A 49877-nucleotide genomic window follows, 5' to 3' on the forward strand; every position below is an offset into this window, starting at 1 on the left:
CGAGGCGATAATATCTAGTAGGCGAAACCTTCTCCCTGCAAGCTTGTGTTCGATCCCAAGGGCGAAGGCAAGACCCATAGCTAAGATAGGTTGAACGATTGAGATGGGCCCGATAGCAAGTGCAAAGAATTGAGCAATAACACCGATGATATCAAATAAAGAGCCCTTTAAGAAATCAGCGTTCTTTAGCAGCTTGCCGATGAGGCTAATCCTCAGGTTTAGATCTTTAGAGAGACTCTGGCTCGCACGGTACTGCGCCACAGAGGCCAAGGCAAATCCCGCTGCCGCCACGAAAGATAAGACGTATACCACCTCTGAGAAGTATAGGCTAGAGAAGGTGTCTAAGAAAGTCCTAGTTGTATCTGCGCGCATGGGCGCTGGTCACGACGGCGCCGCTGCCCAGATCTGTGAACGCCTTGAAGCTAGGGGCTTTGAGACCAAGGTGGTGGACTTCTTAGATGCTAACGTTCGGATAGGAAAGTTCCTCTACGATACCTATCACTTCCAGATGGAGAAGTCACCGTGGTCCTATGAATTACTGTACTTGCTATGGTCCAAGGTTCGAAGCCTCTCCAAGGTAACCACCTTTCTCCTGGGCAGCTTATTTGAAAAGCAGATCCGAACCTGGGCAGAGGAGTTCCAGGCAGATGCAGTTGTGACCACCTACCCTTTTGCCTCTGTCGTACTTGGTAGAGCGCGCTCTAAGAGAAGGAACCCTCTAAGAACGACAAGTATTACATTCCTTACCGACTTCGCGGTGCATCCGCTATGGGTACACGACGGAATAGACGTACATGTATGCGTATCTCCGAGCGCAGCTGCAGGGGTCCGTGCACTCCTAAAGGAGCCCAAAGTCGAGGTATCAGGCCCCTTTGTAAATCCGAAGTTCTTCGAACCTATTGACCGCAGAGCGGAACGACAAAGTCATAGCATCCCTGACGGCAAGATTGCGGTCCTCATAGTCGCCGGCTCTTGGGGTGTCGGCGAGCTGGAACAGACATTTAAGGTACTGGGACAGAGAGATAACCTATTCCCAGTCGTGGTGTGCGGAAGAAACACACAACTGCAAAGGTCACTAGCTTCACTTGGTTTTGGCAAGGTAATCGGATGGACCGATGAGATGCATAAGCTAATGGGAGCGGTAGACGTAGTCGTACAAAACGCTGGAGGACTTACCGCACTAGAGGCCTTTGCTGCCGGTGTACCTGTTGTTTCCTACCGACCTATTGCAGGTCACGGAAAAGACAATACAAAGAGAATGCATCTAAGTGGTGTAACGGTGTTTGCTCGAAACGAGGCGGAGCTTTACAAAGCAATTGAATATGCAGCGAGTGATGGACAGCGGCTGACATCGGCAGCACTTTCTATCTTCGAACCCTCTCCGGAGAACTTTATCATAGATGCGATCGGCGTATCTTCAGAGAGAAGACCAGAGAAGATAGACGACACCATCAGCATGGCAAAGAAGCTCACATCTCGTACCGTCTTGGTTTCATCCGTCCTGTTCCTCTCGGCGAATCTTGGCGCAAACATTGTAGGTAATCATGGTATCAACGTAGATAAAGCAGCAGCAAGAATCCCATACATCTATTTAGCAGTGCGCCCCGGCCCACTAAACGTAACATCTAGCGCACTACCCAAGACGCTTATAAGAGACGATATAGCGGCCGTAATTCCTGAGGACATTGCGGTTTCGAATCCGCAGACCGTTACCGCCTGGGCTCAACAAGGCGTCGAGATTCTAAACGGGGGTACACCTACTGACGCAGACATACATCTGTTTCTTCCAAATAACGCAATATCGGGCACCACCACCTTGCTAGAGAAGCTCTCCGGCCAAAACATCAACGTCTACGTTCCACAGCAACAGATCAATAGTGTCGATCTAGCCTGGGCCGAGCTCCATCACGAAGTCGTCCCACCGGTCAAGATCGTAAGTACCATCACGCTTCCAAAGCTCATCCCTGGTGATACCGTCTATGAGATCAATGCCGATCATATGAGTAAGAAGCAGCTTAACGCAGAGATCAAGATGGTACTCAAAGCGGTTCACGAAAAGGGCTACGCAGTCGCTTCGATAACGACGCTCGGGTAGGCACATTGAAGACTAAGCCGCTAACTAGCAAAAGAACGCTCGCAACCTTATCCGGAGCGTACGGAGCGCTCGCTCTAGGGTTTAGGAGCTACCCAGCACTGGCCTCTGTGATATGGATTAAAGATGAACTATTTGAGTATCTGCAAGGGTGGGGACGCCCCAATCACGTAGCCCTCACCTTCGATGACGGACCGGATCCGATCTCGACACCTCTGATCCTAGATGAGCTCAGGCGCTTAGAGATAAAGGCAACATTTTTTATGCTTGGATCAATGGCCGAGGCTTACCCCTATGTAGCCCAACAAGTTGCAGAAGATGGGCACGAGATCGCTCTTCATGGTCACTGGCACAAAAACCATCTCTTTCGCAGCACCAGGACCATTAGGTACGATATGGAAAGATCACTGGAGACGGTCACGAACGCGACCGGCGTGAGACCTCTTTATTTTCGTCCTCCTTATGGAGTACTAACGGAAGGCACCCTAAGAACAGCTCGTGATCTTTCCCTCCGACCCGTTCTGTGGGGTGCGTGGGGTAGGGATTGGAGAGCAAAGGCTACTCCAATACAGGTACTAAACGACCTAAAGAAGCGCTTTAAACCTGGAGTTACCGTACTTCTACACGATTCAGACTGCACCAGCTATCCAGGCTCGTTCCGTTCTACCCTAGGTGCACTTGAAGCGTTTACAAACCTATGTGAGCAGCATAGCCTTAGCGTCGGACCACTCCGAGAACACGGGTTTTAGCCCACCTACTAACAAGTGGCGACAAGTTATGAATGGATATCGGATTCTCTTTGATCTTCGTCTTTGGTCAACAAATTGTCGGTAGAGCTTTTTGGAAGCCTCTTCGAGTACTCTTCCCAAACAACCCTACCGATCACCTGGAGGCCACTGGCCACAGGTATCGCCAACAGCGCTCCCTCTAGATGTGCTAACTGGTCACCTACCAAAACCGCAAATAGAATCCAAAATGGGTTGAGTTTTACTGCGCGAGAAAACACCAGTGGGTTCAGGACATGGTTCTCGATCTGCTGATAGGCGATAAAGACAATTAGCATAACGACGCCAGCGGTCGTAGAGTGAATAAGTGCAATCAAGACCGTCGGAACACCGGCGAGCAGACCCCCGACCAATGGAAGCAGATCTACGAGCGCTACCCATAGACCAAGAAGAGGAGCGTAGGAGACTCCAAGAAAGGAGAGGGATACCGATACGACGACGCCACCGATAATAGAGGTCAGAAGATTCCCCAGAACATAACGTGTCACTCCCCTAGACGTCTCATCCACGACCCGCCTCACCAAGTAGGCACGCTCAGTTGGCACAACAGTCAGGACGCCACGAACAATTGCCGGTCCTTCGAGTGAGATAAATACAGAGAGAATAAAGATCGCTATTAGGTTGACAATGGTCGATAGGACGCGCTTAGCAGCCAGAAACGCTGGGTTGGCTGCACTAGTTATAAGCTGGGTAACCTTCACTGAGGAAGTCTGAAGATAGGTCTCAATATGAAGCTTCACCAATACCGAAGCAAGTTGTCCCTTATGGGACTCTATAGATTTAACCAGGCTTGGCAATCTAACAATAACGTTTGCTATGCCGTGATAGATAGGAACGCTTAGCACAAATATAACCACGGCAACCAGGCCTAGTAGGAGCGTGAAGACCACGACCACCGACATCGAACGCCGCATCTTAAATCGCACTAGCAACTTTATAGCAGGCTCCGCAACGATCGCAAGTACTAAAGAAACCAGTAGTTCAAGTAGAAGATGTCTAAGCGTCCATAGCAGCGCAGCACCAAACACCATGCCAAGGGTCACAACCTCGACAAACAGAACCTTTCTTATGCTCCAACCACCTGCACTACCCTCCACTAAACTCCCCTACCACAACTCGCCCCTAAAGACGAATACTCCTTACACATCTACTTCCCAGTTGAACAACACTGATAGACATCCCCGACACAAAGGTAGTATGCGTTAGGGTATTATCGTAATTGAAAAGGGTAAAGTTGCGGACACCAAAAAAGGACGAGCTAAAGGGTGCCCAACGTTCTACTGCGAAGCTCATTAGAAGGTTCGCCATTCGAGGAGCGTCTGGGTTCATCGCTCTACTTGTAATTGAATACTTTGTACTTCCAGAGCTTGCCGGCTTCAGGAAGTCCCTGCACCTAATAACACAGGCCAACTATCTGCTTGTCGTAGTAGGCATCGTACTTGAGGCACTATCTCTCTCCGCATACGGCAAACTTACCCAGACACTCCTGCCGGTACGAAATCGACCTAGCTACTCCCAGATTCTTCGTATCGACTTAGCATCTCTATCTGTATCACACGTTCTGCCAGGAGGAACTGCGTCTGGAGCGGGACTGTCATTACGCCTTATGAACTCCTCTGGGGTATCGGGTGCTGATACGGGTTTCGCAATTGCTACACAGGGAATCGGCTCCGCACTTGTTCTAAACGCTTTGTTGTGGGTATCTCTAATAGTCTCGATACCATTCGCAGGCTTTAACAAGCTTTACCTGACGGTGGCACTCCTAGGTGCCGTACTCATCGGAGTTGCGGCCTCTCTTATCTATCTCTTCACGAAGGGGAAGCGACACAGCCTTGAGATCCTAACTACAGTAACTAAGCGACTTCCACTTCTCAGACGCTTTGACTTCATCGGAGCCTTCGAGAAGATAGGTCAGAGAGTAACGTCTTTAATGGCCGATCCTGACCTTCTAAAGCGCGCCGCGATCTGGGCAACACTGAATTGGATCTTAGATGCAGGGAGCCTTTGGGTTATGCTTGCAGCCTTTGGGCGTGTCGTCAATCCCGACTACCTTCTGGTCGCATACTCGGTTGCTAACGTTATGGCCGTGCTACCCATTACACCATCCGGTCTTGGCGTGATCGAAGCCTTCTCTACACTACTACTCGTACAGTTTTTCAGCGTCCCAAGGGGGATCGCTATCTTAGGAGTCATCACCTGGAGACTATTCAACTTTTGGGTACCTATTCCGGTAGGAGTAGTATCCTACGTATCACTTAAAATTTCCTCTGGTCGTGGTGCTGCAGATGTCACCATGGAGCTCGACAAGATCGACTCTCCTCCGGAACTTGAGTAGATATCCATCTGAAAGGCGCTACGTCGCTTAATCCGATCGCCGCTAACTCTGACGACCCTAGCGCACCTTGACCTCTAGCGCCTTTGAGAGAACCTCCTCTAAGGCTCTCCCTTTCTTTCTGAGACCGTAAAGCTCTAAAGTAACGTCACCTAGGGCTTCAATCTCAATCAGCACCTTTGAGTCACCAACAGAGACGGAACAACTCTGTACAAGTGACTGATGTGACCTGTCTAAAGCATCCGCTGCGCGCAAAATCGCAACCAGGTAAGCGAGCCTGTCGATCTGGGCTTGAGGAAGGGTCTCTAAGAGGGGATAGTCCTCTATTTTTATAGAACCCTTTTTGTGGAACCTGCAAAGAGCTGCCAACATCCTCTGCTCCTCAAGTGTAAAACCTCGCAAAGAGGCCGCCTCGACTAAGTAAGCCGAATGCCGGTCGTGATGTCTGGAGGAGATGAAGGCCCCAACGTCGTGCACCATAGCGGCGAACTCCAATAACTCAATCTCGGACCTCGTAATGTCCAGGCTGTGGGACAACGATAGCGCTATCTCTCTTGAAAGTTTTCGCACCTGTCTGGCGTGATCGTTGTAGCCACCAAACTTATCGAGAAACGCCACCAATGAGCCTATGCGCAACGACCCTTCGTCAAAGGTAAAGTCAAAGTCAGCCAGAGAGTCAACGTAGTCAAGGATCATGCCTTCTCTTAATGCCCAATCAGAGACCTCAACTCTTTGTACATCTAAGTAGCGTAGTACCGTCTTTAGCACCAGATAACCGATGGGTAGTTGATCGTTACGTTTGGGGTCAATACCTGGGATCTTTAATCTCTCAGCGGAGCTCTTTGATAGAACTAACTTATCTAGGATGAAAAGATCGTCTGCTTCAAGCGTCATCCCGTTGAGATCCTTGCCGAGTAACAACGGGTCAACTCCTCTGCTATGAAGGTAGCTAATGCGCACCAGCGCAGAGAACGTCCCAGAGCAAACCACAAGCTTACGAGGAAGATACGCTGCCGCACGGTCTAAAACCGGCCTTAGGTGTGTGTTGATATACGACTCAACGGCTCCTATCTCTTTAGCCGTCATAGGATCGGATTGAGTAAAGCGCGAGATTAGACGTCCAACACCGAGACGCAAAGATACCGCAAAGTACATCTGTCCTTGATCACCAAGAGCAAGTTCCAAAGATCCCCCTCCGAGATCTGCGACTAGTGCTGGGGACAAACCAAGGTTAATAGAAGCACGAACCGCCCTGAAGATCAGTTCTGCCTCCCTGTGCCCCGATATGACGTGCACCGTTACATGACATCTCTCCTCGATCGCATCGACCAGATCAGAGGCGTTCTCCGCCTCCCTGAAAGCAGCCGTCGCGTAAGCCACAATATCTTGGCACCCAACCAGACTTGCCGCCTTTACGAACCCCGCAACTACTTCTACCGCTCGCTCAATGCTTTGAGGCAGAAAACACCCATGCCTTGCCACCTCTTCTCCAAGCCTAAGCATGACTTTCTCAGAGTAGAGCTCTTGAAAACTTCGATCCTTTCTAACCCTGACAACCAGGAAATGAAAGGAGTTCGAACCTAGATCTAGGGCACCTACGACCGGCTCGTAAAACGTTTGCTCCCACTTGGATTTAAGGTCATCTATGCGATCTGCAAGGTTTTCATCCATAGATCTCCCCTAAGGTAATAAGTACTCTTTCAGAGCTGCAACTGCCCCAAGCTGCAGCTCTGAAGCGATCTCTAGCGGCTTTACGTGGAGACCTGAGGCGAACTTGTCTGAGAGTTGCCTAATGTACTCAAGTGGTGTCAGCTCATAGACCCAGTAACTCTCCATGTCGATAGGTAAGTCCCGTCCGTGAGATAGGATCAACGAACTAACATTATCAACCTGGTGGAAGGAGTCACCTATAAGCAAAGTGTCAAGTATCCAACCCTTAATGGTCTTTATGGAATCGGAAAACTCCTTAGAGTCTCGGCCCAAGACCAGATATCCAAGCGCTACCCAGTAAAGATCGGTACGTATGGCCTGGCAGTCAATCATTCCCAAGGCAGAGGCAAGTAAAAGTTGTTCTAAATATTGCCTCACGGGGGATTCAAGATTTCTATGAAGCCACAGTTCAAAGCGCAATGCAACCTTTAGTTCACTACGTGTTGCAAAGTCTTCGAGCGAGTTCGGGACCTGCGGAGTTTCAGCGCCTAAACTGAGCGCACCTTCGAGCTTAGATCGCGCACTTATCTTTCCGCCCATCGCAGTAAGTTGTGACGCCATTTTTTCACATAGTGAAGCCGCTTTAGGAGTAAGACATTCAAGCTCGACCTCCAGATAGCTTCTTTGGCGTGGATACATAACCTCTACTCTGTCCTTATCAACCTCCACTATCTCTCGCCCATCCTCAAATAGCCTGCTCCATTGCCGCAAATTGTGTATCTCTGCAATTTTTTTTAGTTCTTCCACAGATGGAACCACTGCGGTTATCGGTTCGAAAAACTCCGAAGGTGGATGAGCCGCTACGCCCTCTACCTCGAACTCATGGCGAACCACAGCTAAAGTGGATCTTGACACAGGAACTGTCTTTACACCCCACACACCTTTGCCAAGTGAGGACTCGTTGCGCTCCGGTGCGTAATACCTAAAGCGAAGTCCTATCCCCAGCCTTAGGAGCCGGTAGTCAGCGGTGTCGAAGTACAAAGATACAAGTTCTTTGCTACCTTGCCTCGAAACCTCCACTCCAACCGTTTCAGCCAAGGTGGCTACATCTACATCGTCTTTGAGGTGTCGGCCTTCAAACTCGAGCTTGTACTCACGCTCCAGCACTTTTTCTCCTCACAAAGCTCGCTTTCGTTCTCTCCAAGGCTAGCTCAGCTAGACGCCTTTGTGCATGAACACCGGTAGTTGTAGGCACTCTTCTCCACTGACCTTCGCCAGAGAGCTTCCAGGATCTTGTGTCATCCATAAGTTCCAAATTTATCGTCTCAAGCACGCTCCTTTTTGCGACCTCATCCTCGATCGGAAAGAGTGCCTCAACTCTTCTGTCGAGGTTCCTAGACATTAGATCCGCAGAGGCTAGATAGACCTCACATTGAGCGTCATCTATACCTCCAAAGCAGTAGATCCTCGAGTGTTCAAGTACAGATCCGACTATCGACTTTACCGATATCGTTTCAGAGAGTCCCGGCAGCCCTGGCCTTAGAGAACAGATTCCCCGCACGATAAGGTCGATACGAACACCCGACTGTGACGCTAGGTAAAGTTCATCGACCATCTCTGGGTCCACCAGCCCGTTTACCTTGATAACTATCGATCCCTGAGCACCTAGGCGTGACTGTTCATGAATCTTCATTGTCAGAAAGTTCCTTAGCTCTGAAGGTGCAAGGACCAGGCGCAAGTAATGGGTCTTTGCGGAAAATCCCGTTAGCATATTGAAAACTTCAGTGAGGTCTGCTCCCATCTCTGGATCCGCACTAAGCAGGCCAAAGTCTTCATAAGATCGAGCCGTCTTAGCGTTGTAGTTTCCGGTACCTAAGTGGAAGTATCGCTTGAGCTGAGACCCTTCTTTACGCACCACTAAAGCCGCCTTTAGATGGGTCTTTAGACCGACCAGACCGTAGACTACGTGCACACCTGCCTCTTCCAACTTTCTAGCCCAGTTGATATTGGCCAGCTCGTCGAAGCGGGCCTTGACCTCAACCAGAACGGCAACCTGTTTGCCTTGTTCAGCCGCCCTTACTAGGGACTCTACGATAGTGGAATCGCCAGAGGTACGGTACAAGGTCTGCTTTATCGCCAGTACGTCAGGATCGTCAGCTGCTTGAGCGATGAACTGTTCGACCGACGCTGAGAAGGACTCGTAGGGATGGTGCACCAGCACATCGCGTTCTGTTAGTACAGAAAAGATGTCTGCCACCTCGCCGGTCTCGCCCACGATCATAGGAGAGGGAACCAAAGGCGCTGCCTCGGACTTTAGCTCGGGCCGATCTAACGCATAAAAAGACCATAGGCCATCCAAAGCTATCGGAATGGTCATTGGGTAGACGTCGTCGGGGTGGAGATCTAACTCCTCGATCAATAGCGTCACTATATCGGACTCAGCTAGTGCATCGATCTCCAACCTAACCGCTCGTCCAAATCTACGGCGCCTGAGCTCAGACTCAACCAGGAGAAGGAGATCGTCTGCCTCACCTTCTTCGAGGATAAGATCTGCGTTTCTAGTCACTCTGAAGAAATGCCTGGATCCAATGCTCATGCCTGGAAATAGGAGTTGCGCATGTGCACTGATGACCTCCTCTAGAGCGACATATCTATGCGATCCAAGAAGCTGGATGAATCGTGGAACAAGAGGTGGCACCTTCACCCTTGCGACCCGAAGCTCATCCTCTGCTCCCCCGTACACCTTTACCACGAGGTTTAGAGACAGGTTAGAGATGTAAGGAAATGGGTGGGATGGGTCGACTGCTAAGGGTGTGAGTATCGGATATACGTCTTCAACAAAGTACTTATTTAGATATGAGAGCTCATCTTCAGTAAGCTGGGAGTACTCCACTATCGCAATTCCCTCGTTCTCCAGGCTTGATCGAAGCAACGGCCATAAAGCACTGATGCGCGCAAGAACTCGATCCATCTCAGCCTTCACAGCTTGCAGCTGTTCTCTTGGGTTCAAACCGTCGGGAGAACGGAGCCGGTTGTTTGAGGCCAGCTGGTCCTTCAATCCAGCGACTCGAACCTGAAAAAACTCATCAAAGCCTTGAAAGACGATCGCTAGGAACTTCGTTCGCTCCAGGAGCGGCACAGAGCAGTCCTCGATTAGATCTACAAGACGGTTTGCGAACGCCAGCCAAGACAACTCGCGATTGATAAAACGATCCGGACCGAAGCTTCTGATGTTTTCAAGTAGTTCTAACTCCACACCTAGTAAAGTATGGCTAGAGAAAGAAGTTTCAATCGTTTATCAAAAATAAATCATAGAAGGAAAGACGCCTTTGGCCTCAACGACGTTCCGAAGGACAGGTAAACGAGCCACCCTAACCGCTAAAGCGACTATCCCTCGGCGGCGTTTTGAAGTAGGACTCCTCGTAATCTCTAACATAGCCACAATAGTCGCTTTCCTCCTTGCAAAGTTTGGACTCGATCAGTCTTACTCGCCCACGTTGGACCCTTACGTGGTTGCGATCGTTTTGCTCCCATACTTTGGACATCTAGCAAATCGTATCAGCGCGCCCGACACCGACCCGGCGATACTTCCAGTCGCAGCGCTACTAAATGGAATCGGGTTTGTCATGATCGACCGCCTCGACCCCACGGAGGCACATCTTCAGGTCCTCTGGACTGCGCTTGGGATCGGTCTGTACTCGCTAACTCTTTTTTTGGTAAAGAACTCTGACACCTTGGACCGCTTCAGATACCTCTTGGTGATGGTAGGCATCGGGCTTGTCCTGTCTCCTTTAGTGCCGGGCCTTGGGGAAAACATCAACGGTGAACGTCTGTGGATACACTTCGGACCGCTTTCCTTTCAACCGGTAGAGGCAGCAAAGCTCCTACTGGCTCTCTTTTTTGCATCTTACCTAACAGAGAAGGGGGAGCTCCTAAAGAGACTTTCCATAAGACACATAGCGTCTATCGGCTCCACCTTGCGTAGCTTTGGTCCTCTAGGTGCAGCTTGGGCAATTGCGATGGTGCTAATGGCTGTGGAAAGAGACGTCGGCTTTGCTCTTCTCATATTTTCAACCTTTGTAGTAACTGTTTGGCTCGCTACCTCAAACAAAACCTTCTTGGGTCTTGGTACGGTTCTATTCGTGATAGGCGCTTACATCGCCTCGAAGCTGTTCGCTCAGGTAAATGAGCGTTTTACGATCTGGTTGGATCCCTGGAAGTACGCTCAAGGAATCGGATACCAAATAGTCCAGGCTCAGTATGCCTTTGGCACAGGGGGATACTCTGGAACCGGCTTGGGACAAGGTCATCCCTCTTTGATTCCGGTAGTGACATCTGACTTTATCTTTGCAGCGATCGGAGAAGAACTCGGTCTCCTTGGGACAACCGCCATTTTGTTCGCCTTCTTGGTCATAATCGGCGCTGGACTTCGGGCTGCCATGCGCGCACGATCGCAGTTCTCTTCCTTGGTAGCCGCATCCTTCACCCTTACCTTTGGGCTTCAGACATTCTTCATCATCTCCGGAGTAATACGGATCCTACCCTTGACCGGCGTAACTTTGCCTTTCGTCGCCTACGGAGGATCATCGCTTGTAGCAAACTATGTTCTAATAGCTATTTTGGCAAGAATCTCACACGAGGGGAACGACGCCCGGCACTTCGGACCTCAACCCCCAATACAAACAAAGTAACAGTCATATAAGCGGATATCTACTGCGCTGTGGGTAAAGTCCAGATTGTCTACCTCGCCGCGCCGGTCGAGATTTAACTAAGAAGAGAGAGATCAGCCAGGATCGGTACTGGAACATCCGATAACAGCGCCATCAAGATCGCGTCAGAGGCTCTGGCCTCAAAGGTCCTTACCCCTTTTGTAGACGATACCGTAACCTCTGCGGTAAAGTTACCTTCTTTAACCCCAGTAATAGCCACGTACTCCACCCTCAGATCAAAGCCAAGCATTATCGAGGAGAATAGCTGATGTGACAGCGGCCTTGGGGGCTCGATAGAGCGCACCTTGGCCGCAATCTGAGAAGCTTGGTCTAAAGACACAGGGACCGTGAAAGACGCATCTGCATCAAGATCCCTAAGAATCACCCTAGCAAAGGTCTCCGGAAGCGCAACACCAACATCTTGGACAAACACCTGTCGCAGCCTCGCCAACGAGTCAGAAAGGAGAGGCTTTACCGAGAGCTCGGGAGCACCAAACTGCCCACTTTTGGCTTGATCGTGTAACTCTGCACCAGGAACGTCGTTGGCGTGCTCTTCAACACGCAATTCCGAAGTTTCGCCATCCTTCCTTTCAGAGTCCAAAGTAGCCACCCTTATCCAACCGATCGTCGCATAGAGATGTTCAAGACCAATCCAATGGCCGCAAAGAACGTCAGCATCGCCGACCCTCCATAAGACATGAAGGGCAAGGGGATTCCCGTTATCGGCATGATCCCAACGGTCATACCAGCGTTCTGAAATACCGAGTACACAAAGAGACCAAAGATTCCAGCTGCTGTTAGCCGGCCAAGCGGATCTTTCGCTAGCCGCATCGCCCTGAAGATCCGATAACACACAAAACCAAAAGCTGCTATCAAAGATGCGGACCCCACGAACCCTAACTGTTCTCCAACTGCAGTGAAGATAAAGTCGGTCTGCTGTTCTGGGACGTAAGAAAGGTTGGTTTGGGTTCCCTGAAACAGTCCTTTCCCCCAAAACCCTCCTGAGCCAATCGCAATCTTTGACTCTGTCAGGTTGTAACCGTTAGCGCCGAAGGGGTTCTTGTTTTGATTCAGGAAAGAGGTCAGTCTCGCTAGCTGAAACTTATGTAACACGCCTAGGTGCACTATTAGATACACACCAAAGACCGCACCTATCGCCAACACCGCTAGGTAACGACCTGGAGTCCGATCAACTGCCAGCAGTGAAGCGCCAGTAATTCCAACGACCAGTCCCGTTCCTATGTCAGGTTGCTTAATGATCAACACCATAGGTATACCAACCATGATGAGGAGCTGGATGAGACTTTTGAGATTAAGAGGTCCCTCCAGGCTATCTATATAGTAAGCCATCGCAACTATGATCACGATCGACGCAAACTCTGAAGGCTGGAGCTGGAACGGCCCAAGTTGGTACCACCGTTGCGCGCCTAATGCCGTCTTTCCTATGTGAGGAATGTAGACGCCGACCAAGGCCAAGAGCAGACCACCGTACATCACGTACGCCACTGAAGAGATTCTTCGATAGTCGATAGTTGCAACTAAGATCATTACGCCTACCCCAAGAGCAACGTAGAGAGCTTGTCGCTCTAGGTAGTAGTACTGACTTATTCCCTGCTGGATCATGGAGTCTTTCGTTGCAGAGTACACCATCAAAACACCAAAGGCAGCGATCGCTACCGACACAATCGCCAGGGCGAAATCGAACTTCAAAACCCTTTCCCGGATCTGCTTTTTCCGGTCGTCCATCGTGAAAGTCACAGTAGCTAATGTAGTAGCTTTGCCGTAGAAACAACTTAGTAGACTCATAGAGAAAGAGGTTCTGCACTCCCTTTCGTAGCCGTAATCAGCTACATTTGTTAGTAAGGAGTCGAAGGCCTAGGTGTAACATTTTGGCGACTTTGGATCTAAGAGGGTCTAAACAGGAGTAGATGATGAGCGTTTTCAAGCGGATGTCACAGGTTTTTCAGCAGAAGGCCAACGCCGCCCTAAACAAGGTTGAGAATCCCACGGAAGCTTTAGACCTGTCCTACCAGCAGATGTTGGAGAATCTCCAACAGGTTCGTCGCTCTATCGCCGATGTGTTGACCTCGCAAAAACGCCTTGAAGCGCAAAGAGCGTCCCTTCAGGCCCAATATGACAAACTTCAGGGACAAGCAAGGCAGGCTCTTCAACAAGGACAAGAAGATGTGGCGAAATTGGCGCTTACTCGAGCGCAGGAGGCTCAAAGAAACATAGCAGCCCTAGACCCCCAGATAAGTCAGCTACAGTCTCAAGAGCAGGCACTTGAAGAGACCGGAAGAAAGCTTCAATCAAAGATCGAGGTGTTCAGAGCTCAGCGTGATACCATGAAAGCTCAATACACCGCTGCGAAGGCTTCCACGCAAGCTATGGAGTCTCTAAGTGGGTTATCAGAGCAGATGACCGACGTAAATCTTATGTTGGATCGAGCCAAAGACAAGGTTGACGAAATGCAGGCGAGAGCGGCAGCGGTATCCCAGCTTTCAGACTCAGGGGTTTTAGACTCACCAAGTCTGGGTGGATCTGGAGATGACATTGAGGCCGCCCTCATGGCAGGGTCACCAACAAGCAGCGTAGATCTTCAGCTGGAACAGATGAAGGCAGAGTTACAGTCTGCCAACCTAGCGTCGGGAACCTCTTCCCAGTTGGAGAGTGGTCAAGGGTCAGACACAAACAAGGATTCGTCTTCTCCGACCACCGCTGCTCTGAGTCAGTCAAACACTATCGTTATCCGAATCGCTGGGGAGAGCCGCTATCGGGTTCCAGCAACGATCCGCCCGGCACTGGAGGGACTAGATACCGCAATGGAGATGGCGATATCTCAGTCCGATGAGAACGCCTTCACTAAGTTGGCTTCTCAGCTTGCAAAGCTGATCAGGGGGTCTGGAACGGAGTTGAGCGACGCTGACCTTAGCGCATCGGACCTTGTGGTTCCGGCACCAGATATGTCGATCGCAGATGCTCTCAAGATTTTAGGCGCCGAGGACTCCGCTGACGCTGATCAACAGCCCAACTAGTAGAAGTCACACAATAACAGCTAAGGGCACATCTAGGCAGAAGAGACGACTGGATCAAAGAGCTACTACATTCAAGCGCATTCTCACCTAGATCGACGCTTACAACTTACCGTTTAGGAAACTATGGATCAAGACTATAACCTAGCAGAGTACAGCCCGAGGTTAATCGCAGAACAAACCAATAGGCGAAGAACCTTTGCCATCATCAGCCACCCCGACGCAGGCAAGACTACCCTAACCGAGAAGTTTCTTCTCTTTAGCGGAGCAGTTATCGAGGCCGGGTCGATCAAGGCTAGGCAAGGGCGCCGCGCAGCAAGGTCGGACTGGATGGCGATTGAACAGCAGAGAGGAATCTCGATATCTTCTACAGTCATGCAGTTTGAGTACCGTTCGCATACCTTCAACCTTCTTGACACCCCTGGACACCGGGACTTCTCGGAGGACACCTATAGGGTCTTAAGTGCCTGTGACTCAGCGGTTATGGTCCTAGACGTTGCTAAGGGGATTGAGCCTCAGACACTCAAGCTCTTTGAGGTGTGCCGCTCCCAAAACCTTCCAATAGTTACCTTCTTGAATAAGTACGACAGACCAGGACGAGATCCGCTTGAGCTAATCGATGAGATCGAGGAGATGATAGGGCTCCAGCCAACCCCAATAACCTGGCCTGTGGGTCCCCCTGGAAACTTTCTCGGTGTCATAGATCGACACGACAAAACCTTCATCACCTATGAACGAACTGCAAGAGGCGCCCACATTGGAGCCGAGCAAAAGACGACTATTGAAGATGCGAGAGACCGAATCGGCACTCATATCGAAAAGGCTGTCGAGGAGTGTTCTCTACTGGAAGAGGTAGGCGCAAACTTCGACAGAGAGTCTTTCCTGCAAGGAAAAAGTAGTCCCCTCTTTGTCGGTTCGGCTCTCACCAACTTTGGCGTAAAGCACCTTCTCGACGCAGTTGCAACCTTGTCTCCACCACCAGGCGAACGGCTAGACGATGAAGGCAACGTTCGCTCAGTAACAGCTCCGTTTTCAGGCTTTGTCTTTAAGATGCAGGCAAATATGAACCCCAGTCATCGTGACCATGTAGCATTTGTTCGAGTTTGCTCAGGCGCTTTCATAAGGGGAATGACTGTGGTGAACGCAGAGACAAAGAGACCCTTTGCCACCAAGTATGCAACGACGATGTTTGGAAACGAAAGATCCACATTAGAGGTTGCCTTTCCAGGAGATATCGTCGGCCTTGTCAACGCAAGCGAACTCCGGATAGGAGATACCTTGTACCTTGATGAGCCTGTAAAGTATCCTGAGCTGATCACTTTCGCTCCGGAGCTTTTCGCCTACATCCGCTCTACAGACACCGCAAAGTCCAAGCAGTTTAAAAAGGGGCTGGAGCAGCTAGAGAGGGAGGGAGTCATACAGGTACTATTCGACCCAAAGCAACCCAATACCCCGTTGCTTGGAGCCGTTGGCGAGATGCAGTTCGATGTTTTGACCTATCGTTTGGAGTCTGAGTTTCAAGCGAAAGTAGAGCTACGAAGAACCTCTTATCGGTTTGTACGTTTAACCGACGAGCCTACGTCTGCTGCTTTGGATAAGCTCGGAGGTGTGCTGGTTGCGCACCGTAGCGACGGAGAGCTTCTAGCCCTTTTTGAAAACGAGTTCCGCCTAAAGCGAATTCAAAGCGACCATCCCGACTGGAATCTTGAACCTCTAGTTGGATCGGGAAGCGCTGAAGGCTATTTGGGAAGATAACTAAATACACCACGTATATAGCCATAGCTACCCGATATGTGAGATAGCGACTGGAGATACCTGCTACCTAAGGCGATTTCACAAAGTAATGGTGCTACGGCTTTCGCGAACCGCCTTACATACACCCCTTTAGATCCTGAACCGCCTTTTATCTTGGATGAACTCTCGACTGAAAGATCAGTTGATGAGCTTGTAGACGTTGAACATCGGCAGATAGAGCGAGATCACCATAGAACCAACCACAGATCCCAGAATCACTATTAGGACCGGCTCAAGGAGAGAAGATAGTGACGCTACCATGGCTTCTACCTCACTCTCATAAAATGATGCTACTTTGTCTAACATGTCGTCGACTCCACCTGTCTCTTCCCCCACAGACACCATCTGAGTAACCATCGGCGGAAAAATAGGGTGAAGTGCCATACGCCTCGCCAAGGGTTCCCCCTGCTTCACACCCACTTCAATGTCACTCACAGCCTCAACCATCTTGACATTTCCCGCTGCCTCTGCGGTAATTGAAAGTGAGTTCAAGATTGGGACTCCTGAGCGCAAAAGCGAAGCCAAAGTTCTTGAGAACCGAACTACAGCGTACTTATGAGCTAACTTGCCAAAGATCGGAATCTTTAGAACGAGACGGTCTAGTATCTCTCGACCTCTCTTAGATCTTCGGAACCTTATAAAGCCAATCGTTGCACCTACGTAAAAGAGTATCACTAGCGGCAGGTAAGCAACAAAGATGTGAGAGACCGCCATAAGTATCCTCGTAGGTAGCGGTAGCTGTCCATGCAGAGATGCAAAGATCTTTTTGAAAGTAGGGATGACAAAGATCATCATGGCGGTAAGAATCAGGATAACCAGCACTAGCACCGCAACCGGATAGGTCATGGCAGACTTCATCTTTCTCCTAATCTCAACCTGTTTCTCCAAAGTATTTGACAGGCGCAGTAGCACCTCGTCCAATACACCACCGGACTCGCCCGAGCGCACCATCGCAACAAATAGATGATCAAAAACCTTGGGATGTTTGCTTAGAGCGGCCGAAAGCGAGGAACCCCTCTCAATGTCCACTTTGACCTGCTGAAGAACCTTCTGGAAGTTTGGATTCTCGGACTGGACCACGAGTATGTTTAGAGCCCTAAGTAACGTGAGTCCAGAACTTATCATCGTCGCAAATTGTCTACAGAAAACTGCGACGTCTTTAGGAGTAATACGATCGGTCAGTCCCGGAATCTTGATCTCGGTCTTAGCCAGAGACGACTTTGACTTCGTTACCGAGACCGGAGTAAAACCCATCTCCTTCAGACGGGCTACAACCAGTTCCTGGCTGTCTGCTTCAACCTTCCCATCAAGTACGTTTCCCGCCTTATCGCGAGCTTTATATGCGTATGTTTCCAACAACTCCGTTACCCGATCCCAAGAGTCGCCTAACCTCTTCGGGGCTAGACGAAGCCGATAGTGCTGCCTTTAGTGTTACCTTTCCCTGTTGATGGAGTTTGGCCAGACATGAGTCCATCGTCTGCATGCCGAACTGAGCTCCAGCCTGCATCGCAGAGTAGATCTGATGCGTCTTGCCCTCCCGAATAAGATTTCGAACCGCAGGAGTCCCCACGACAACCTCAACTGCGGCTACTCTCCCTCTTCCACTTGCGTGAGGGAGCAGCTGCTGAGTAACGATCCCTTGTATCGTTGAGGCAAGCTGGATCCTGACTTGAGACTGCTGGTTCGTGGGAAATATATCGATCATACGATCGATCGCCTGGGGCGCATCTTGTGTATGTAGAGAACCCATCACAAGATGACCTGTCTCAGCAGCCGTAATTGCCGAGGATACAGTCTCCAGATCTCTCATCTCTCCCACCAGTATTACGTCGGGGTCCTGACGCAAAACATGACGAAGTGCGCTAGCGAAAGACTTGGTGTCGGTACCTACTTCACGCTGGTCCACTAAAGAGCGTTTCGACGAGTGCAAAAACTCGATAGGGTCCTCAATGGTGACTATATGGGACGGTCTAGAGGAGTTGATCTGGTCCACGATCGCCGCCAATGTTGTCGACTTACCAGAGCCTGTTGGACCCGTGACGATGACAAGCCCCCTTGGAAGCTCAGCAAACGATGACACGACAGATGGGAGCCCAAGTTCCTCCACGGAGGCGATCTGATAGGGTATGAACCTAAATACTGTACCTATACTGCCCCTCTGCCTCAGGACATTCATTCTAAAACGGCCCAAGTTGACAACTGAGTAAGAGGTGTCGAGTTCCAGGTTCTCCTCAAAGCGCTCACGCTGACTTTGAGTGAGCACAGAGTAGACCATCTCCTGGAGAACTCTAGGCGGTATCGGGGGGAGGTCTTCTCGTTGCGTGAGGTCTCCATCGACTCTAAAGTTAGGCGGGCTACCTGCAGAGAGATGAAGATCGGAACCGCCTACCGATACCAGATAGCTAAGTAGTTCATTTATGTGAGCAGGGTAAGACTCTAACAACTTCCTCTCCTCGTTTGATCATGAGGATCGAGGTTCTTCGATGTGCCAGCGAACTTACTCACAGTCTTTCTTTCGGCAACTCATGCTACAACCCTTAGAATCTCCTCTAGAGAAGTTGTTCCGCTCGCCACGTGCAGCAATCCGACACTTTTCATGTCGATCATCCCAGCTTTTAGTGCCAGATGTCTAACCGCGTCGGTCTGGGCTCCTTCAGCGATAGCTCGCTCAAGATCTTCCTCCACCGTCATCACCTCATGAATCGCAATCCTTCCCCTAAAACCGGTATTGGAACACTGGCGACAACCCTTGGCTCTGTAGATCACCTCCGGAACGGCCATTTCATCAAAGTTCCAACCGACCCCGGCGAGGTCAGACTCGCTTGGTTTGAGCGGCACCTTACAGTTATCACAGAGACGCCTTGCTAGTCTCTGAGCGACGACGCAGTCGAGGGCAGACGCTATCAGAAAGGGTTCTACACCCATCTCCGACAGACGAGATGGGGTGGATGCAGCATCGTTGGTATGAAGTGACGAGAGTACGAGGTGACCCGTTAGCGCAGCCTCTACCGCTATCGAAGCTGTCTCTCGATCTCTGATCTCACCTACCAGGATAACGTCAGGATCAGAACGAAGGATAGACCTAAGCGCATTTGCAAAGCTAAGTCCTGCCTTGTTGTGAACCTGGACCTGATTGATACCAGGAAGTCTGTACTCGACCGGGTCCTCCACCGTTATGATGTTGCGCTGGGTCTCGTTCAAGATGTTGATCGTTGCGTAGAGGGTCGTAGATTTCCCCGAACCCGTAGGTCCTGTAACCAGGATCGTTCCCCATGGCTTTTTAAATGACCTCTCGAACCTAGACAGCGACTCGGCAGTAAAGCCGAGTTCACCAAGTGAGAACTGCGCCCGGGTCTTGTCCAAGATCCTAATTACTACCTTTTCACCCTCCACGGTGGGTAAGGTGGCCACCCTAAGATCAACCTCTTTCCCATCGATCCTAAGCGTGATTCTTCCGTCTTGTGGTACTCTTCTCTCTGCGATATTGAGACCAGCCATGAGTTTCAAACGGGTGACAATTCCGCTTTGTAGCGCCTTAGGAACCCGAGTCACTTCATGAAGCACGCCGTCAATGCGAAATCTAATACGAATATCGTTCTGTTGAGGTTCGATATGGATGTCAGAGGCACGATCCAAGGCTGCCTGTGAGATTGTCATATTGACAAGGCGAATAATTGGGGCGTCATCGACGATCTCCGTTACATCGCTATCAAGAGGGTTAGCTCCTCCAGCCTCCTCACTAGCAGCCAGAGCCGTAGTCTCAAGGGCCTCCTCGCTAAGGTGCTGCTGACGTTCGACAAGTGCAACCAATTGACTCCACGGCGCCACAACAACCCGAACATCAGTTTTGGTGATAGCACGAACGTCGTCCAAAGCAACAACGTTTGTCGGATCCGCCATCGCAAGCAATATACGTTCACCTTGACGGGCGAATGGCAGCACCGCATACTTCTTGCACATCTGTATTGGAATCAAAGACACCACTGAGTCGTCAACCGTTACACCTGAAAGATCGACGAAGTCAAGTCCGAGTCGAGATGCCAAAAACTGACCAAGTGTGACCTCGTTGACGACTCCTTTTTCGAGTAGATAGGGAATTAACGCTCGTTGTGAACGGCTTTGCTCCGAGAGGATAACCCTTAGGGTCTGCTCATCTATTATTCGTGCAAGGATTAGACCTCTCGCCAAAGGCGACAGGTCCCTACCAGGTGTTATCGTTGTTTGGTTAGACGCCGCCGTTGCTTCATCCACAACTCGCTATCGACTCGATAAGGCTTTGACCTAAGCAAATTATCAAAGAGCGAGAGGGTATCGAAGGGAATATCGACCCCTGTTTCACCTATGCGTGTTATCAAGGTTGTAGATTACTATAACGCCGGTCGCCAGCAGGTGGCGGACTCCTTAGTTAACAGCTTGTCGCACGGTCATGACCATCCAGCCGAGATCCCAAAGGAGAAAATTCATTCGGCAACAGTTCCAGCGGAAAATTTACGCATACTGAAGCTGTGGTCCACGAGATGTGCACGGCAGGTTATACAAGTAGGCACGACACTTGAGGCCAATCATAGTTTGTAGAGCGATTAGGTCTTTGAGAAGCAAATCATCGCTATCCCTAGCTGTCATCTTTACACTAATAACGCTGAAGCAAATTGGTCTTATACACACCTTATCTTTGTGATAGGTACCTGTGATGCCAACATAGATCGCCAGCCTAAAGCGCTTTAGGAGTCAAGACCACGATACCCAGATGAATCTGTAAAGACAGTTGCCTCTACAGTTTCCGCCAGTTCTTAGCTACCTACCTTGGCTATCTCCCTTGTTCGTAGGTGATATCGGGGTCAAAAACGGTGGTAGACTGGTGCGTAAAGTACTTACCGAGTCGGCAATAAGTAGCCTCGCAGAAGATCAAGATTTTTATAGAACCTACTAGCTCAAGTTCTTTTACGAGATGCCTCAGCCTAAGATGGGCTGGGCGGTTGACGTATCTGAGCGCAAATCGCTTTGACAAAGGAAGCCAATCCGTAGATCAGCTACTCTCATACTGTAGACCACGGTCTCTCCATCTTTACAGCTAGGTCGTATCAGGATCGGCGAGAGCCATCCAATCAATTACCCGTTGCGCTCTCAATCACATTGCGCATCACATCTAAGGGAGGATCATGCTTCGTAAAGAGCCTAAAGGCATGCGCAGCTTGATGAAGAAGCATAGGCAGACCACCTACCACTTTGCAACCTTTCTTGGTAGCTTGCTTCATGAACTCAGTAACGAAAGGGCTATACACGATGTCGCATACGACCATACCACTGTGTAAAACCGTGTCTGGTACAGGAACCATGTCTCTTGAATGGTACCCTTTCATACCGATCGGAGTAGCATTTACGATCAGGTCACAGTCAGACAGCATCTCTAAGGTAGCCACATCTCCCTTGCCGTCGCAGAGAGATATAACATTTCCCAACTTCTCTGAGCTGCGACCGTATACAGCTACAGTCTCTGCACCTGCATCGACAAGAGCCCTGGCTATAGCTCGCGCCGCTCCCCCGGTACCTATAATTCCCACCCTCTTACCGCAAGGATCAAAGCCTGCCTCCAGGCGCAGTCCGTCGAGGAATCCTAGTCCATCTGTAGAGGTGCCATTTAGTTGTCCAGCGCCGTCAACGAAGACAGTATTGACAGAAAAAAGCGCAATAGCGTCACCGCTAATGACGTCTAGGTGCTCTATTATCGACTGTTTGTGGGGCATCGTAACGGATAAACCCTTCACACCCAAGGCTCGCACACCGTCCACCGCAGCTTTGAGCCCTAGGGGACTGACCTCAAATCCCAGATAAACGTAGTCCAGATCGAGAGCTTCTATCGCAGCGTTATGAATCGCTGGAGAAAGAGAGTGCATCACGGGGTCTCCTATCACCCCTAAGATCTTCGTTCTCGGAGTGATACTGTTGCGTTGCCAGTAAACACCCGTTGCCATCAGGCGACACCGCCAGCCTGAGCAATGGCTTGTTGCTGTTCTGAGAAGGTATTGAAGAAAGACTCCGAGGTATGTCCCTTAAGCGCAACAAAGTAGAGCCATGACCCTTTAGCGGGGTGCATAACTGCCTCAAGTGCATCAACAGACGGCTCCGATATCGGCGTGGGGGGAAGACCGGCGTTGGCGTAGGTATTGTAAGGCGAAGAGCTGTGCAGTTGTGCCAAGGTTAAAGACCCCGAGAAGTTTCCGGTTGCGTATCTGACCGTCGAGTCCATCTGCAGATTCATGCCAACCGACAGACGGTTGAGTATGACACGAGCGACCTTGGCCATATCCGTAGTTGTAGTTGCTTCTTTCTGCACAATCGATGCAGCTGTGATTAGCTGATAGGCACTAAGGCCGTTGTAAGTTCGTCCTGGAGAGAGCCCAATCTCAGCTGCCACCTGTTCAAAACGATCGAGAGCGGTCTGAATGATCTGAGTGTCGCTCTCCAAAGGAGAGACAAAGTACGTGTCGGGGTAAAGCAAACCCTCCACCGTGGTTGCGCTACCTAGATACGGAGAAGAAAGTGCCTTTGTCTCGACGGTAGCGTCGATAAATTGTTTAGCGTTGTGCGAGGGAATCTTCGACACAACACTTGCGATCTGTGAGACGTTCCAGCCAGGAATTATTGTAAGTCTCACTGAAGACGGCCCTGCCTTTATCTGACCCATGATCTTAGAGTAGGGTTCGTCACGTTGGAAGTAGTAAATACCCGGTTGAAGCACTGTACTTCGGTGCAGCGCCACGTAGATACGAAATACCGTCGAAGAGGAGATCACTGACTCCTTTGCGAGGCGGTTAGCAAGAGTGTCTAGGTTATCGCCAACAGACACCAGCACAACTACCTTGTTCCCACTTTGAGAGCCATTGACATTTTCGTAGTAGTAGATCCCTCCATAAGCCAGAACAGCCAGGAAGACTACGGTTGTAAGTGTTGCCACCTTAACCAGAACACCCCTAAATCCTTTTGAAACGGCTGGCGCTGCACTAAGGGGTTGGCGTTTCATCTCGTTTAACTCTTGAGCTAGCCTCTTGCGATTTGCCCCATCGTCACCATGAAGCTCCAAAGGAATCTCGATACTTGCTTTATCGCGATAGTCGCTCAAATCAACCCTTATCCTTAGGCCCTGGCGTTCCAGCCGCTTTATTATCAAGCCAAGCCTGCAAAATTATTGATGCGGCGTAGGCGTCTGAAGTACCCCGCATCGTTTTCGAGCTGTGTCCGGTCTCCCGCATATATCTTTCCGCCTGCTTTGAGCTGTATCGCTCGTCAAATAGCTCGACGGATCTCCCTACGAGAAATCTTGCTATGACCTTAGACTCTGCAACGATCCTCTTGGCCTGCGCGGAGAGACCACCCGAAAGTGAAAGTGGAAGCCCTACTACCACGACTTCAGGATCGTAATCATCGATCTCGTCTGCCAAAGCCTTGAGGTCTTTCCTTGCATTTCCCTTCCGCAAAAATACGCCGGTCGGAACTGCGATCGTTCTCTCTGAGTTGGAGACAGCGACCCCAACACGCTTATCCCCAAGGTCTATACCCACCACCCTCACTGAGACTCCCTCAGAAATTCACGTCCTCTAAGAAGGACTTCGCCAGGGAAAGAGCCTCGTCAACTCGACCGATCTCTCTTCCTCCGCTCAGAGCCAGGCTACTTTGGCGTCCTACGCCTCCACCCAGCACTCGCGCCGCTCCCTCGATGACGTCTGATGCCTTTACAGGAAATCCATCCTTGACACTACAGACGACGCCCACGCGATCACCTACCACCCCCGCTAAGACGACCGCCTCGATGTCGAAACTTGAAGATCTAATCGAAAGAGCCAAGTCTTTCAATTCCTCCGGTGAAAGTCCGTCTACCCTGGCCACCAAATAACTGCCTTTCGCCACTACCAATAGATCCTTGGCAATTGAAGCGATGGACTTCGAGCGCAACTTCTTTATCTCATCCAATAACTCTCGTTCCCGAACCTTAGTCTGGGCGACCTTAGAAGGCAACTCGGACCGACTGGTTTTGAGCGTCTCTGCAACGAGGTCTAGACTATCTTCCATCTCAAATAGATACTCAAGAGCCGCTTCTCCGGTCACGGCCTCTATTCGTCTCGTATTAGCACCGATCGAACTCTCAGAGACGATCTTTAGAAGCCCTATCGCACCTAACCGACTAACGTGAGTGCCACCACAGAGTTCAACTGAGTGCTCCCCAGCCCGTACGACCCTGACGACATCTTGGTAGCGGTCTCCAAAAAAGGCTATTGCCCCACTTGCGATAGCCTCGTCTTTATCCATCTCCCTCACCTCTACGGGTGCGTCAGAGACAATCTCTTTGAATATGAGAACCTCAACCTTGCGGATCTCCTCCTTGGTCAGAGGACCCCAGTGCGTGAAGTCAAAACGTAGACGGTTAGGTTCAACAAGGGATCCCTGCTGTTTGACGTGTTCTCCCAGGACGGATCGAAGCGCAAAGTGTAAAAGGTGTGTCCCCGTGTGGTTACGCCTGGTATTTGAGCGTGCTACTTCGTTGACCTCACACTTGGCCAGCGATCCAACTACTACCTCGCCTCTTACAACCCTTACCACATGCCTTATTAACTGGCTTAGGGCGTAGTTGGTATCAACGACCTCTAGTTCTGCGGTCTCTGTGGACACGGACCCCTTGTCCCCCACCTGACCTCCACCTTCGGGATAAAATGGCGTTCGGTCCAAGTAAAGTTCGAACAGATCGGAGCTGTCCTCCACCGGCAAAAAGGCGAGCACCCTACCCTCATCGATCACTCGATCGTACCCCGTGAACTGAGTTGGTCCATGGTCTTCTAGAACTCTAAACAATCTCTCGTCACGCGTTCCCGATCCCTTGCCTCCAAGACCTGCCTTTCTTGACTGTGTCCGTTGACGAAGCATCTCTGACTCAAAGCCTTCGACGTCTACAGCTATTCGCCTGTCCTGTGCCATCTCAACCGTAAGTTCGATAGGAAAGCCATAGGTGTCATGAAGTCTGAATGCTGCTTCTCCACTCAGAGCGGACGAATTAGAGATCTCCCTTTCAAAGAGCTCCACTCCAACCATTATCCGGTGACGAAACGCCTCTTCCTCCCTTGTTATAACTTCTTTGATGTAGGAGAGACGGTTACGTAGATCCACATAGTGATCTCCCATTGTATCTACAACAGCATCAACCAAAGAAGCTGTTATCCAATTATCTTTCGCACCAAGCATGTAAGCCCGAAGCACGGCTCTGCGAATAATGCGCCTTAGAACATAGCCACGACCCTCGTTCGTTGGGAACACACCGTCAGAGACTAAGAAGGTCATCGTTCTGGCATGATCGGCGATGATGCGAAGAGACACGTCGGAGGAGTCATCTGAGCCGTAAGTAACCCCTGTGACCTTTTCCGCCGCCTTGATCATCGGCACCATAAGATCGGTCTCATACACTGAACCTTTGCCTTGCAGTATCGGCACTATACGTTCTAGACCAGCTCCGGTGTCTATGCTTGGCTTTGGCAGCGGGCTTAGTTCTCCAGTTTCATCCCGGACATACTGCATGAACACAAGATTCCAGATCTCCAAGAACCTTTCGTCCGAGCCAAACGCTGGTCCGCCATCTTCTCCGTAGCTGGGACCTTTGTCGTAATAGATCTCCGAGCACGGTCCACACGGTCCGACATCAGCCATCTGCCACCAGTTGTCCTCTTCCAGCCTCTGGATGCGTTCCGGCGGTACTCCTATCTCCTTCTCCCATATCGACGCAGCTTCATCGTCAGAGGTATGGACCGTTACCCACAAAGAGCTAGGGTCTAACTTCAGGACCTCTGTGACAAAACCCCACGCAAATGGAATCGCAGCCTCTTTGAAGTAGTCGCCAAAGGAGAAGTTGCCGAGCATCTCAAAGAATGTAAGGTGCCTTAGAGTCTTTCCGATCTGATCGAGATCGTTGTGCTTTCCACCTGCGCGCACACATTTTTGTATCGAAGTCGCACGTTTGTAAGGAGGTATCTCTTCTCCCAAGAAGTATCTCTTAAATGGAACCATACCGGCGACAGTAAATAAGATCGTGTTGTCATGAGGTATCAAAGATGCTGAAGGCACAGCGACATGACCACGGTCAACAAAATACTTTGTAAACGCTTGCCTAAGTTCATTAGAGTCCATGCACAGCCTTCCTGTCGGTCTCTTTCCTTATAGAGTCACCCAGGCGCCTTCGTCTGAGGCTATCATTGACCTTTAGGTGCCCCTCTGCTCCGATACCGCCGCTCGGTAAGTGAATAAACTCCTGAATCCGGCCACCATCCACCTGCACGGATAGGTCCTTTAGGGATAGGCGTTCGAGTCTAGCTACCCTCACCCCTTCTTTCATTGACTCAAGGAGATCGTCTTTCGTCCTAGCGATCTCTTGGGATACACTGCGGGCAACTGCGTCCGGAGCCATGGACCTGATCTTTTGCCTAAGAGCCCTCTCTACCCGGACGGTCGCAATCGATCCTATTGTGACCCCAAGTCCTAGCCACCCAAGTCGTGACGCCAATTAACCGATCCTCCTCCTTGACACAAAGAGCTCCTTGGCTCGCCTGTATCCCAACTTCAATGCCCTAAATCGCACGATCGGGGCTGCAATCGCTCCGATCGCCACCTTTGACACGTCGTTTATCGCTCCGGATCTTAGCTCAGACATCTCTAGAAGATCCTCTACTCTCGACACATCTTTCTTCGTTCCAACCAGCATAGAGGTGGTCTCCCTAACCAAAGCTACGGTCTCGCTCTGTAGCGACTCAAGCAGCTTCTCAGAGGCACGAAGAGTCGCCTTTGACTCTCTCAGCGCCACAAGAGATAGAAGCAAAGAGAGCAATGAAAGGATAATCAGCAAAGCCACTACCGCAAAGGACATCTCACGCACCTCAAAGACCCCAACCTCCACCAAAAAGTACCGAACCTAAGATCACCCTCTTACCTCTAATGCCTGTCCTTACTTCGCTTCGACCTTAGTCGCCTTGGGCTGTTGAGCCTCGGGACTATCTAAGACGACACCGCCACCCTTCGGAAGCACGCGATAGGCGTTATAAACACCCTCCAACTGACGCAATGAAGCCAAGATAGAGTCCAAGTGAGCGGGGTCGGCCAGCTCAAACTCAAAACGCATCGTAGAGACACGGTCGTGACCGGCCTGCGAAGAGGAGTTCAATATATTGACGTGATGCTCTGAGAGAACTCTTGCTACGTCCGCAAGAAGTCGTGAGCGATCTAAAGAGCGAACCTCAATAGTCGTAGAAAAGATGCCATGCGATTGTAGATCCCACTCTACATCGATCATCCTCTCCGCCTCCGAAGAAAAAAGCGCCATGGCGTTAGAACAGTCCGATCTATGCACCGAGACGCCTTTGCCTCTGGTTACAAATCCAATGATCTCATCTCCTGGCATGGGAGAACAACACTTTGAAAGCTTCACCATCACGTCGTCTAGACCCTCGACGTAGATCCCGGGACCTTCCCGCCTTCGCCTCTTACGACCTGTAGACACTACAGGTATGGAGCTCTCCTCCTCGACCTGATACAGATCTCGGAGCATCTTCGCAACCACAGTTCGCGCACTAATGTGGTTTTCACCTATCGCTGCAAGCAGTGTTTCCGGAGAGTCGAAACCCATCAGTTGACTAATCTGCATGAGTCCGCTTTGGGAGGTGTGCTTTTGAAGTGGCAGGCCCTCTTTGCGCAGTGCCTTTATTAGCTCCTCCCGGCCCTCATCTACAGCTTCGTCTCGTCGCTCCTTAGAGAACCACTGCCGGATTTTGTTTCGGGCTCTTGGGGTCACTACGACCTTTAGCCAGTCCCTAGAAGGACCTGCGCTTTGCACCTTGGAGGTAAAGATCTCTACGGTATCTCCAGAGCTTAGCCTAGAGTCCAAAGGTACTAGCCTTTGGTTAACTTTGGCACCGATACATCTGTGCCCAACTTCAGTGTGCACCGCATAGGCAAAGTCAATCGGCGTGGCGTTTGCCGGTAAGGTAATCACTCTTCCTTTAGGTGTAAAGACATAGACCTCATCGACCTCTAGATCAAGTTTGAGATTCTCCAGAAACTCATGGGGATCGGTTGTGTCTTTTTGCCAATCAACGATGCGCTGGAGCCAAAGTAGCTCCTCCTTAGTAGACCCTTCCTTGTATCCCCAGTGTGCAGCAACGCCATACTCCGCCCGAAGGTGCATGTCTTTGGTGCGCAGCTGCACCTCCAACGGATTGCCGCTGGGAAGAACAACGGTCGTGTGCAGTGACTGGTAGAGGTTGAACTTTGGAGCATTTACATAGTCCTTGAACCTGCCAGGAACCGGAGACCAGATCGAGTGAACCACACCCAGAGCTGCCCAGCAGTCTTTTTCTGTCTCTGTAATTATACGCATGCCCACGATGTCGTAGATAGAGTCAAAGTCCTTCTCTTTTACCACCATCTTCTCGTATATGCTCCAGAGATGCTTTGGTCGACCCGTGACCTCAGCATCTATACCCACCTCTCTAAGGCGCTCCCTAGCGACCTCGATAACTGAATTCAAGTACTCCTGACGTTCGGGGGACTTAGTTGTAACCAGATGCTCTATCTCGGCAAAACGTCTCGGGTGCAACGTTGCAAAAGCCAGGTCTTCGAGCTGCCACTTGATCTCCGCGATACCTAGCCTATGAGCAAGTGGAGCGTATATGTCCATCGTCTCTTGAGCCGTTCGTCTCTGTTTCCAATAGGGCAGAGCGCCTATGGTCCTCATGTTATGCAGACGATCGGCAAGCTTGATCACAAGAACCCTTGGGTCTCTGGCCATCGCCAAAAGCATTTTGCGCATCGTTGCTGCCTGTTGAGCCTCTTTAGACTCAAAGCTAAGGCGATCTAACTTAGTGACGCCATCTACGATCTGTGCGACGACAGATCCAAAACGTTCTTCAACCTCGGCCAAAGTAAGCTCGGTGTCTTCAACCGCATCATGCAGAAGTGCAGCACTAATGGTCACCTCATCTGCGCCCAAAGAGGCCACGATCTCCGCAACGGAAAGTGGATGAAAGAAGTATGGCTCTCCAGACTTTCTGTACTGTGAGCCGTGAGCTTCCCTGGCTATTTCGAACGCAGTGACAACCGTGTCAGGATAGCCGCTGTAGTTGCTGTGGAGAGACAGGAAGATGTCTACCAGCGTCTCTGGCGAAAACAGTTCAAAGTTATTGTCTAGTGCCTTGGCCATCTCTATATATAAAGTTACTCCCTATCGGGAAGTATTCTGCAACGACTCTATGGCTGGGCGTTAGTGAGCGAAATAGGCTTAGCGTTTCGAGCGCGCCTTCCTCTTGGAGTTCGAGGATCTGGGCCGAGGTGGACGAGCGGTATCACTTGAGGCCCCTCCCACGCCCTGCGACAGGGCACCCTGAGCAACAGACCTTGTAGAGAGATGTGTTGAACGCTCACCAAGTCTTGCTGCTAGTGCTTTGTACCTCGGCTCTCGTCCCTTGAGCCAAGCTAGTACCGGAGACGCTATTGCAATGGATGAGTATGCTCCTGTAGTGAGGCCGACAAATAGAGCCAAACCAAAGTCCTGAAGGGTGGTTGCTCCAAGGATGTAAGCGCCCACAACTAATATCGAAAGGACTGGGATGATGGCGACGAGAGAGGTGTTGAGGGAACGCATAAGCACTTGGTTCAATGAGAGGTCCACCGCTTCGTCGTACGTCAACCTCCCTGGATTCACGAGAGTCTTCACGTTTTCTTGGACTCTATCAAAGACAACGATCGTGTCATACAACGAGTATCCCAATATGGTTAGCACCGCTATCACAGTGGCTGGAGTAATCTGAAAGTTAGAGATCGAGTAGATACCTACTGTAACCAATAAATCATGCACCACTGCGACCAGCGCCGCTAAAGCCATCTTCCATTCAAAACGAACCGAGATGTAAAGAACTATCCCAAGGAAAAAAAAGGCCAATGCTTCCAAGGCTTTAGATGTAACGTCGCTTCCCCATGTGGGACCGACGTTCGTGAGAGAGACCGACGAGAAGCTCACACCCCCAGCCTTTGCGAGATCCGTGGAGACCTGCCGCTCCTTTGCACTTTGTGCTGAAGGAGATAGACTCGAGAGATCAGCCTCCGCCTCCAAAGAACGGTTTGCTCCCGTTCCTAGAGTGTACACAGTCGCCTGAGTAATACCATCAGAGCGAAGCACCGCCTGAGCTTTCGACACCGTTAGAGAGGGTGACGGCACCTGCCAGGAGGTCCCCCCCTTGAAGTCGATGCCGAAGTTCAACCCTCGAACACCGATTGATATCCCACCTAAGACGATTATTAGGATAGAGATGGTGTAGAACACCTTACGTCGTCTAAGAAACCTAAAACTCGTCTCACCTTCAGACAGTGAATGAAAGAAGGAAGGCCTTCCCTTCTTCTCATCTTTTACAACTTCGCCGACACCCGACTCAGCAGAGATATCCACTTCTTCACCGACTCTTGTCACCAAACCACCTCAAACTATCGACAAAGCACGAGATCCAACTCGGACCAACAAGCAGTTCCCCTAAGAGCCTTCAAATCACACTCCACTGGGCTTCAACACACCGCTTCTCTGAGGCAAGACGGCATCGCTTACAATATTGCTTCTGGGACTTGCGCCGAAAAACTTCGGATTCTTTGCGATCGGAGACTGTCCCATCAAAATCACCAAAGGTCTCGTAAAGAACCATGCCGAGACAACGTCTAGTAGAGTCGAGAGTCCAAGAAAAAAGGCAAAGCCTCGAACAGGCCCAATGCTAAGCAGATAAAGCAAGGTAGCACCGATGAGAGAGACCAGGTCAGCAGCGACGATAGTTCGGAACGCCTTGGCAAAGCTTTTGTCCACCGAAGAACGCAAAGACTTGCCGCCTCGTAGCTCATCTTTCAGTCGTTCGAAAAACACCACGTAAGAGTCCACGGTTACACCGATAGATACAATTAGTCCAGTAACTCCCGAGAGATCTAAGGTGAGCTGCGAGGTATGCCCTAAAAGTGAGACGATTGCCCACAACAGCGCTGCTGTGGTACCAAGTCCGGCAAGAACCACCACTCCAAGGGCACGATAGTAAAACACCGTATACAAAAGCACCAGCAAGAGACCTCCGATGCCAGCGTACACCCCTGCTCTTAGAGAGGCCTTACCCAAGGTTGGAGAGATCGTCTGAACTGTCAACTGTTGAAGCTGCACTGGGAGCGCCCCGTACTTTAGTACGAGAGCAAGGTTCTCAGCTTGGGTCTGCCCACCAAGTCCAGTAATCTGCCCTTGTCCATTGAAACTTTTTGTTGTGATGACAGGGGCCGAGATAACATTGGTATCCAGCACTATGGCAAGCTGTTTGTCGAAGTAGGTGGTTGCAATCTGGTTGAACAAAGGTGTTGCTTTAGGTGTAAGTGAAAAGTTTACAACCCATTGCTGCTGCTGATTCAGCCCAGCTACTGCGCTTGAAAGAGCGGTGCCGTTCGCCAACGTTGGTCCAAGTACGTACCTTATTACCTGGGGACCGGATCTATCGGTCAACACCGCTTCTTTAGAGGAGTTGAGCTGAGAGAAGGTTGTGTTTGGGATGTACTGTGCAATAGCATCTTGCTGTGCCGAGGTTGGGCAGAAAGCTGTCAAAGGGTGAGCCTGAATGGTCTTGGCCAATTGACCGTTAGGTTTCTTGTAAGGTGGCAAGGCGCATAGAACGGGGCGAAACTCCAGTTGAGCCGTCTGACCGATGAGCGCCAAGGCTTGATTTGGATGCTTTATGCCAGGCAGCTGAACGACTATGTCTTTGCCCTGCTGCGCAATGTTCGGCTGCGCCACACCAAGTCCGTCTACCCTGTTTCTTATGATCGAGATCGTCTGATCCAACGTAGACTGCGATACCGTCCTAGTTGGTTTGTAGACAACGGAGGCGCCTCCCTGCAGATCAAGACCCAAAATGGGCTTGTAGTTGAGCACGAGCACTGCAGCGAGAGCGCCCACCGACACAAGGAAAAAAACCAGGACGGAAAGTATCTGGGGCCCTTTTCTCATGTAAGAGTAGTCACTTCCTCTCTGTGCATAGAGACACCTTACACCAATGCAGTACTTTAGACATCACAGCGGCATCGAGGCTCACTTAATCCCGCCTTCATCGTCGTCCTCTGTGGCGTTATCATCGGCTTTGCCTTTAGGTTCATTAACATTATCTGTGGCGCCCCCTTCAAAAGACTTTTCATCGTCGGAGGAGGCTTGTTGTTTTTTGAAGTTGATCTCGTCGAACTTCGCCTCCGCCTCCTCCATTGCATCAACAATCACTCCGTCTAGATGGGTGAGTGCGCGGCGGTCGAAGATGACCTCCACCTCTGGAGCGATCTCCACATATACCCTTTGGTCATAGACCTTTGTGACCACTCCAAAGATTCCACTATTAGACACCACATCGTCTCCTGGCTGAAGACCAAGTCGGCGGTTAGTTTTGGCACCTTTCATCCTTGGTCTGAGAAAGAGCAGGTAGAGAATTACAAGGACAAACAAGACCAATATAAGCTGACTCACGCAGATCCTTCCGATTCGACTAGCTCAGTGTAGTTTCAAAGAACCATCTTTAGATCACCACGCACCTAGCTGTAGTAGGTTTCGACAAATCGTTTGGGATCATTGAAGTTTCCTTCTTCTACTGCCTTACGACACCAGCTTATTAAAGTCTTCATGAACGTCAGGTTATGCCTTGTTAGCAACACTCCTAAAGTAACTGGGTCGACCTTGAATAGGTGGTTCAAAAGCGCCATTGGGTACCTAACACAGGTATCACACTCACAGTTCGGATCCAAAGGCTCTTCAGATGCTACGTACCGTGCTTGTTTGACAGACACCTTACCATTAGATGTCCATCCAACTCCATGCCTAGCGACCCTTGAAGGAGCGACGCAGTCAAACATATCGACACCAAGTTCGACTGCGTGCACTATCGAGTACGGATCTCCCACACCCATTAGGTACCGTGGCGCGTCTTGTGGGAGAGAGTCGCAACACAACTGAACGGTTTCTAGTGTCAAAGAACGCTCTTCTCCCACCGCCAGACCTCCGATTGCGTAGCCGTCGAATCCGATCTCACAGGTCGCCTCTATCGAGATCTTCCTCAAAGTGGCGTCAGTACCTCCCTGAACAATTCCAAAAAGTGACTGATCCGATCGGTTGTGAGCAGCCTTAGACCTCTTCGCCCAGGATATTGTCAAATACAAGGCCTCTTTGAGCTGATCCGTAGACGCTGGAAGCATCGTGCACACATCAAGCACCATTGCTATATCTGACCCAAGGAGTTCTTGCATTCTAACTGCGTTCTCAGGCGTGAGGTAAGCCTTAGCCCCGTCATAGACAGATCGAAACGAGACACCGTCTAGGTCAAAGTTCGCATCAAGAGACATCACCTGAAATCCTCCGGAGTCAGTAAGGATCGCATTGGGCCAACCGCTAAATCGGTGCAAGCCACCAAGCTTTGCTACAACGTCGGCGCCAGGACGCAGCATCATGTGGTAGGTATTTGCCAACACCACCTCAAACCCTATCTGGTCTAAGAGATCATGGGGGAATAGACGAACCGATCCCCTGGTACCAACTGGCATAAACACAGGAGTCAAAAAGCTGTGTCTCTCACCTAAGAACCGACCGTTTCGATACGATCCCGACTCCTTTAGTATCTCGAATCTACCAGACAACGTCGTCATTTCTTGCAATGAGCATTGCATCCCCAAAAGAGAGGAAACGATATCCATCTCTTAGAGCATGACTGTAAAGCTCGCGCCAGCGCGGCCCATAAAAACTAGCGATGAGGACCAAAAGAGAAGATCTAGGTGTATGGAAGTTGGTCATCAAAAGATCAACTACCTTGAACCTAAAACCAGGAGTTATGTACAGATCTGTACGACCCTCTAACAAATTGGAGCTCGCTACCGACTCAAGGGTTCGAACTACGGTGGTTCCAATAGCGACGACCCGTTTTGCCGCTTTGACCTTTTCCCATACGCAAGGGGCGACTATGTATCGCTCCGAGTGCATCTTGTGTTGGTCGATACTCTCTTCTGAAATGGGCTTAAAGGTATCGATACCTACCATCAGCTCCACTGTTGCAACCTCAATACCACGACGTTTAAAACCCTCAAAGACCTCCTCGTCTAAGTGTAGCCCGGCTGTCGGCGCAGCCGCTGAGCCATAGTTTTGGGCGTAGATCGTCTGGTACCTAGAGGGATCATCGACCTTCGTTTTTATGTAAGGTGGTAGAGGGATCTCCCCTATCTTATCTATAAGCGCATTAGAGAGAACCTCAACGACCGGCAACTCCCCGTCTTCGCAGTCCCTTACTCCTTTTTCTACCCTTACAACCTTGACACCATCGTGGTACAGGCTCTCCCCGGTTACCAACTTGCGACTCGGCCTAAGCAGAGCGTTGTAGAACCTATCTGAGATCTCTTCCAGTAAAAGAACTTCTGCTGCCCCTCCGGTTGAACGCTGAAGACTTAGTCTCGCTGAAAATACCTTTGAGTCGTTCACGACCACAAGGTCACCCGGTTCTAAAATATTTGGGAGATCGTAGACGTAGCGGTCTTCGATCGAGGACCCATCTGACACTAAAAGTCTGGAGGCAGAGCGCTTCTCAAGTGGGGTCTGAGCGATCTTTGACTCAGGCAATTCGTAGTCGTACGCAGCAATATCTCTATAGTTTCCAAACATCATCTTACAGTCAACTCTACCCCAACTACTTTCTGCAGCCCAATGATGTTTTAGGCGCAAAGGAGATGAGCTTCTCGACTAGCAAGCCGTAGCGCTATCGCGTGCCAGGAAAGTTTAGGTTTACTCCTCTTGAAGCCGAGCTATCCTCTTCGAACCAGCGCTCGGTAACCGCCTTTAAGCGCGTGAAAAAGCGAACTCCCTCCATTCCATGCATATGGGTGTCCCCAAAGAGAGAGTCCTTTGAACCCCCAAAGGAGAAGTAGGCCACCGGGACTGGTATCGGAACGTTGATACCGACCATTCCCGCGTCTATCTCTCTTTTGAACCTTCGGGCCAGGTATCCACTTCTTGTAAAGATCGCTGCACCGTTTGCATAAGGATTGGAGTTGATAAACCTTACAGCTTCGTCGACCCCGCTTACCCTAACAACTGAAAGAACAGGACCGAAGATCTCATCGCGATACACCTTCATCTCCTTGGTCACTCCGTCGATCAACGAGGGACCCAAATAAAAGCCTGGACTGAGCTGATCGATCACCTCTCGTCCATCGACGACGACCCTGGCCCCTTCCATCGACGCCCCATCGACGTAGGAGGCCACCTTGTCCCTGTGCTCTTTGGTAACTAAGGGACCCATCTCCGAGTTCGGATCCAAACCAGAACCGACTCTTAGATTTTTTGTCCTCTCTGCTACCAGGTTCACGAATTCATCGGCCACCAAGTCGTCGACGACGACCACAGAGATGGCCATACACCTCTCTCCCGCACTGCCATAAGCAGCACTTACTGCAGCATCTGCGGCTGCAGAAAGATCTGCGTCGGAGGCAACAAACATGTGGTTCTTGGCACCACCCAGAGCCTGCACACGCTTACCGTTCTCCGCTGACCTTTGGTAAATGTACTTGGCAACCGGTGTGGATCCGACGAACGACACCGCTTTAATCTCTGGGTGTAGGAGTATTGCGTCCACCATCTCCTTGTCTCCGTGCACGACGTTGAAGACACCCTCTGGAAGTCCAGCCTCCATAAACAGCTCCGCAAGCCTTACCGCTAGAGATGGGTCTTTCTCTGAAGGCTTTAGCACAAACGCATTACCACACGCAATAGCTAAGGGAAACATCCACATCGGAACCATCGCTGGGAAGTTGAACGGGGTCACACCAGCTACGACTCCCAAAGGCTGACGCAGAGAGTATGCATCAACTGACCTAGAGACTGAGTCTGATAGCTCACCCTTTAGAAGATGAGGGATGCCACAGGCAAACTCTACAACCTCAAGACCACGTCTCACCTCCCCTTCGGCGTCAGAGAGTACCTTTCCATGCTGGGTTGTGATCATCTCGGCGAGTTCCCCGATGTGACGCTCCAACAGCTCCCGGTAGGTAAATAAGATCTGAGCCCTTTTCGATAACGAACTCTCGCGCCAAGTTTCGTAAGCCTTAAGGGACGCATCGACAGCCAGGTCAAGATCGGCCTTGCAACCAAGAACCACCGACGCTACCGCCTCACCTTTGGAGGGGTCATAGACCAAGGAGGTACGCCTAGAGACACCCGCTACCCGCTTACCGGCGATAAAGTGCAAAATCTCATCCATGAATTAGTTCCCCTCTCTAGAGACATCGATTAGCACCTCGGCGAGTACCTCGGCACCATATCTGGCTTCATCCTCAGTAAGAGACAGAGGTGGAGCGATTCGTAGAACGTTTCCCGCTAGCCCCCCTTTACCTACTAATAGACCTTTTTCCTTTGCGAGCTCCATGACTCTCGAGGTTGTCGTCGGGTCTGGAGTAACCGTCCCTGGTTCGCAGATCTCAACCCCGATCATGAGCCCCTTTCCCCGAACATCAGCCACAGCTGGAGCCTCTGAACTAGCAGAGTTGAGGGTTGCAAACAGCACAGATCCTGTCTTGAGGGCGTTCTCTTGTAACTTGTTAGCAAGCAGGTATCTCAAGTTTGCAAGCCCGCCAGCTGCCGCTAGCGGAGACCCTCCAAAGGTAGATATCGACGCCGCTGAAAAAGCGTCCATTATCTCAGCTCGCGCAACGACCCCAGCTAAAGCCAGTCCGTTTCCAATCCCTTTGGCAAAGGTTACTATGTCAGGTGTCACTCCTTGCGCCTTATATCCCCAGAAGTTCTCGCCTGTACGTCCCCACCCCGTCTGCACCTCGTCAGAGATGTATAAGGCGCCAGACGACTTCAAAACACGCTGAATCTGTCCGAAGTAACCATCCGGAGGAACCGCAAATCCGCCAACCCCTTGGATGGGCTCAGCGATCAGCGCCGCCACATGGCCGTTGGTCTGCGTCTGTAAGACGTCTTCGAGATCGGTTACACCTCGTTCGATGTACTCCTGATCACCTAGATTGGCCAACGGTCCCCGTAGTCTCGATCCACCAAGTACATAGGAGACCTGAAAAGGAGAGTAGCTATTTGCGCGGTAGTGAGTGTTAGCTGTAACAGAAAGCGCAGAGAACGACCTACCGTGGTAGCTGTTTCGCACGGCAATGATCTGATTGGTCCCTCTATAAGCAGTAGCCAATAGCAAAGCAGCGTCGTTAGCCTCGGTACCAGAGGTGGTAAAGAACACCTTTGGATCTTCGATACCAGAGAGCGTGGCTATCTCCTCTGCAAGCTCGATCATGGGGGAGATAAGGTACAACGTGGAGCTATGAATCATCTTCTCCGCTTGTTTTGATATCGCCGAGACAACTTCTTTTACGTTGTAACCGGTCATGGTAGTCAAAATTCCGCCAAAGAAGTCCAGGTAGCGCCTTCCGTCGCGATCAAAGACGTGCCTGCCTTCACCAGAGACTAGCTCTATAGGTGAGTCGTAGTACAAAGACAACCACTTAGGCATCACTGCCTTGTGTCGCATAAGCCATCCACTGTGCAAAGTGCTTTCAATCTCGGCCATAAGAGACGCTCCTCATCGAAATGACTCAAATCTATACATGACACACTAGGCCACCTCTTTGTGACTCGCTGGCACCTGATGCAAAGGATGTAGAGAAAACTTTGGACTTTCACACAAAGATCTAGCGCAAGGTTATTCATATTTCACGTGCTAAAGATCATCCAAGGCCACCAGAAACTGCACTTAGGGCATAGATCGAAGAAACGACGTTAGTGCCTGTTCAGAGAGAGGCTTAGATATCAGGAATCCCTGTGCCTTATCACAGCCAAGCTCTCTTAGCATGTAAAGTTGATCTTCGGACTCAACCCCCTCAGCCACAGTCTCTAGCTTTAGGGAGTGACCCAAAGTAACTACCGCCCTGACTAACTCGGTATCTTTTTGAACCTTTCCCAACCCTTCCACGAAACTTCTATCGATCTTCAACGTTGAGATCGGAAAGTTACGCAGGTAAGTGAGAGACGACCAGCCCGTCCCAAAGTCATCGATAGCGATCTTTATACCAAGATCTGCGATCTCAAAGAGGGACCTCTGCATAGAAGAGCCCACATCGATGAGTGCATACTCTGTCAGTTCAAAGGAGAGCCACGTCGGATCAAGTCCATAGTCTTTCATCACTGAACGGATCAGCGGAAGGAGCTGCGGGTCGGCTAGCTGTCTGGGTGAGAGATTCACTGAGAGTCGTGTAGGTCCGTTAGGCGATATCGATCTTCCCAAAGTCTTATTCCATCTCTTTAGGTACTCACCTGACATCTGCAGCACGATGTTTCCCATTGGCACGATAAGGCCACTTTTTTCAGCTACATCGATGAAGACAGCTGGCTCTACTACCTTGGACGGGCTTTGGTCCCAAACCCGGACTAGCGCTTCAACACCATCAAGCTCCATAGTGTCTATGCGTAAGATAGGTTGAAACAAAAGGCTGATCTGTTTTGCTTCGATCGCTCGTCGAAGAAGCTGCTCGGTCTCCATACGCTTTTGAGACAAGGTTCTCATCGCCTGATCAAAAAGTTCCCAGCGCCCCCGTCCATGTTCTTTGGCTCGATACAAAGCAGTATCTGCCTCCTGCATCATCTCCTCGGGGGTGCTGCCCTCAGATAGGGCTATACCTATGGAGCAACCAACACGAAGTTGGGTTCCACCTACCAAAAACGGTACCGATAGATCGGTCTTTATCCTTTCAGCGAGACGCTCCGCCTCATCGATACCAGAGACGCTGGTGGCAAGAACTACAAACTCATCGCCCCCGAGCCGACTTACAGTGTCCTCAGAGCGGACCGCCCTAATCAATCTCCTTGACACCTCTACAAGAAGCTCATCTCCAGATCGATGCCCCATCGCATCGTTCACCTGTTTGAACTCGTCCAGATCAAGGTAGAAAAGGGCAAAGTTCTCGCCGGTTCTAAAGTATCGCTCCCTCGCTACAGCAAGCCGATCTAGAAGCATCACTCTGTTTGGAAGCAAAGTCAGAGGATCGTGTGTCGCCTGATACTCGAGGCGTTTTGCTATGAGGATCTGCTCTGTTATGTCTCTAATATTCACAACCAACCCGCCGACTGCTGGGTCTCGTAGGAGATTTCTTACAGTAACTTCTACGTAACGATAGGTCCCATTAGTGTGGAAAAGTCTGCAGTCAAACTTAGCGACCTTGTTGTGCTCTTCTTCTATGGATGTAAACACCTCACGTACTCTGTCCCTGTCCTCCGGATGCACGATGTCGGTGGTCCTTTTGCCGAACCGCTCGCGAGGAACATAGCCGAGCACAGACTCAAGACCCGGTGATGCATAAAGCAGTCGTCCTCCACTGTCTACTATCATCGTCACATCGCTAGAGTACTCAACCAGAGCTTCAAAGCGCGAGAAAGCCTTTTCAAGCTCTAATTTAGCTCTGTGGCGCACACTTACATCTTCTATGAAGATAACCAGCTCCAGTAGCGAGCCGAATGGGTCGTATATGCCGCTCACACCTATTTCAGCCGGAAAGGGTGTGCCATCCCATCTGATAAGACGTTTTTGAAAACGAGACTGTTTTTTTGATCCCTCCAGGATCTCTAAAAACTCTCGCCTCCCAATCTCACGGTCATCTGCAAAGCTATAGGACTCTAAGTCCGCTCCGACGATGAACTCTATAGGTACGCCGAAGATCTCTACAACTGCCTGATTTACCTCCTGCCACACTCCATCAGGGGTTGCGATCACCAGACCGATATGCAGACTCTCAGCCGCCGCTCTCCAACGCCTCTCGGCCAGGCTTCTATCGGTAACGTCCCTAGCAGTCGCTAAGACACCACCTATACTTGGATCATCGTAGCGATTGATAACTGAGAACTCCAGGTAACGGTAGCCGCCTTCTTTGCGTCGGGTTCTCACCGTAACCGAAACAGGCGTAGAGACGTTGTTGCGCAGGACCTTTGCGACCTCTTGGACGCTTTGGTAGTCCTCTGGATGCACAAAGTCCAAGAAGCACTTGCCGATCATCTCCTGACGTTGAAATCCCAGCAATTTGAGACACGCTGAAGAGGTCCATGCAATCGTGTCGTCGGTGTCTATTGTGATAACCAGGTCCCACCCATCTTCGATCAAAGCTTCGAGCCGAGTCTTGGACTCCCTTTCTGCGTCTATGGCTGCCCGTTCGTCTGAGATATCCCTAACGCTTATAACGCACGCTTCACCGACACCCAAAACCACTACAGGAACCGCTTCGACCTCTATCCACTTAAACGAACGGCTGACCGTTGAAACGCCAAAGGAACCCTTTGCAGGCGTCTTAGACTTCATCGCTTGGGAGATAACAAAGTCTTCGGAGTCTATCGGTATCAGTTGCTCTCCAAAAACACCGTGAAATAGCTCATCGCTCGTAACCGTGTTCCGCTCTTTTGGAATATCAAATACCTGAGCTGCTGAGTAGTTATGAAACAGCACCACACCTGAGCTATCCACTAGCAGAATCCCACACGTTACTGCGTCTAACAGCTGACGAAGGTCAAGGCCAGCAGACCTAGACGTGGGACCCATGACCGGCTGTTCCTCTAGGTAGGGCATTACGACTACCAGATAGGTGGATCGAGCGCCGTCTTGTTCGTATGGAAGTATCCAGACAAAGCATGGTTGAAAGCTGCCATTGGCAGAGAGAATCTCCGCATCGAAAGGTCTTATGTCTTTCGAAGTAAAGACCGTCATTCTTGCTTTGGACGGATAAGCCGATAGGTCTCCAAAGTTCTGAGACGATACGCGCAAAAGATCTCTCAGTCTCTTTGTGCCAACGACCTCGCTAAGTTCTAGACCGATCAGGCTCAAGAAGTGTGCGTTTATGTCGTAGATCAAACCGTCAGAGTCGCACAGCAGAACGGCTACCCCCAAAGACTCCTCTTTGTCAAGATAAAGGTCGATCGACTCTTCCTGATCACTACTCATGGCTCTACCTAACTTTGGAACCAGATGGTTCTACATCTAAAGACCTTTGCCCAGAGGTGGTACGCCTTTGGTACTTGAAGGGGTTCATCTTTGGTCTTCCACGTGAAGCTGGAGGATCCTGTCTTCCACTAATTTCATAACGGCGATCCCCAGACACGCATATTATTCGGAACTCCTACGTAATTACTTAACCAAGATCTGTATGTGATCGCTACGGTCAGAAAAAGACAGCCTAGAAAAGCTGGCTCTGTTCCTCAACAGGCCTAATTCCTAAATGGTCGAAGGCCCGGTTGGTAGCTACCCTTCCCCTTGGAGTCCTTATTACCATCCCAAGCTTTACGAGATAGGGTTCGTGCACATCCTCTATGGTCTGCCGCTCTTCCCCTACAGAAGATGCCAACGCGCTCAAACCTGCCGGCCTTCCCCCAAAGGTCACGCACAGAGACTTCAGAATCTCCCTGTCTACCCTGTCTAAGCCAAGATCGTCGACACCAAAGACGTCAAGTCCTTCTTTGGCAGTTGTCTGATCCAGGACTCCGCCACGGCTGACATCTGCGTAGTCTCTTACAAGTTTGAGCAGCCTGTTAGCCAGTCTTGGAGTACCGCGTGACCGAAGCGCAATCTCGTAAGCAGCGTCTTCGCTTATCTCCATCTCAAGTATCTGTGCCGAGCGCATCACCACTTGGGAGAGCTCCGTTGGATCGTAGTACTCCATGGTGTGTACAAATCCAAAGCGATCCCGCAGTGGGCCAGACAACATTCCCGTTCGCGTCGTCGCTCCAATAAGTGTAAAGTGGGCTATGTCAAGTCGAAGGGTTCGGCTTGTTGGACCTTTTCCAAGGGTGACGTCGACCTTAAAGTCCTCCATTGCGCTGTAAAGGAGTTCCTCGACGGTTCTTGGGAGGCGGTGTATCTCATCTATGAACAACACGTCGAAGTCTGAGAGATCTGAAAGAAGTGAAGCGAGATCTCCTGCCCTAGTAATCGCAGGGCCTGAGGTTACCCTGAAGTTAACCCCAATCTCGTTAGCCACTATCGAAGCTAGGGAGGTCTTGCCAAGTCCCGGAGGTCCCGCGAACAAGATATGTCCCACCTGATCCCCCCTAAGCTTTGCGGCTCCAATTACGATGGACAGCCTCTCTTTCAGCTGTGGTTGGCCCACAAACTCAGTGAGATATTTAGGTCGCAAAACGTTATCGATCGATCTATCGTAGATATCAAGGAGCGTGGACGGCTTTGGCTCAGCGTTTTCAGAACCCTTCTTGGACGGCTCTTCTGTTGAACTCTTTTTGAAGACAACCTCCCGTCCACTCACGATCGAAGCCCCTTTAGAGCCATGCGTAACGCAGAATTTGGATCTAGTCCATCAGGGAGCGACTTGAGTGCTTCCACAACCTCAGTTTGAGAGAATCCAAGTGCCAGCAAAGCCTCGGCCACCTCACGTCTTACTCCACTCAAGTAGATCTCCCCTTCATCGATCTCATCGGACTCAAAGAATCGTTTCAGCTCCAAAACGAGGCGTGAAGCCAGCCTATCGCCTACCCCCGGAACTGACTTGAACCTTTTTACGTCCTGATTTACAACCGCCTCCGCAACACCAACGTCCCCGAGATGCGTCAGTATCGTCAGTGCGAGCTGGGGGCCAACACCTTGCACCGTTCGAAGTCTATCAAATGTCCTTCTGTCAACCTTTGACTCGAAACCGAACAGAACCGGTAGTTCATCTCGGATAACCATCCTTGTGTATAAGGTAGTCAAAGACCCGATCTCTGGGGTATAGGACGAGGGTGCGAAGATCTCATATCCAAGACCTGCAGCTTGAACCACAACGGAGGAGTCTCCTTTTTCCACCACCGTCCCAACAACTCTATCTATCAAGACAACCTCCAGCCTTCCCTAACCGTCTCAGAGGCGCTCAAGAAACAAAACGCTAGTCCGATAGCATCGACTACATCTGGTGGCCGAATTGATTGTTCCGTACCTAAAAGCCGCTGTACCATGGCTTGCAGCTGCCACTTTTCCGCAGATCCATCGCCAACCAAAGTCAGTTTCATCTCATTAGACGATACCTGGGCAACTGGAATGGACGAACTCTCCGCCGCCATAAAGGCTGCCCCTAACGCCTGACCTACAGCCATGGCTGACTTTGCATTCGTCTTGAACACTACCCTCTCCACAACCATGACATCCAGGGTGTAAAGAGCCATGATCTCTCTCAATGACTCAAAGATCTCTAAGAGGCGCCTGGGTAACGCTGTCGTCCCCTCTGTCCGAATCACACCGGCCTCATGCACCTCTATGCTTCCAGCCGACCGAGACAAAAGAGCATAGCCACATCTAGCCACACCCGGATCTACGCCTAATACATACATATGTTCTATACAAGCCTAGATGGAGAACACTTGAGCCAGCTCCTTCACTGACCTCACATTACAGCACCGGAGCCCAGCAGGATACAATTCAACAAAAAAAGCCAGTCCAATCCGCTAGGACAGAGTTATTTATCTAGAGGCATCCACTTACTGAAGACTTCTCACTACATCTAGTAGTTCTCCAGAGGAACGAAACGAAAGCCCAGCCCGTGTTCGGTGTGCGTATCGGATCACCCCTTGTGCATCTACAACAAACACAGATCTCCTGTAAAATCCAAGAGGCCCAAGGACATCGTAGGCTATAGCAACCTCCTTGTCCACATCCGCCAGAAGTGGAAAGGTCAGATTTAGCCGACGAGAAAATTCGTCGTGGGACTCAAGAGACTGAGGGGAGATTCCGAGCACAGTTGCGTTGAGCTCCTGGAAGTCACTCGTTGCACTCGAATACGAGTTGAGCTGAGCTGTACATATCGGAGAAAAGTCTTCGGGGTAAAAAGCAAGCACAAGTGGGTGACCCCTGAAATCAGAGAGGCAGTACGTCTTCCCTCCAGTTCCCAAGAGACTAAACTGTGGGGCGGGGTCACCGACCTCGGCTGCCATCAATCCCCCACAAGCTCAAGCACAGAGTCTGGGATATCGACGTTAGAATACACATTTTGAACGTCATCTAGGTCGTCGAGTGCATCGATTAGCTTGAGAACCTTACGAGCCTCAGCTTCGGAGTCTATTGAGATTGAGTTCGACGCTTGCAACACAAGATCGCTCGAGATGCACTCCATCCCAGCTTCTTCAAACGCTCCCTTCAGGGATGCCAGATCGCTTGGCGCACAAACAACCTCCCACTCTTCACCCTGATCGATAACGTCATCGGCTCCTGCGGAGAGGGCAACCATAGTTACCTGATCCTCATCGTACTTCTTGCTCAAAGTAACCGAGCCCCTTCTGGAGAACTGCCACGCAACTGATCCCGGCTCGGCTATAGCACCGCCGTTCTTGGAGAACGCTGCCCTTACATCAGCGCTAGTACGGTTTCGGTTATCCGTTAGGCACTCCACAATCACAGCAACTCCGCCCGGTGCGTAACCCTCGTAGGTCACAGCCTCGTAACGAACCCCTTCAAGCTCCCCTGTGCCACGCTTGATTGCTCTATTGATGGTATCGATCGGAACGGAGGCGTCTCTTGCCTTTTGGAACATGGTGCGTAACGTTGCGTTGGCGTTGATATCGCCTCCACCTTCTCGGGACGCAACCTCAATCTGCCTAATAAGCTTTGCAAAGAGCTTTCCGCGAGCCTTATCTTGGGCACCTTTTTTATGTTTGATCGTAGCCCACTTGGAATGACCTGACATATTTTCTTACACCTATCTCAACGACACAACATAACAATAATAGAGCCTAAGCCTCAACGACAGCTTCTAGGAAGTACCTGTGCAACCTAGAGTCGGAGGTGAGTTCTGGATGGAAAGCAGATGCCAAATACGACCCTTGCCTCACAACAACAGGAACTGACTCCCCTCGATCCCCAAAGTCGTACACAACCCTTCCAAGCACCTCTACCCCGCCGTCGACGCCCGTGATAACCGGAGCACGGATAAAGACGGCCTTCATGGGAGGCGGAGACACTCCTTCGACATCGATATCTGCCTCGAAAGACCGTATCTGTCTTCCGAATCCGTTTCTACGAACCTCTACATCTAGGTAACCAAAGCTGAATTGATCGTCTCTCCCGTCAACGATCGATCTTGACATGAGAATGAGACCCGCACAGGTCCCAAATACCGGAAGATCTGTTCGACTTAGGAGGGCCTCCTTGAGACCAGAGGTCTCAAGGAGCTTTGAGATCGTCGTCGACTCCCCCCCAGGGAGTATCAGCCCATCAATAGAGTCAAGGTCCCTCGGTAACCTAACCGTAGAAACCTTGACTCCAAGACTATCTAGCATCTCGGAGTGTTCTAAAAAGTCACCCTGAAGCGCTAAGACACCAATCTGCAAGAACTACCAGCCTCGCTCGGCTAGATGCAGATCCACCTTGTCCATCTCGATACCGACCATTGCAGGGCCTAGATTCTTTGAGACCTTTGCCACTATCGCAGGATCTCTGAAGTGTGTAGTCGCCTCTACGATAGCTTGCGCCCTTTTTGCAGGATCATCGCTCTTGAATATTCCCGACCCAACAAATACCGCTTCAGCACCAAGCTGCATCACCAACGACGCGTCTGCTGGCGTAGCCAAACCCCCGGCACAAAACAGCGGAACGGGAAGTTTCCCGGTTTCTCTGATCTCAAGAATCAAATCGATGGGCGCTCTCAATTCCTTAGCCCATGCGTAGACCTCCGAGTCGTCTGCCTTCGTTATCTTCTTGATGTCACCGACGATCGACCTTAGATGCGTCACCGCCTCACTTACGTCACCAGTCCCGGCCTCACCTTTAGAACGGATTAAGGCAGCGCCCTCCGAGATGCGCCGTAGTGCCTCTCCAAGGTTGGTTGCACCGCAGACGAAGGGGATATCAAAGGCCCACTTATCGATGTGATGCTCGTAGTCCGCCGGAGTAAGAACCTCGGACTCATCTATGTAGTCAACTTGCAGATGCTCCAGCACCTGCGCCTCAGCAAAGTGCCCAATACGAGCCTTGGCCATCACTGGAATCGTCACTGCCTCTTGGATCTCCATAATTAGAGCTGGGTCACTCATTCTTGCAACCCCACCCTCTCGCCGAATGTCAGCCGGTACCCTCTCTAACGCCATAACCGCCACTGCACCCGCATCTTCGGCTATCTTGGCTTGCTCAGCGTTGACTACGTCCATGATGACACCGCCACGTAGCATCTCAGCTAAACCACGCTTTACTCTTGTGGTTGCAAACTCTGGGTGTTCGATTGACAACTTTATCACTCCCTAACTAAGGTTCGTAGAGGTAATTTTAGTCACTCACACGAAATTTCATGAACACCAACAAAGCAACGCCTCTCGGTCTAGGAGACCTACGAACACAACACTGCGCTCTACCACTCCTCTAGTTGGGCTATCCGATCCTCCAGTAGAGCCTTGGATCCTTTCAAGAGCGGCGGATTTAACCAAAGCCAGCTTGATCCCTTTGCCGCAGCACCTTCTAGCTCAAAGAAGACCCCCTCGTCGCGTATCTTTTTGAGCACTAATATAAGCGCAGGCGGAAAGCGAGTAATTGAAAGAGATGCAACGTCGACCAGCATGATCTCTTGAGCCATTGGCAGCGTCACCGACTCAGGGTAAGCCCCCAGGGTAACGAGCGCAAGCAACCTTCTAGGCAGAGAGAGATAGGCGTCGTAGTCAGAGAGTCCGGAGCGAACCTTGGCGATCTCTCTCGCTAAGACAGCTTCAAGTTCAAGTACGCTTAGAGACTCAAGCGCTCCGGAAGAAAGAACCACTAAGGGCTCTCCTCCTTTTTTGAACGAAGCAACCTCAATGGCTGGAGTTTTGATCTCCGCAAGTAGTGGAATCTGTACCCCAACCTGAGTACAGATCGCCTCAAGCACCGTCTTTACCCGAGCCTCGAGCACGGCATCACCAATGGGTTCAAAGTCAAACCCCACCACGGAAACCCACTTTGAGACTAAAAGCATCAAAGCAGCTACCCCTAGGCCAACTACGACAGACACTGGGATGTTTTCGATAACATCTCGATTGAGACTAAGTAGGTATGAGGCAGTCACCAATAAAACCCAGGTCAATATTGCGATAGCTGAAGCGAACACCAGATAAGAAACGAGGACCTGCAAGCGCTTATGCCAGAGCTGGTATAGGTTGGCCCCTCCCCATATGGTCGTCCTGTCGCTAGCGTCAAACACCACTACAGATTACCCATCTATCCGTTCAGCTGTTCCGTGAAAGAGTCTAAATATCTCTTCGCCAAACCATCGATAGAGTAGGTCTCAGCCTTAGCTAAAGCGTTCTCCGTAAGCGTTGCTGCCATATCTTTTGAGTGAATGACCTCGTAGATAACGCTTGCGAGCGCTGTCGGATCCCCCGGAGGGACCAAGATGCCATCAACTCGGTGTCTAACTAGTTCGCGATATCCGTCAATGTTAGACGCCACAACCACACTCTTACAGGCCATAGCCTCAAGCAGAACGACCCCGAAAGATTCACCAAAGAGCGACGGTGCAACTACAACGTCGGATGCTCTCATTCGTGCAGCTGCTTCCGCCTCAGATACCCTCCCAAGCCACTTAATACGTGGGTCTTTTTTATACTTCGCCCTAAGCTTGAGACTCTCAGGTCCATCTCCAGCTACCCAGAGCTCGATCTCGTGGGTAAGGTCGAGGTATCTAAAGGCCTCTAGAAGAATCTCAAGACCCTTCCGAGGTTCGTGGCGTCCAATAAACATCACTGTGAAAGCGTCTTTGCGCCAAGGAGCTACCGACGAAAACCGAGTGAGGTCAACTCCGTTGCCCACCACTAAGCTATCGCGTCCAGTCACTGCGTAGGCTGTCGATCTTGCTTCCTCCGAGACAGCGAATCGAAGTTCTAGTCTGCCAGAGAGCACCCCTAGAGACCTGGCATACGCCTTGTAGATAGCCGATGCACCCGACCTGTGAAAAGTACCAGCCACCGGTGCATCTGAGAGCGCCATCGTCGCTACCCCCACAAATGGAGTAAAGGGTTCATGCAGATGGACTATGTCGTAAGAGTTATGCGAAAATATACCCCGGAGTCTGCCCCACATCTTTGGACTTATAGATATTGGCGCCAACGAGCCATTAGCCCACCATTCGTGAGTCCGGCCGAGTGCCACTATCTCATCGACAACAGTCGGCTCGTCACAAGGCGCCACAACATCTACTTCGTGACCCAAGTTACGCATAGACCTAGATAGAGCCAAAACCTGTCCCTGAACTCCTCCTGGGACACTCACACTATAAGGACACACCTCAGCCAACTTCACAACATCCCTAGCCTACCCATGGCCAATGCCACACCCGGCTAAGGTGACTAGACCACACAGCAGATCTGCGACGAGGAGCACAGCGGCCTGCTTAGAGCGAGAAAGTCAAACAGCTAAAGATCCTATAAAACGCTAGATTGCAGCTAGGGTCGCAAGTCTCTCGAAGTTACTCCCGTTAGCTCATAACGAGACCCCACATGTAGTTCACCCAACGTTCACCCAACACGCACTCGTGATTTACCTTGAGGCAGAAAGGTGTCACTTGCGACCATCAAGATGGACAAGTAATGAATACTCGTTCATTACCGAGAACTGGAGCCACTTCAAAGTGGGAAATGAAAGGATAGAGGTGTCTCAGGAACATCTAACGATCTCGGAGGCTCTTGACACAGCGCCCCAAGTCGTTTCCATAGTCGCTCGATCGTGGTTGCTGGGATGGGTTTCTTTACCGACGCCTACGACCTCTTTATCATTAGAACAGCCACCACTCTGATTTCAAAGCAGTAGGGCCTCACCTCATCTCAGACCGGAGTGATCAACTCGATTACGCTTTTATCGGCCTTTATAGGAGCGATCTTTTTTGGAAGACTCGCTGACAAGATCGGACGCAAGCGCACCTACGTTCTAGAGGCCGCAATCATGGTACTAGTGTCCCTCCTCAGAAGTTTGCGGAGAAACAATAGGCTCCAGGTATTTCTGCATTGAAGCGAAGATCTCGTCGGCGCTCTTGGTCCAGATGAAGGGCTTGGGGTTCTCGTTCCAGTTGTCAGTCCACTCCTTGATGCCACGGGTGAGCTCGGCGACGCTGCGATGCACGCTGAGCTGGAGGTACTTGGTGGTCAGGGCTGCGAACCAGCGCTCGACCTGATTCATCCAAGAAGAATACGTTGGTGTGAAATGGAACTCAAACCTCAGATGGCCAAGGAGCCAGGTTCTCACCGACTCGGTCTTATGGGATAAGTAGTTGTCTAAAACGACGTGAACTCGTAAGCTCCTTTTGGTACTTGTCGGTCGATGAGCTCTAAGAACTGAAATGAATTCAACTGCCCTCTTGGCAACCGTCATCTTGGTGATAACCTTGCCGGAGGCGACATCAAGGGCAGCGTAGAGATTACTAATACCATTGCGCTTGTACTTAGGT

At 50.7% G+C, this 49877-nt stretch carries 42 protein-coding genes (1 of these 42 only partly in view); 7 read left to right on the top strand and 35 right to left on the bottom strand.

The genetic code is table 11. The features are described from left to right. A protein-coding gene (locus BUA24_RS01290; RefSeq protein ID WP_178138657.1) for a DMT family transporter crosses the window boundary here: on the bottom strand, positions 1–312 show its 5' end (the start). Its footprint begins 555 nt before the window's first position; 312 of the gene's 867 nt are visible here — the first part of the coding sequence; the start codon lies at positions 310–312; its stop codon lies beyond the left edge, outside the window. A 25-nt stretch (positions 313–337) separates the two neighbouring features. Here BUA24_RS01290 and BUA24_RS01295 point away from each other — a divergent pair, with 25 nt between their 5' ends. Both BUA24_RS01295 and BUA24_RS01300 read left to right on the top strand, forming a co-directional pair. After that, positions 338–2095, top strand: a complete 1758-nt coding sequence (locus BUA24_RS01295; RefSeq protein WP_178138658.1) for an MGDG synthase family glycosyltransferase — start codon at positions 338–340, stop codon at positions 2093–2095. A gap of 5 nt (positions 2096–2100) precedes the next feature. Beyond that, positions 2101–2841, top strand: a complete 741-nt coding sequence (locus BUA24_RS01300; RefSeq protein ID WP_072787970.1) for a polysaccharide deacetylase family protein — start codon at positions 2101–2103, stop codon at positions 2839–2841. A gap of 26 nt (positions 2842–2867) precedes the next feature. On the opposite strand, the gene BUA24_RS01305 is transcribed toward BUA24_RS01300, so the two are convergent. After that, the gene (locus BUA24_RS01305; RefSeq protein WP_072787972.1) at positions 2868–3974 is read right to left on the bottom strand and encodes an AI-2E family transporter; all 1107 of its coding nucleotides are present in this window, start codon (positions 3972–3974) and stop codon (positions 2868–2870) included. Between the two features lie 122 nt (positions 3975–4096). Here BUA24_RS01305 and BUA24_RS01310 point away from each other — a divergent pair, with 122 nt between their 5' ends. Continuing rightward, a complete protein-coding gene (locus tag BUA24_RS01310) occupies positions 4097–5212 on the top strand; it encodes a lysylphosphatidylglycerol synthase transmembrane domain-containing protein (protein ID WP_072787973.1) in 1116 nt (371 codons plus the stop codon). Positions 5213–5269: 57 nt separating this feature from the next. On the opposite strand, the gene BUA24_RS01315 is transcribed toward BUA24_RS01310, so the two are convergent. Genes BUA24_RS01315 through ppk1 form a run of 3 tightly spaced genes read right to left on the bottom strand, consistent with a single transcriptional unit; the run spans position 5270 to position 10115 of the window. Next, positions 5270–6880: a Ppx/GppA phosphatase family protein gene (locus BUA24_RS01315; protein WP_072787975.1), complete on the bottom strand. Its 1611-nt coding sequence runs from the start codon at positions 6878–6880 to the stop codon at positions 5270–5272. A gap of 9 nt (positions 6881–6889) precedes the next feature. Beyond that, entirely contained in the window at positions 6890–8026 is a 1137-nt protein-coding gene (locus tag BUA24_RS01320; protein ID WP_072787977.1) for a CYTH domain-containing protein, read from the bottom strand. Further along, positions 8013–10115 (bottom strand): polyphosphate kinase 1, encoded by a 2103-nt coding sequence (gene ppk1, locus BUA24_RS01325; protein ID WP_072787979.1) that lies wholly within the window; start codon positions 10113–10115, stop codon positions 8013–8015. Before ppk1 ends, BUA24_RS01320 begins: the two co-directional genes overlap by 14 nt. A 73-nt stretch (positions 10116–10188) precedes the next feature. Between ppk1 and BUA24_RS01330 the strand changes: the two genes are divergently transcribed. Next, positions 10189–11550 carry an FtsW/RodA/SpoVE family cell cycle protein gene (locus BUA24_RS01330; protein WP_084660056.1) on the top strand — a complete coding sequence of 454 codons (1362 nt, stop codon included), beginning with the start codon at positions 10189–10191 and terminating at the stop codon, positions 11548–11550. A 73-nt stretch (positions 11551–11623) separates the two neighbouring features. On the opposite strand, the gene BUA24_RS01335 is transcribed toward BUA24_RS01330, so the two are convergent. Together BUA24_RS01335 and rodA are read right to left on the bottom strand one after the other, a co-directional pair. Further along, positions 11624–12169, bottom strand: coding sequence for a bifunctional nuclease family protein (locus tag BUA24_RS01335; protein WP_178138659.1), 546 nt, complete (start codon positions 12167–12169; stop codon positions 11624–11626). Positions 12170–12180: 11 nt separating this feature from the next. After that, positions 12181–13314, bottom strand: a complete 1134-nt coding sequence (gene rodA / locus BUA24_RS01340; RefSeq protein WP_072788044.1) for a rod shape-determining protein RodA — start codon at positions 13312–13314, stop codon at positions 12181–12183. Positions 13315–13499: 185 nt separating this feature from the next. On the opposite strand from rodA, the gene BUA24_RS01345 reads away from it, so the two are divergent. Then, the gene (locus BUA24_RS01345) at positions 13500–14603 is read left to right on the top strand and encodes a PspA/IM30 family protein (protein ID WP_072787982.1); all 1104 of its coding nucleotides are present in this window, start codon (positions 13500–13502) and stop codon (positions 14601–14603) included. Positions 14604–14726: 123 nt separating this feature from the next. Continuing rightward, positions 14727–16355: a peptide chain release factor 3 gene (locus BUA24_RS01350; protein WP_072787984.1), complete on the top strand. Its 1629-nt coding sequence runs from the start codon at positions 14727–14729 to the stop codon at positions 16353–16355. 177 nt (positions 16356–16532) lie between these two features. Here BUA24_RS01350 and BUA24_RS01355 read toward each other — a convergent pair whose 3' ends face one another. From BUA24_RS01355 to BUA24_RS01485, 27 genes are all read right to left on the bottom strand, one after another. Next, positions 16533–17750 (bottom strand): type II secretion system F family protein, encoded by a 1218-nt coding sequence (locus tag BUA24_RS01355; protein ID WP_072787985.1) that lies wholly within the window; start codon positions 17748–17750, stop codon positions 16533–16535. After that, a complete protein-coding gene (locus BUA24_RS01360; RefSeq protein WP_072787987.1) occupies positions 17731–18837 on the bottom strand; it encodes a type IV pilus twitching motility protein PilT in 1107 nt (368 codons plus the stop codon). The genes BUA24_RS01355 and BUA24_RS01360 overlap by 20 nt, the downstream gene beginning before the upstream one ends. Positions 18838–18917: 80 nt before the next feature. Continuing rightward, entirely contained in the window at positions 18918–20645 is a 1728-nt protein-coding gene (locus BUA24_RS01365) for a GspE/PulE family protein (protein WP_143146320.1), read from the bottom strand. Between the two features lie 854 nt (positions 20646–21499). After that, the gene (locus BUA24_RS01370; RefSeq protein ID WP_072787989.1) at positions 21500–22366 is read right to left on the bottom strand and encodes a shikimate dehydrogenase; all 867 of its coding nucleotides are present in this window, start codon (positions 22364–22366) and stop codon (positions 21500–21502) included. After that, positions 22366–23514: an endolytic transglycosylase MltG gene (gene mltG, locus BUA24_RS01375; RefSeq protein ID WP_072787990.1), complete on the bottom strand. Its 1149-nt coding sequence runs from the start codon at positions 23512–23514 to the stop codon at positions 22366–22368. Before mltG ends, BUA24_RS01370 begins: the two co-directional genes overlap by 1 nt. A gap of 1 nt (position 23515) precedes the next feature. After that, on the bottom strand, positions 23516–23962 hold the full coding sequence (gene ruvX, locus BUA24_RS01380; RefSeq protein ID WP_072787992.1) for a Holliday junction resolvase RuvX: 447 nt from the start codon (positions 23960–23962) through the stop codon (positions 23516–23518). A gap of 10 nt (positions 23963–23972) precedes the next feature. Next, the gene (gene alaS, locus BUA24_RS01385; protein WP_072787994.1) at positions 23973–26561 is read right to left on the bottom strand and encodes an alanine--tRNA ligase; all 2589 of its coding nucleotides are present in this window, start codon (positions 26559–26561) and stop codon (positions 23973–23975) included. Next, the gene (locus BUA24_RS01390; protein WP_072787996.1) at positions 26551–26934 is read right to left on the bottom strand and encodes a hypothetical protein; all 384 of its coding nucleotides are present in this window, start codon (positions 26932–26934) and stop codon (positions 26551–26553) included. The genes alaS and BUA24_RS01390 overlap by 11 nt, the downstream gene beginning before the upstream one ends. Then, on the bottom strand, positions 26935–27294 hold the full coding sequence (locus BUA24_RS01395; protein WP_143146321.1) for a hypothetical protein: 360 nt from the start codon (positions 27292–27294) through the stop codon (positions 26935–26937). 78 nt (positions 27295–27372) lie between these two features. Further along, complete coding sequence (locus BUA24_RS01400; protein ID WP_084660060.1) at positions 27373–29622, bottom strand: RelA/SpoT family protein; 2250 nt, start codon at positions 29620–29622, stop codon at positions 27373–27375. 78 nt (positions 29623–29700) lie between these two features. Then, positions 29701–30885 carry a protein translocase subunit SecF gene (secF, locus tag BUA24_RS01405; protein ID WP_072788000.1) on the bottom strand — a complete coding sequence of 395 codons (1185 nt, stop codon included), beginning with the start codon at positions 30883–30885 and terminating at the stop codon, positions 29701–29703. Between the two features lie 75 nt (positions 30886–30960). Then, a complete protein-coding gene (gene secD, locus BUA24_RS01410; RefSeq protein ID WP_072788001.1) occupies positions 30961–32439 on the bottom strand; it encodes a protein translocase subunit SecD in 1479 nt (492 codons plus the stop codon). A gap of 81 nt (positions 32440–32520) precedes the next feature. Next, a complete protein-coding gene (gene yajC / locus BUA24_RS01415) occupies positions 32521–32943 on the bottom strand; it encodes a preprotein translocase subunit YajC (protein ID WP_072788003.1) in 423 nt (140 codons plus the stop codon). A 65-nt stretch (positions 32944–33008) separates the two neighbouring features. Then, positions 33009–34103 (bottom strand): tRNA guanosine(34) transglycosylase Tgt, encoded by a 1095-nt coding sequence (tgt, locus tag BUA24_RS01420; RefSeq protein WP_178138660.1) that lies wholly within the window; start codon positions 34101–34103, stop codon positions 33009–33011. After that, positions 34093–35118, bottom strand: coding sequence for a tRNA preQ1(34) S-adenosylmethionine ribosyltransferase-isomerase QueA (gene queA, locus BUA24_RS01425; protein ID WP_245790237.1), 1026 nt, complete (start codon positions 35116–35118; stop codon positions 34093–34095). Before queA ends, tgt begins: the two co-directional genes overlap by 11 nt. A 91-nt stretch (positions 35119–35209) precedes the next feature. Beyond that, positions 35210–36709 carry a CoA-acylating methylmalonate-semialdehyde dehydrogenase gene (locus BUA24_RS01430; protein ID WP_072788008.1) on the bottom strand — a complete coding sequence of 500 codons (1500 nt, stop codon included), beginning with the start codon at positions 36707–36709 and terminating at the stop codon, positions 35210–35212. A gap of 3 nt (positions 36710–36712) precedes the next feature. Beyond that, positions 36713–38029 (bottom strand): aspartate aminotransferase family protein, encoded by a 1317-nt coding sequence (locus tag BUA24_RS01435; protein ID WP_178138661.1) that lies wholly within the window; start codon positions 38027–38029, stop codon positions 36713–36715. Between the two features lie 183 nt (positions 38030–38212). Next, positions 38213–41440, bottom strand: a complete 3228-nt coding sequence (locus BUA24_RS01440) for a bifunctional diguanylate cyclase/phosphodiesterase (RefSeq protein WP_072788009.1) — start codon at positions 41438–41440, stop codon at positions 38213–38215. Positions 41441–41672: 232 nt separating this feature from the next. Beyond that, positions 41673–42755, bottom strand: coding sequence for a Holliday junction branch migration DNA helicase RuvB (ruvB, locus tag BUA24_RS01445; protein WP_084660064.1), 1083 nt, complete (start codon positions 42753–42755; stop codon positions 41673–41675). After that, on the bottom strand, positions 42752–43318 hold the full coding sequence (gene ruvA, locus BUA24_RS01450; protein WP_072788011.1) for a Holliday junction branch migration protein RuvA: 567 nt from the start codon (positions 43316–43318) through the stop codon (positions 42752–42754). The genes ruvB and ruvA overlap by 4 nt, the downstream gene beginning before the upstream one ends. Continuing rightward, positions 43315–43812 (bottom strand): crossover junction endodeoxyribonuclease RuvC, encoded by a 498-nt coding sequence (gene ruvC / locus BUA24_RS01455; protein ID WP_072788012.1) that lies wholly within the window; start codon positions 43810–43812, stop codon positions 43315–43317. The genes ruvA and ruvC overlap by 4 nt, the downstream gene beginning before the upstream one ends. Positions 43813–43959: 147 nt before the next feature. Continuing rightward, positions 43960–44412: a peroxiredoxin gene (locus tag BUA24_RS01460; RefSeq protein WP_072788014.1), complete on the bottom strand. Its 453-nt coding sequence runs from the start codon at positions 44410–44412 to the stop codon at positions 43960–43962. Next, positions 44412–45161, bottom strand: a complete 750-nt coding sequence (locus tag BUA24_RS01465) for a YebC/PmpR family DNA-binding transcriptional regulator (RefSeq protein WP_072788015.1) — start codon at positions 45159–45161, stop codon at positions 44412–44414. The genes BUA24_RS01460 and BUA24_RS01465 overlap by 1 nt, the downstream gene beginning before the upstream one ends. Positions 45162–45207: 46 nt before the next feature. Further along, on the bottom strand, positions 45208–45804 hold the full coding sequence (pdxT, locus tag BUA24_RS01470) for a pyridoxal 5'-phosphate synthase glutaminase subunit PdxT (RefSeq protein WP_072788017.1): 597 nt from the start codon (positions 45802–45804) through the stop codon (positions 45208–45210). A 3-nt stretch (positions 45805–45807) separates the two neighbouring features. Further along, the gene (pdxS, locus tag BUA24_RS01475) at positions 45808–46698 is read right to left on the bottom strand and encodes a pyridoxal 5'-phosphate synthase lyase subunit PdxS (protein WP_419187291.1); all 891 of its coding nucleotides are present in this window, start codon (positions 46696–46698) and stop codon (positions 45808–45810) included. 119 nt (positions 46699–46817) lie between these two features. Next, on the bottom strand, positions 46818–47639 hold the full coding sequence (locus BUA24_RS01480) for a hypothetical protein (RefSeq protein ID WP_178138662.1): 822 nt from the start codon (positions 47637–47639) through the stop codon (positions 46818–46820). 17 nt (positions 47640–47656) lie between these two features. Continuing rightward, positions 47657–48706: a glycosyltransferase family 4 protein gene (locus BUA24_RS01485; protein WP_084660066.1), complete on the bottom strand. Its 1050-nt coding sequence runs from the start codon at positions 48704–48706 to the stop codon at positions 47657–47659. A 561-nt stretch (positions 48707–49267) separates the two neighbouring features. Here BUA24_RS01485 and BUA24_RS13270 point away from each other — a divergent pair. Next, complete coding sequence (locus BUA24_RS13270; RefSeq protein ID WP_143146323.1) at positions 49268–49441, top strand: MFS transporter; 174 nt, start codon at positions 49268–49270, stop codon at positions 49439–49441. Here the strand turns inward: BUA24_RS13270 and BUA24_RS01495 are convergent. After that, positions 49382–49877 (bottom strand): IS630 family transposase (locus BUA24_RS01495; protein ID WP_143146324.1); only part of this gene is annotated, 496 nt, incomplete at its 5' end. The two genes, BUA24_RS13270 and BUA24_RS01495, sit on opposite strands and share 60 nt — an antisense overlap.

The organism is Ferrithrix thermotolerans DSM 19514, from assembly GCF_900128965.1.
Classification (GTDB): Bacteria; Actinomycetota; Acidimicrobiia; order Acidimicrobiales; family Acidimicrobiaceae; genus Ferrithrix; species Ferrithrix thermotolerans.

What these genes read in the sequence shown, in the direction of transcription:
- BUA24_RS01315 (WP_072787975.1), bottom strand. Translation starts at nt 6,880, where the DNA reads ATGGATGAAAACCTTGCAGATCGCATAGATGACCTTAAATCCAAGTGG.
- rodA (WP_072788044.1), bottom strand. Translation starts at nt 13,314, where the DNA reads ATGGACGACCGGAAAAAGCAGATCCGGGAAAGGGTTTTGAAGTTCGAT.
- BUA24_RS01345 (WP_072787982.1), top strand. Translation starts at nt 13,500, where the DNA reads ATGAGCGTTTTCAAGCGGATGTCACAGGTTTTTCAGCAGAAGGCCAAC.
- BUA24_RS01350 (WP_072787984.1), top strand. Translation starts at nt 14,727, where the DNA reads ATGGATCAAGACTATAACCTAGCAGAGTACAGCCCGAGGTTAATCGCA.
- BUA24_RS01370 (WP_072787989.1), bottom strand. Translation starts at nt 22,366, where the DNA reads ATGGCAACGGGTGTTTACTGGCAACGCAACAGTATCACTCCGAGAACG.
- alaS (WP_072787994.1), bottom strand. Translation starts at nt 26,561, where the DNA reads ATGGACTCTAATGAACTTAGGCAAGCGTTTACAAAGTATTTTGTTGAC.
- BUA24_RS01395 (WP_143146321.1), bottom strand. Translation starts at nt 27,294, where the DNA reads ATGTCCTTTGCGGTAGTGGCTTTGCTGATTATCCTTTCATTGCTCTCT.
- BUA24_RS01400 (WP_084660060.1), bottom strand. Translation starts at nt 29,622, where the DNA reads ATGGCCAAGGCACTAGACAATAACTTTGAACTGTTTTCGCCAGAGACG.
- secD (WP_072788001.1), bottom strand. Translation starts at nt 32,439, where the DNA reads ATGAGAAAAGGGCCCCAGATACTTTCCGTCCTGGTTTTTTTCCTTGTG.
- queA (WP_245790237.1), bottom strand. Translation starts at nt 35,118, where the DNA reads ATGATGTTTGGAAACTATAGAGATATTGCTGCGTACGACTACGAATTG.
- BUA24_RS01430 (WP_072788008.1), bottom strand. Translation starts at nt 36,709, where the DNA reads ATGGATGAGATTTTGCACTTTATCGCCGGTAAGCGGGTAGCGGGTGTC.
- BUA24_RS01435 (WP_178138661.1), bottom strand. Translation starts at nt 38,029, where the DNA reads ATGGCCGAGATTGAAAGCACTTTGCACAGTGGATGGCTTATGCGACAC.
- BUA24_RS01440 (WP_072788009.1), bottom strand. Translation starts at nt 41,440, where the DNA reads ATGAGTAGTGATCAGGAAGAGTCGATCGACCTTTATCTTGACAAAGAG.
- ruvC (WP_072788012.1), bottom strand. Translation starts at nt 43,812, where the DNA reads ATGTATGTATTAGGCGTAGATCCGGGTGTGGCTAGATGTGGCTATGCT.
- BUA24_RS01460 (WP_072788014.1), bottom strand. Translation starts at nt 44,412, where the DNA reads ATGGCAGCCGAGGTCGGTGACCCCGCCCCACAGTTTAGTCTCTTGGGA.
- BUA24_RS01465 (WP_072788015.1), bottom strand. Translation starts at nt 45,161, where the DNA reads ATGTCAGGTCATTCCAAGTGGGCTACGATCAAACATAAAAAAGGTGCC.